Origin of the sequence: Pantoea sp. UBA4549, from assembly GCF_002387285.1 — a bacterium.
Lineage (GTDB): Bacteria > Pseudomonadota > Gammaproteobacteria > Enterobacterales > Enterobacteriaceae > Pantoea > Pantoea borealis.
The window spans coordinates 1-57671 of the sequence record NZ_DGLH01000012.1 but is presented as its reverse complement, the minus strand read 5'-3'; the positions used below and the strand labels follow the sequence as shown (position 1 = coordinate 57671).

Here is a 57671-nt window from a genome sequence, read left to right as displayed (position 1 = left end):
TTCCAGCAGCTCGTCCGGCAGAGAAGCGCCGGTTTCGTAGTGGCCAGAGATAAAATCCAGTGCATCCGGTTCCCAGCACCAGTTTTCCATAAACTGGCTCGGCAGTTCGACCGCATCCCACGGCACGCCGTTGATACCCGATATTCCCGGAACCTCAACCTGCGTCAGCATATGGTGCAGACCATGGCCAAATTCATGGAACAGCGTGATAACTTCATCGTGCGTAAACAGGGCAGGTTTGCCCGCCAGCGGCTGGCTGAAATTACAGGTCAGGTAGGCGATCGGCTTCTGCAGGCTGCCGTCCGCTTTGCGCATTTTATCAACGCAATTATCCATCCAGGCGCCACCGCGCTTATGCTCGCGCGCGTAGAGATCCAGATAAAAACTGCCGCGCAGCTCACCGCTTTCATCAAAGATGTCGAAAAAGCGGACATCGTGATGATAGATCTCAACGTTTTTGCGCTCTTTTACATTGATGCCGTAGATACGTTTTACGACCTCAAACAGACCTTTTAACACGCGGGCTTCCGGGAAATAGGGACGCAGCTGTTCATCACTGATCGCGTAGAGATGCTGCTTCTGCTTTTCACTAAAATAGGTGATATCCCAGGGCTGCATGTTATCAACCCCGTACACCTCTTTAGCAAACTCGCGCAGCTGCGCCAGCTCCTGTTCAGCCTGCGGACGCGCGCGTTTTGCCAGATCGCCCAGGAAGTCGATCACCTGAGACGGGCTATCGGCCATTTTGGTCACCAGCGACTTATCGGCATAAGAGTCATAGCCAAGCAGCTGGGCCAGCTCATGGCGCAGTGCCAGCTGCTCTTCCATTATCGGGCCGTTGTCCCATTTGCCTGCGTTGGGTCCCTGATCGGAAGCGCGCGTGGCGTATGCACGGTACAGCTCTTCACGCAGCGCGGCGTTGTCGCAATAGGTGATAACCGGCAGATAGCTCGGGATATCCAGCGTCAGCAGCCAGCCTTCCTGCTTGCGAAGTTTGGCCTGCTCACGGGCGGCAGAAAGCGCATCTTCCGGTACGCCCGCCAGCTCAGCTTCATCGGTGACCAGCTTGCTCCAGCCCATGGTCGCGTCCAGCACATTGTTGCTGTAGGCTGAGCCCAGCTCCGACAAGCGCGCCATAATTTTGCCATAGCGCCGCTGTTTGTCTCTTTCCAGCCCGATGCCTGACAGCTCGAAATCACGCAGGCTGTTATCAATAGCGCGCTGCTGCTCCGGGCTGAGTGCAGCAAAGCTTTCGCTTTGCTTCAGGCTGCGGTATGCCTTGTAGAGTCCCTCGTGCTGGCCAACCCAGGTAGAATATTCAGAAAGCAGCGGCAGCGCTTTGTCGAAAGCGTCGCGCAGATCGGGATTATTTTTTACCGCATTCAGATGGCTGACCGGTGAAAATACACGGCTCAGGCGATCGTCTGCTTCTGCAATTGGCTGAACCAGACTCTCCCAGGTGTAAGGCGCTCCCCGCGTCACCACACGGTCTACCGTATCGCGGCACTCTTCAAGAACCTCGGTCACGGCAGGCACGACATGTTCAGGTTTGATGGCAGAAAAAGGGGGCAGGGTAAAAGGGGTAAGTAATGGGTTAGTCATAAGCGCGATCCTTTCATCATGGAATTATGGGCGCGAATACTCGCGCTACGCAATTTTACTAAAATGCGGGCGCCGGACATTAAAATCAATGCCGTATAATGGAATAGAAGTAGGAAAAAACGCTCAAAATTGCATTTCCAGGCGCGATCTGACAGCAAATTAAGCATTCGCCTAAATCGACCCGTTACTATTTTGCCGGCCCGTCGCGCTTTTCTGCAGCCGCTCCGGTTTGCGCAGCGCAGCCGCAGCACCGGGTCGGGTGCCGCGAAAGCGCAGCAATTTCTCTGTGATCCGGCTATAATCGCGCCATATTCCATCGTCAACTCCTTTGATCCAACTGCGGACCCCCATTTTTTATGCTGAGTTATCGCCACAGTTTTCACGCCGGCAACCATGCCGACGTGCTGAAACACACCGTTGAAAGCCTGATCCTGACCGCACTCATGGAGAAGGATAAGCCCTTTCTCTATCTGGATACGCACGCCGGTGCCGGACGCTATCAGCTGAGCAGCGCACACGCCGAGCGCACGGGTGAATATCTGGAAGGCATCGCCCGCATCTGGCAGCAGCCTGACGCGCCCGCGCTGCTGAAACCCTATCTGAACGCGGTGCGTAACCTGAATCCCGGTGGCACCCTGCGCTACTACCCAGGTTCACCGCTGATCGCCCGTTATCTGCTGCGCGAAGAGGATAAGCTGCAGCTGACCGAACTGCATCCCAGCGACTATCCGCTGTTACGCAATGAGTTCAGCAAAGATGCGCGCGCGCGCGTGGAACGCGGCGATGGCTATCAGCAACTGAAGGCGAAACTGCCACCGCCGGCGCGGCGCGGCCTGATCCTGATCGATCCCCCTTATGAGATGAAAAGCGACTACCAGGAGGTGGTGAAAGGGATTCAGGAAGGCTATAAGCGCTTTGCCACCGGTATTTATGCACTCTGGTATCCGGTTGTGATGCGTCAGCAGATCAAACATATGCTTCGCGATCTGGAAGCCACCGGTATCCGCAATATTCTGCAGATTGAGCTGGCAGTGCGTCCGGACAGCGACCAGCGCGGCATGACCGCCTCCGGCATGATTGTGATCAATCCGCCGTGGAAACTCAAAGCGCAGATGGAAGAGCTGCTGCCGTGGCTGCACAAAACGCTGGTGCCCGCCGGCACCGGGCACTATAGCGTCACGCAGGTGGTACCAGAGTAACGGCCCGGCGCGTTAAATCTCTATAACAGCAAAATCGTGTGCCAGCTCGGTTGCCGCAAACACCGACTGGCACTCTGCCAGCAGCTTTTCCCGATCCGCAGAGAGATAGCGCGAACTGAAGTGCGTCGCGATCATACGCCTGGCGCCCGCCTGCTGCGCCACGGCTGCCGCCTGAACCGTTGTTGAATGCCCCCGCCCGTTGGCCTTTTCCGCCATTGCGGCTTCAAGCGTGGTTTCATGCACCATTACATCGGCATTGGCCGCCAGCGCCAGCGCGGTGTCGGTCGGCGCGGTATCGCCAAATATTGCCAGCACTTTACCTGGCGTAGCGGGCCCCAGATAGTCTGCGCCGTTAATTTCGCGCCCGTCCTCCAGACGGATAACTTTCCCCTGCTTTAAATCCTGATACCAGGGACCGCGCGGAACGCCTTCGGCTTTCAGCCGTGCAGCATCCAGAAATCCGGGCTTATCATGCTGTTCAATGCGGTAGCCATAGCACTCCACGACGTGGTTCATCGGATAAGCGATCACCCGGAACTCGCCGTTATCCAGCACCAGACCTGCCTCGATCTCTATAATTTCCAGCGGATAAGTGGTCCAGGAGCTGCTCAGGCTCAGCGCATTTTCAACGAACGCCTTCAGTCCCTTAGGTCCATAGATCGTCAGCGGATCGGGCATGCCTGCCATTGAACGGCTGGTGAGCAGACCCGGCAGGCCAAAGATGTGATCGCCGTGCAGGTGCGTAATGAAAATTTTCTCCAGTTTGCCGGGGCGAAGCGCCGAGCGCATAAACTGATGCTGCGTCGCCTCACCGCAGTCAAACAGCCAGGTGTCGCCACGCTTTGAAAGCGTCAGGGCGATCGCGGTAACGTTGCGCTGTAAACTGGGCGCACCCGCGCCGGTGCCTAGAAAAGTCAGATGCATAATAGCCTTACCTGTAAGCGAAACCTAAATTTCACTCTATCATAATCATAGGCGGAACCTTTGCGCCGCTCCGTCAGGTAGCGGTAAACTTTACGCCATATTTTCTCAACAGACGGAAACAACGGATGACCAGACATTTTGACTACCTCGCTATCGGCGGCGGCAGCGGCGGCATCGCCTCCATTAATCGTGCAGCCATGCACGGCCAGACGTGTGCGCTGATCGAAGCGAAAGAGCTGGGTGGCACCTGCGTTAACGTCGGTTGCGTGCCGAAAAAGGTCATGTGGCATGCGGCGCAGATCGCCGAAGCTATTCACCTGTACGGACCGGATTATGGCTTTGACACCACGGTGAATCGCTTTGACTGGGCCACGCTGGTAAAAAACCGCAGCGCCTATATCGATCGCATTCACAGCTCCTATGACAACGTACTGGGCAAAAACAAGGTCGAGGTCATCAAAGGCTTTGCCCGCTTTGTGGATGCGCACACGGTGGAAGTGAATGGTGAAACGATCACCGCCGATCATATCCTGATCGCCACCGGCGGACGCCCGGTGCGCCCTGCTGTGCCGGGTGCAGAATATGGCATCGATTCTGACGGTTTCTTTGAGCTGGAATCTTTACCGCGGCGCGTGGCCGTCGTGGGTGCAGGCTATATTGCCGTTGAGCTGGCAGGCGTGGTCAATGCGCTGGGCGCGGAAACGCATCTGTTTGTGCGTAAACACGCTCCGCTGCGCAGTTTTGATCCGCTATTGAGTGAAACGCTGGTGGAGGTGATGCAGGCGGAAGGCCCGCAGCTGCACACCGAAGCGACGCCAAAAGCCGTGGTGAAAAATGCCGACGGCAGCCTGACGCTGCAGCTGGAAAATGGCAGCGAACAGACGGTGGATTGCCTGGTCTGGGCCGTGGGCCGCGAACCGGCGACCGATAATCTCAACCTTGACGTGACCGGCGTTGCGCTTGATGAGAAAGGCTATATCCGGGTCGATAAGTTTCAGAATACCAGCGTTGCCGGCATTTATGCGGTGGGCGATAACACCGGTGCCGTCGAGCTGACGCCGGTGGCAGTAGCGGCAGGCCGCCGCCTCTCTGAGCGTCTGTTTAACAACAAGCCGGATGAGCATCTCGACTACAGCAATGTCCCGACCGTGGTATTCAGCCATCCGCCTATCGGCACGGTGGGCCTGACCGAACCGCAGGCGCGTGAGCAGTATGGCGACGATCAGGTGAAGGTCTATAAATCCTCATTTACCGCCATGTATACCGCGGTCACGCAGCATCGCCAGCCGTGCCGCATGAAGCTGGTCTGCGTCGGCCCGGAAGAGAAGATTGTTGGTATTCACGGCATCGGCAGCGGCATGGATGAGATGCTGCAGGGCTTTGCCGTGGCGCTGAAGATGGGTGCCACGAAAAAAGATTTCGACAATACCGTGGCGATTCACCCTACCGCAGCGGAAGAGTTTGTGACGATGCGTTAACAAAAAGGCGCCCGGACGGGCGCCTTTTTTGATCACAATGGCCTATTACCAGGAGACGGTAATTTTGCCAAAGTGGCTGGCACCCTGCTGATGACGGAACGCCGCCGGCAGCTCGTCAAGCGCCGCAAAATGTTCACCAATCACCGGCCGGACCGCAATCTGCTCCAGCGCACGTACAAACTCCTGCTGCTGACGACGATGACCCACAATCAGCCCCTGGATCCGCGCCTGCTTCGCCATTAACAGCGAGGTCGGGATCACACCCTCATGGCCGGTCAGTACGCCAATCAGCGCGATATGTCCGCCGATGCGCACTGCTTTGATCGACTCTGCCATGGTGCCGGGTCCGCCCAGTTCAATCACCACGTCCGCACCGACACCCTCCGTCAGCTGCTGTACTTCGCTGCCCCAGCCGGGCGTGGTGCGATAGTTGATACCGGCATCGGCGCCCAGCTCGCGCGCACGCGCCAGCTTTTCATCAGAAGAGGACGTGACAATCACCCGTGCACCCATCGCTTTAGCAATCTGCAGTGCGGTGATAGAGACACCGCCGGTGCCGAGCGTAACGATGGTATCACCCGCTTTGATCTGTGCATCCCCCACCAGCGCCCGCCACGCCGTCAGCCCGGAGGTGGTGATAGTCGCCGCTTCGGCATGGCTCCAGCCGCGCGGTGCCAGCGTAAAGTGATGCGCCGGACGCACCACGATTTCAGCGGCAAAGCCGTGGGCACCATCCCCTGGCGTACGGGTAAAGTCACCCACGCGGGCGTAAGGCAGGCCATCCTGCCACTGCGGGAAAAAGCAGGAGACCACATGGTCGCCGGGCCGGAATTCGCTGACGCTGCTGCCCACCTCTTCCACAACGCCTGCGCCGTCCGCCATCATGATGCGCCCTGCTTCAGTCGGGATCGAGCCGTCTGCGACCAGCAGATCGTGATAGTTAAGTGAGGTGGCGTGGATACGGACGCGGATCTCATCAGCAGCGGGCTTGCCAGGATCGGGCAGATCCACCTGCTGCAGATTATCCAGGCCGCCGGGCTGGTTAAGAATCATCGCTTTCATTCGCTTTTCTCCTGTCAGAACACACAATAACGCGCTACCGGTTACTGAGTGTGGCAGTGCAACAGCATTCGTGCCTGGTAAGGTGTGCGGCAGACACGCCGCAGCGATCAGCTCAGTTTATCAAGCCAGCGCACATACGCCTGGTCCCAGAGCGCAGCAGGCGTGCCCGCTTTACCCAGACCAAAGCCGTGCCCGCCGCTGCTAAGCTCAATCAGCTCAACCGGTACGCGCATGCGCCGGCAGACGTCGCGCATCAGTTCGGTGTTGTAGGGATTAGAGGTGCGATCGTCCTCCGCCTGGGCGAGAAACGTCGGTGGATAGGCGCGGGTGACATAGTTTTGCACTGACCAGTTTGCCGCCTGAGTCGCGGTGGCATGTGCCCCCACCATCATCAGGCGGGTCTGCGTATGCTGAAACGGCGCTTCCAGCGTGATCACCGGATAGATAAGCCCTACGCTGCTGGCCGACGGCACGATCTCATCCAGCGCGTCCTGCTGCGGATAGGTGCGAAAATCAGGCCGCGCGGCGGCCATGCCCATCAGATGACCTCCGGCCGAAAAGCCGAGCAGGTGCACGTTCGACTCCATTGCGCGCACCATGCGAATGGCGCGCTGCGCATCCTGCAGCGGTGCCAGATTGCCCGCCTGCCACTTCTCACCGGGCAGGCGATAGCTCAGCACATAGGCGGTATAGCCATTGGCATTCAGCCAGCGCGCAACCGGCCACGCCTCCCGGCCCATACCGATAAAGCGATAACCGCCGCCTGCGGCAATCAGCACCGCCTCGCCGTTGGGATTCTCCGGACGAAAGCGCTGAATAGCGGGTGAAACGATGTTGGTCCATGAGCCTTTGGTGTTGACCCTCAACAAGCCAGACGGGCCGCCACCGCCCGGCGGCTCATCCGGCCAGAGCGGAATGATGTCATCACGGGCAAACAGCTTGCCGGTGGTCATCGCGAGAACGGTTGCTCCGCTCGCCTGTAAAAAACGACGACGTGTCATCATGTTGCGTGCCAGCCACTCTCAGGAAACACCCGGCTCCGGGTCAGATTATTGGTGTGACGAAAGTCTGATTTCTATCCGGCGATAATGTACGCATTCCGCACCAAAAAGCCATAAAAAAACGCGCCGTAAAAGGCGCGTATAATGTGATTGTTACAGCTGCGGCGGCCTGCAGACCAAAGACGCGGCTTAATCCTGCTGCTGAAACTGCGTCATGACGGTCTGCTCGCACTGCTGCTGATCGTGACGCAGCTTACCGCGCTCTTCTTCACCCAGTTCCAGCCAGCCGTTGATCACTTCCTGTGCGATCTCTTCATCGAACTCAGGCTTGTTCATTGCAGAAGGCGACTGGCTGGCGGCCATTTGCGCTTTCAGCTTCGCGGTATAGCTCTCCATGTCACCGGTTTTCTGCTCGCTGCTGACCAGATGGCAGAGCTGACCAGCGTAGATATTCTCTTGTGCATCCGCCTCTTCCGCCAGCGCACCGGCAGAAAGGGTTAAGCCCATCAGGGCAATCAATAAGCGTTTCATAAAGGCTCCTGTTGTTTCCGGAAACTCAGGTTTCATCCTGTTGCGCGCGTGCCGCCTGACGGGCAGCACGCCAGTTTAAGAGCGGTGTCACTGTGATACCGTGCAGCACCACGCTGCATACTACAATGGTCAGGGCCATATCCACCATCTGCTGCGCTTCAGTGCCCTGCAGGCCGTGCACCCAGGCAAAAGCGATATAGTTGATACTGCCAATTCCGCGAATGCCGAGCCAGCCAATCAGCAGCCGGCGCGCGCGCGGCATTTCACAGCGCCAGGTAGTAAGCCAGACTGCCAGCGGTCGCACCACGATAAACAGCAGCAGCGCCAGGCCAATGCCCATCGGGTTCCAGTGGTGCGCCAGCGTAATGCCCAGCACAACCATCAGCGCGGCGGCCAGCAGGCGTTCCACCGTATCGCCAAATGAGAGCGCATCGCCAATCACCAGGCCCACGGATTTAACCATTCCGCCACCGCTCTGCCGTACGCGCTGATTGGGGTTCACCATAACCTCGGCCGGCAGATGTTGTTTCTCTTCCGGCAGATCTTCCAGCGGAAAACAGCGCGTTACGCGCAGTTCAGCGCGACGCAGGCCGACGCCTGCGGCGAAGGTCGCCAGAAAGCCAGAGGCATCCAGCGCCTGCGAGGCAGCATAGCTGAACGCAATAAGCGCCAGCGCAAGAAAATCGTTTGGCGCTACGTCATCGTGCGCGCTGCGCAGCCGCGCCGCCAGCTGGCCGATAATGCGCCCCAGCAGATAGCCAATCGCAATACCACCGCCAATAGACCAGAGCACATCCAGCGTCGCCCACTCCCCCAGGCTGGCGAGATCAAACCCTTCCGGGCGCATCAGCAGCAGCGCCAGGATCAGCAGCGGCAGCGCCGAACCATCGTTCATCCCCGCTTCGCTGGAGAGCGCAACGCGCAGTGCATCATCATCGCGCGCATCGTTGACTGAAATCAGGCTGGCCAGCACCGGATCGGTTGGCGCAACAATGGCGCCAAACGCCAGCGACAGTGGCCAGTTAAAACCGGTGATCCAGTGCACCAGGCACGCCATACCGCCCACCGTCAGCAGCATCGCCGGAAATGCCAGCCGCAGTCCGACCCGCCACGCGTGCGCTTTCAGCGGCAGACGCAGCTTCAGCCCGGTGATAAACAGCGACGCGGCCATCGTGATTTCGGTGATATGCGCCACCAGCTCAGAGTGACCCACAATATCGATACGCAGCAGATCCAGCACCCAGGGACCGCAGATAATCCCGGCGATAAGATAGAGGCCGAATGAGGTCACCGGTCCGCGATGGATCCAGCCGGAGGCCAGTGACATGATCAGTAACAGACCGCCGACAACGGCGGTCCAGGCAAGGAAATTCATAACGCTCCGCTTTTCAAAAACATAACTCTCTTAAGCCTGGCACATGATTGAAAATTAGTTTTTGAGGTGTGCGCTGCGCAGACGTACCAGCAGGGCCAGCAGTGCCGCCGCCGTTGCCAGCGTGACCACGCCGCTCCAGCCAAAATGCGCCAGGGCCAGGCTGCCCAGTGCCGCACCGACGGCCATACCGACAAATATTACGGTAAACATCAGGGCATTCAGGCGGCTGCGCGCCTCAGGTGCCAGACTGTAGACCAGCGTCTGATGCGCGACCAGCGTCGCCTGCACCCCCAGATCAAATCCCACCGTACTCAGGATAATCACGCCCGGCTGCGCTGGCAGCGGCAGCAGCGGCAGCAGGAACATCAGCGCGAACGACCCCATCACCAGCGCAGAGCCGTACTGTGTCACCCGCGCCGGACCGATGCGATCGGCCACGCTACCGGCCAGCGGGGCTGCCAGCGCCCCTGCCGCACCCGCCAGGCCAAACGCGCCCGCAACGGCACTGTCGAAATGAAAACGCTCGCTCAGCATCAGCGCCAGCGTGGACCAGAAGGCGCTGAATCCCACGGATAACAATCCCTGTGCCAGCGCGGCGCGGCGCAGCGTCTGATGCTGACGCCACAGCTGCGCCAGCGACAGCAGCAGGCGCGGATAGCTGACGGCGGTACCGGGTGTGAAGCGCGGCAGTACGCGCCAGAGTGCCAGCGTCATCAGCAGCATAGCGCCCGCGGCGATAAAATAGAGCGTACGCCAGCCGGCATACTCCGCCACCAGACCGCTGATCACCCGCGACAGCAGAATACCCGCCAGCAACCCGGTCATTACCACGCCAACCGCCCTGCCGCGGCGATGCTCAGGCGCCAGCGCGGCAGAAGCGGGCACAATATCCTGTGCCACGGTGGCGGTCAGTCCGGTCACAAAGCTGGCGATCAGCAGCGCGCCGATCCCGCCGGCAAACCCGCACAGCAGCAGCGAGGCCACCAGCAGTAATCCCTTAATCAGAATAATGGTGCGCCGGTCATGGCGATCGCCCAGCGGGGCCAGCAGCAGGATCCCCAGCGCATAGCCCGCCTGCGTCAGCATCGGCACCATACCGATGCTGCTGATGCCGGTGTTAAATGTTTTACTGATGATATCCAGCATGGGCTGGCTGTAATAAATAGAAGCGACGCTCAGCCCGGCACCGGCGGCAAGCGTAAACAGCAGCGGAGCGGGAAGCGTTTCTGCGCGACGGGCAGATGAGGATAAAACAGACATGGGCAGTTCTCCTGAAAAGTTGCATCCAGTAAAGCGCACGGCAGCCATACGCGGTAGAGTGCGGTAACACACAACTGTTATGCATGACACGTATGAACAACCTGACCAGTACCGATCGTATCGCCCTGATGCAGACCTTTATCCGTATCGTTGAGAGTGGCTCTCTCTCTGCCGCCGCGCGGCAGCTCAGCATCACACAACCCACCATCAGCCGCCGTCTGCAGGCGCTGGAGCACTATCTCGGCCTTAAGCTGATACTGCGCACCACACATGCGCTTAAACTGACGGATGACGGGGAGCGCTGCTATACGCAGGCGCGACAGTTAATGGCCACGTGGTATGCGCTGGAAGATGAGCTGACCGGGTCGCATGATGAACCGGCGGGCACGCTGCGGGTACGCGCGCCGCACGCCTTCGGACAGGATCAGCTGATTACGCCACTGGTGACCTGGCTGCAGCGCTACCCGCGTCTGAATGTGGAGTGGATGCTCAACGATCGCACGCCGGACTTTATCCGTGAAAATATTGATTGTGCGATTCAGGTTGGCGCGCCCGACGATCCGGGCATTGTGGCCGTGCTGCTGGCCGAGGTGCCGCGTATTGTGGTGGCGGCGCCGGCGCTGCTGGCCGCCCATCCCCCGGTGACGCAGACCGATGAACTGGCACAGCTGCCGTGGCTGGCGCTGACCAGCTTTTATCGCAATGAGATTGCGCTGCAGCGCGTCAGCGATAGCGCAATGGTAAGTCTGGCTATCGCGCCGCGGCTCGCCAGCGACAGCCTCTATGCCGTGCGCAAGGCCGCGCTGGCCGGAATGGGCGCTGCGGTGGTGTCATCGTGGGTCGTGCAGGACGATCTGGCATCCGGCGCGCTGGTGCAGCTGCTGCCGGCGTGGCAGGCACCGCCGCTGCCGGTCTGGCTGACCTATCCGTGGGCCAGCTACTATCCGGCAAGGCTGCGCCATTTTTTTACGCTGATCAAAGCGGTGATGCCGCAGCTGCTGGGTACCCGGCCGCCGGCACGCTGAGCCGGTCAGTCAGCCTTCTTTTTCTCCATCTTGGACATGTTATCCAGCCAGCCCATAACAAACGCGGAGAGCACAAAGGTCAGATGGATGATCACGTACCACATCAGTTTGTCGTTGGCGACGTTGCGCGCATCCATAAAGATGCGCAGCAGATGGATAGAGGAGATCGCGACAATGGAGGCGGCGACTTTATTTTTAAGCGAGCCGGAGTCCATCTTGCCCAGCCAGCTCAGCTTCTCTTTGTGTTCGGCGATATCGAGCTTCGAGACAAAGTTTTCATAGCCGGAGAGCATCACCATCACCAGCAGCCCCCCGACCAGCGTCATGTCAACCAGCGACAGCAGCAGCAGGATCAGATCGTTTTCCGCAATGCTGAGGATGTTCGGCAGCAGATGGAAAATTTCCTGAAAAAATTTAACGGTCAGCGCCAGCAGGCCCAGCGAAAGTCCAATGTAAACCGGTGCCAGCAGCCAGCGTGATGAATACATCAGGTTTTCGGTAAAACGTTCCATAAGTTTCCATAAGTTAGCAGCGAAGCTGCCGAGTATACCCGAACTTGCGTGAAGTTATTTAAGCGCGGCCTCGGAAATTTCCGGCGGCGCCGGGAGCGGCAGCGACAGGCGAAATTCAGCCCCGCCGCTGGCACGGTTTTCCGCCCAGATGCGTCCGCGATGCGCTTCGGTGATGGTCTTGCTGATCGCCAGCCCCAGCCCGACCCCTGGTACGGCAGACTCTTTATCGCCCCGGGCAAACTTATCAAAAATCTGCGTCAGGCTATCGCCCGCGATGCCCGGCCCGCTGTCCCAGACGCCGATTTCGAGCCGGGTGCCGTCGCGCCAGGCGCGAATACCGTGCTGCGCCGTGTTACCGGCATACTTCAGGCTGTTCTCAACCAGATTGGAAAATACCCGCTCCAGCATCGCGCTGTCGCCTTTAATCAGGACCAGCTCCGACGGCAGCGCCAGCTCAAACGCGTGGCCTTTCAGCATCGGCCCCATGCTGCGCAGCGCGCCATCGATCACCTCATCCAGCGCCACCCACTCTTCGCGCAGCTGCAGGCCGCCGGACTGAATGCGCGCCATATCCAGCATATTGCTGACCAGGCGAATCGTGCTCAGCGTCTGCTCACGGATCTGGCCGGCCTGCGCGACAAACGGCGACTGCGCATGCGCAAGGTCGAGCATCAGCATCTCTGCCTGACCAAACAGCACCGTCAGCGGCGTGCGCAGATCGTGTGACAGCGCCGACAGCAGCGCATTGCGCAGCTGCTCCCGCTCTGCTGCGAGGCGCGACGCCGCTTCGCTCTGCGTCAGCGCCATGCGCTCCAGCGCGTTGGCGATCAGCACGGTAAACGTCTCCACCAGCCGCTGCTGCTCCGGGATCATCAGCTGGCGCAGGTTCTCCGGCTCGACCACCAGCAGACCCCGGCACTGCTGACCGCTCTTCAGCGGCACAATCTGATAGGGCACAGCCGGCAGCGTATCGGTGCCGGCACCGGCGGGCTGGCCTTTGCTGTAGCTCCATTTTGCGATCCCGGCATCGGGCGGCGTGCCGCGTAAATCTGGTCCGGTCGCCTGCAGCTCCCCCTGCTCATCGGGCAGCAGCAGCTGACTGCGCGCCTGCAGCGTCACCTCAATGACCCGCTGTGCGGTAGCGGCAATATCCTGCGGCGTCAGCGCGCTGCCGAGCGATTTTGCCATCTCATAAAGGTAGCGGGCGCGCTGCTCGCGATAGCGCGCCACCCTGGCCTGATAGCGCACCCCGGCGGTGAGATTTCCGACGATCACGCCGACCGCCAGCATCACGCCAAAGGTGACCAGATACTGCAGGTCAGAAACGGCGACGGTGCCGGTGGGCGCGACAAACATCAGATCAAACGCGAGAACATTAATTACGGTGGCAAACACCGAGGGCCAGCGCCCGTAGCGCAGCGCCACCAGCACCACCGACAGCAGATAGATCATGACGGCATTGGCGCTGTCGAACTCCGCAAGCAGGCCGCGCCCGATAAACGTTACCGCAAGGCAGAGCAGCAGCGCCATGACGCAGCCGCGCAGCCGCAGCCGCCACTTATCGCTGCTGGCCGGTTTGCTGCTGGCCGCATGCAGCGCCGGACGCAGCGGCTCATCCAGCGCCACAACCAGCAGATCGAGATCCGGCCCCAGCTCGCCGAGACGCTGGGCGAAGCTGTCGCGCCGGAAGCGCCGGTGCGGCTGGCGTCCGGCAACAATTTTGCCCAGATTATGCTCGCGCGCGTAGCGCAGCACCGCGCGCACTTCATCCGGATCGGCGAGCGTGGCGGTTTCTGCGCCCAGCTCCTGCGCCAGCTGCAGCGTACGCAGGATCGCGCGCCGCTGCGTCTCCGGCAGGCGATGCAGGCGCGGGGTTTCCACATAAATGGCGTGCCAGACGCTGCCGAGCCGCGCCGCCAGACGCGCAGCGGTGCGCACCAGCTTTTCGCTGCCGGTGTCATCACCAATACAGAGTAAAATCGCATCCCGGGTATGCCAGACCCGATCGCGTCCCTGCTGATCACGCCAGGCGCGCATCTGATCGTCCACGCGATCGGCAGTACGGCGCAGCGCCAGTTCACGCAGCGCAAACAGGTTGCCCTTGCGGAAAAAGTTTTCAATCGCGCGTTCGGCCCGGTCGCCGATGTAGACCTTGCCCTCTTTCAGCCGCTGACGCAGATCGTCCGGCGGCAGGTCCACCAGCACGACCTCATCCGCGCTGTCGAAAAAGGGATCGGGCACGGTTTCGCGCACCTGGATCCCGGTAATTCCGGCCACCACGTCATTCAGGCTTTCGAGATGCTGTACGTTAACCGTGGTGATGACATCGATGCCGGCATCAAGCAGCTCGTCAATATCCTGCCAGCGTTTAGGATGGCGCGCGCCCTGCACGTTGGTATGCGCCAGCTCATCCATCAGGATCACCGCCGGGTGACGCGCCAGTGCCGCGTCCAGATCGAACTCCGTATGGTGTGAGCGACCGGCGGCGCGGCGCGGCAGCAGCGTCAGGCCATCAAGCAGCGCCGCCGTTTCTGCGCGATTATGGGTCTCCACAATACCGGCCAGCACATCCAGCCCCTGCGCACGCAGCCGCTGCGCCTCCTGCAGCATCGCAAAGGTTTTACCTACGCCGGCACAGGCACCAAAATAAATTTTCAGCTTGCCGCGATGCCCGTCCTGCTGCGTCAGCAGCAGCGCGTCGGGATCGGGCCGGGACAGTTCATCATTCATGTCGTTCAAAGAGTGAGTTCCGTACCATCATTGAAACGGTCGCCATGAAGGGTGACCCTACAGTGTCGGGTGCGCATGAATGCGCACCGGATTCAAATTATCCAGCGCCAGATTGAGCCGCAGTACGTTAACGGTCTCTTCACCGATAAACGGCAGCAGCGGACGCACGGTAAGCTGCGCAATCAGCGCGGTCACCTGGGCCGGTGTGATACCGCGTGCCGCCGCAATGCGCGGCGCCTGCCAGCGCGCGGCCGCAGGTGAAATATCGGGATCCAGCCCGCTGGCAGACGCGGTGACCAGCTCAACCGGCACGGCAGCCGCCGCCTGCGGGTTTGCTGCCCGCAGTGCGGCCACGCGCGCCGCGACGGCACTGTCCAGCGCCGGGTTACTCCCGGCCAGGTTGCTGCCGCCTGAGGCCCGGGCGTTATAAGGATGCTCTGCCGTGGCCGATGGCCGTCCCTGGAAATAGCCGGGCTGAGTGAACAGCTGCCCAATCAGCGCCGAGCCGCGCACGCTGCCCGCCTGCTCCAGCAGCGAACCGCTCGCCTGCTGCGGAAACCACCACTGTGCCAGCCCGGTGGTCAGCAGCGGATAGAGTGCACCGGTGAACAGCATCAGCACCATAAACAATACAACAGCCGGACGTAACTGACTCATCTCTCTTCTCCTTATACCAGGCCTGACAGCGTGAGCAGCAGGTCAATCGCTTTGATACCGATAAAAGGCACCACCAGCCCGCCCGCACCGTAAATCCACAGATTGCGTCGCAGCAGCGCCGCCGCGCTCATCGGCCGGTAGCTCACCCCTTTCAGCGCCAGCGGAATAAGAAACACAATCACCAGGGCGTTAAACATCACCGCCGACAAAATCGCCGAGGCGGGAGAGTGCAGCGCCATGACGTTGAGCATGTTGAGCTGCGGGTAGGTCACGGCAAACGCCGCCGGAATAATGGCAAAATATTTTGCCACGTCGTTGGCGATGCTGAAGGTGGTCAGCGAGCCCCGCGTCATCAGCATCTGTTTACCGATATGCACCACCTCCAGCAGTTTGGTCGGATTAGAGTCGAGATCGACCATGTTCCCTGCCTCTTTCGCCGCCTGGGTGCCGGAATTCATCGCCACCGCGACGTCCGCCTGCGCCAGCGCAGGCGCATCGTTGGTGCCGTCGCCGGTCATTGCCACCAGCCGGCCTTCTGACTGATATTGACGGATCAGCGCCAGCTTGGCTTCCGGCGTCGCCTCTGACAGAAAATCATCCACGCCTGCTTCCGCCGCGATAGCCGCTGCGGTCAGCGGGTTGTCGCCGGTGATCATCACGGTTTTGATCCCCATCCGGCGCAGTTCAGCAAACCGTTCTTTAATTCCGCCTTTAACAATATCTTTCAGCGCCACCACGCCCAGAACCTGCGCGCCTTCGGCCACCACCAGCGGCGTACCGCCGGCGCGTGCCACCTCCTCAACCCGGGCGTTGACCTCCGCCGGAAAACGTCCATTGCCGGCATCAATATAACGGCGCACGGCATCCACCGCGCCTTTGCGGATCAGCCGATTCTGCACGTTCACGCCGCTCATGCGGGTCTGGGCGGAAAAAGGGATAAAGCTGGCACCCATGGCGCTGAGATCGCGTTCGCGCAGGTTAAACCGCTGCTTTGCCAGCACCACAATACTGCGTCCTTCCGGCGTTTCATCGGCCAGCGAGGCGAGCTGTGCCGCATCCGCCAGCTGCTCTTCGCTGACGCCCGGCGCGGGCAGAAACTGCGTCGCCTGGCGATTACCGAGCGTGATGGTGCCGGTTTTATCCAGCAGCAGGACGTCGACATCCCCCGCCGCCTCTACGGCGCGTCCGCTGGTGGCAATCACGTTTGCCCCCAGCATTCGGCTCATGCCCGCGACACCAATGGCCGACAGCAGGCCACCAATCGTGGTAGGGATAAGGCAGACCAGCAGCGCCACCAGCACCGTTACGCTGACCGGCGTCCCGCCATACGCGGAAAACGGCCACAGCGTGGCGGTTGCCAGCAGAAATACGATGGTCAGTGAAACCAGCAGAATGGTCAGCGCGATCTCATTCGGGGTTTTGCGACGTTTTGCACCCTCCACCATAGCGATCATGCGATCGAGAAAGGTTTCACCCGGATTCACGCTGCACCGGATCACCAGCCAGTCAGACAGAATACGCGTGCCGCCGGTCACGGAAGCAAAATCACCGCCGGACTCGCGTATCACCGGCGCTGACTCACCGGTAATGGCGCTCTCATCCACCGACGCGCCGCCTTCCAGAACCTCGCCGTCGCAGGGGATCACATCTCCCGCTTCAGCCAGTACCACATCACCTTTGCGCAGCGTATCAGCAGAGACTGGCTGCCATGCTGCCCCATAGTGCGGCGCCGCCAGCTTCTTCGCCTCGCTGGTTTTCTTTATGCCTTTCAGGCTGTTGGCCTGCGCTTTGCTGCGCCCTTCCGCCAGCGCTTCCGCAAAGCTGGCGAACAGCACGGTGATCCAGAGCCAGAAGGCAATTGCGGCGGTGAAGCCGGCGCTGCCGCTCAGCCAGCCGGCCAGCATGCCGACGGCGAGCAGCGACGTCAGCACGCTGCCCAGCCACACCAGAAACATCACCGGATTGCGGAACTGCACGCGCGGATCGAGTTTTTTGACCGCATCCAGCAGCGCGGTGCGGGTCAGCTGTGCATCAAACAGCGCCAGATGTTGACGACTCATGATTGCGTTATTCCTGAATCAGTTGCAGATGTTCCGCGACCGGCCCAAGCGCCAGCGCGGGAATGAAGGTCAGCGCACCCACCAGCAGTACGGTGCCGATCAGCAGGCCGATAAACAGCGGGCCGTGCGTCGGCAGCGTCCCGTTGCCCGCGGGCTGCACGTTTTTCGCCGCCAGCGATCCGGCAATCGCCAGGACCGGAATGATGATGCCGAAGCGGCCCGCCAGCATGCAGACCCCGAGCAGCAGGTTCCAGAACGGCGTGCTGGCGCTGAGTCCGGCAAAGGCACTGCCGTTGTTATTTGCCGCAGATGACACCGCATAAAGCACCTCGCTGAAACCGTGAATGCCGGGGTTGGCTATCGCTGCGCGGCCGGCATCGGTCATCAGCGCCAGGGCAGTGCCCGACAGCACCAGCGCGGGCGTGACCAGGATCGCCAGCGCGGTCATTTTCATCTCCCACACGTCGATTTTTTTACCGCGATACTCCGGGGTGCGCCCGATCATCAGCCCGGCGATAAACACCGCCAGCAGGACAAACAGCAGCATGCCGTACAGCCCTGCACCCACGCCGCCGAACACCACTTCGCCCAGCTGCATCAGCCACATTGGTACCATGCCGCCCAGCGCGGTAAAGGAGTCGTGCATCGCATTGACCGCGCCGCAGGAGGCGGCCGTGGTGACCACTGCGAACAGGCCAGAGTTGAGTATGCCGAAGCGCGTCTCCTTGCCCTCCATGTTGAGCGCGCTGTCAGCGCCCAGCGCCAGGAAATGCGGGTTGCCCCGCACCTCTGCCCACATCACCGCCGATGCGGCGAGGACAAACAGAATGCTCATGGTCCACAGCAGCATATGACCCTGACGGCGATCGCCCAGGTGTTGCCCGAACGTAAAGCAGAGCGCCGCCGGGATCAGAAAAATGCTCAGCATCTGAACAACGTTGGTCAGCGCGGTTGGATTCTCAAACGGGTGTGCAGAGTTCGCGTTAAAGAACCCGCCGCCGTTGGTGCCGAGCATCTTGATGGCTTCCTGTGACGCCACCGGACCGAACGGCAGCGTCTGCTGTGCGCCTTCCAGCGTGGTCAGGGTGTGATAAGGCGCAAAGCTCTGGATCGTGCCCTGGCTGACATAAAACAGCGCAAGCACCAGGCTGAGCGGCAGCAGGACATAGAGCGTGATGCGCGTCAGATCACGCCAGGCGTTGCCGAGCGTGGCCAGCGAGCGGTTAGCAAAGCCGCGCATCAATGCAAACGCCACGGCGATACCGGTTGCCGCAGAGAGAACGTTTTGTACCGTCAGCCCCGCCATCTGGCTGAAGTAGCTCAGGCTGCTCTCACCGCCATACGCCTGCCAGTTGGTATTGGTGACAAAGCTTACGGCGGTGTTAAACGCCAGATCCCAGCTCAGGCCCGGCATCTGCTGCGGATTAAGCGGCAGCGTCCCCTGCAGCATCAGTATCGCCAGCAGCACTACAAAGCCGACGGCATTAAACAGCAGCAGCGCCAGCAGATAGTGCTGCCAGCGCATCGCCGCCTCCCCGGCGCCCGTCAGCTGCCACAGCAGGCGCTCGGTGCGCGGCAGCAGCGGTTTATCCGCGACCAGCCGCGCCAGAAAGCGCCCCAGCGGCTGCGCCAGCGCCATCAGCACCAGCAGAAACAGCGCGATCAGTAAAAAGGCATTCGCCGCCATCAGAATGCCTCCGCATTAAGCAGGGCATATACCAGATAGCCCAGCAACAAAATCAGCAGCACAATGCCCGCTATTACGCCCATGCTCACAGCAACCTCCGGAGTTATCAGTAGAGCGACAAGCATGCGCGGCGCGGTATAAAGAAGAGATAAAAAGGCGGAAGGCAGGCGTAAAGAAAGTATAAAAACAGCGGAAAATTAAGCGCTTTCCAGCGCCCAGACGCGGTTAAGGTCAATGTTCTGCCACAGCGACCCCTCTTCAGCGCCGGTGATGCTGTCGGTGCAGAAGCTGTCGCCTAAATCGACAATTTCTGGTTTGACTTCGCGCCGGGCATGCAGCGACCAGAAGACGTGCAGCTTAGGCTTCAGCAGCGATTTTTCGCCCGCCTGCACCACCAGCGCGACCCGTCCCGACGCCAGCCGTACCAGCGATCCTACCGGATAAATGCCAATCGCCCGCACAAAACTGTGCAGCACTGCCGGGTCGAAATGGCCACGCCAGCTCAGCATGTTGTGCATCGCTTCTGCGGGCGTCCAGCCTTTACGATAGGGACGATGCGAGGTGAGCGCGTCATAAACATCACAGACGGAGGACATGCGGGCATAGAGTGTGATCTCCTCGCCGCGCAGGCCGTGCGGATAGCCGCTGCCGTCAAATTTTTCGTGGTGATGCAGCGCCACATCCAGCAGATCGTAGCCGGCATCCGCGTCCATCAGCATCTGTGCGCCAACAATCGGGTGTTCACGCATTACCGCGAACTCATCGTCGCTCAGTTTGCCGGGCTTATTGAGGATAGCCAGCGGCACCGCCGCCTTGCCGACATCGTGCAGCAGGCCAGCCATGCCCACGCGACGCAGCTGATCGGCTTCCAGCCCCAGTTTTTTACCGAGTGAGATCATCAGCCCGCACACTGCCATGGAGTGCAGATAGGTGTAATCATCATGATTTTTCAGGCGCGCCACGCTGAGCAGCGCCGAAGGTTCACGCGCAATCGATCCGGCTATCTGCTCAACCAGATCGAGCGTAAAGCTGAGGTCAAGCCGCTGGCCCATACGGGCTTCATTAAACATCGCCAGCACGCGCGGCTTGCCCTGGGCGAAAATCTGCTGCGCCTGATCCAGCTCGCGGAAAAAGGCACTTTCCGCTACCGGCGTTCTGACAGGCAGGCTGCGCGGGATCGGTACCGACTTATCGAGATCGATCCAGACATTGCGGATCCCTTCACTGCGGATCATGGCGATCTGGCGCTGGTCAGTAATCAGCATGAGGTTGCGGATGCGCAGATCTTTCAGCCACCAGACCTCAAGTTTGTGGATAAACATGCCCTCTTGCAGTTCGTCCACGGAAATCAGCTTTATCACACATACTCTCCTGACTCGCTGTGGATGGTCAGGAGGGGTATCGGCAGCTGATCAAAAAATCTTCAGAGGCGTTTTGTGCGACTGTGAGCCCGCCGGTAAAGCGCACATTTTTTCCGGTGGTGCCCTTTACCGGTGGCGGCGGCCAGACTACCGGCTCAGAGCGCTTTTGCTTCATCTCCCTGCTCACGGTGCGACGTGCGCGTCTGGCCCGCTGGCGTCTGGCTGTCTGCGCGCTGAATCGGCCCCATCACCAGCAGAAACAGCAGGGCTGCAATAACGCAGTGCGCGCCGACAAACAGCAGGCCGACGCTGTAGCTGCCGGTCAGCCCGACAATAATGCCAAACAGCAGCGGCGTGATAAAGCCAGCCATATTCCCGATACCGTTGAAGATGGCGCCCGCCAGCCCCACCGCCTCTTTTGGCGCGGTGTCACTGACAATGGTCCAGGTGCCGGCACCGGCAGCCACTCCCTTGCCAAAGAAGGCGAAAGACATGATAGCGATAATGCCGGCGTTGGTCGGGATCACCGCGGCCAGCGTCAGCGAAGCCGCCATCAGCATACCGGCGATAAACGGCCCCTTGCGCGCCCAGGAGAGGCTCCAGCCGCGTGCCAGCAGCTTGTCAGAGAGAAAACCGCCGCTGATCCCGCCCAGGAAGCCAAACAGCGCGGGCGCAATCGTGGCAAACCCGGCATCCATAATATTCATACCGCGCGCCTGGACCAGGTAGATGGGAAACCAGGTAATAAAGAAATAGCTGAGCGCGATAGTGCAGTACTGTCCGAGGTAAACACACCACAGCATGCGGCTGCTGAGCAGCAGTTTAAACATGCGTTTATCAACCGGAGGACGGGCTTTCAGCGTCTCTGCGGCATCGATATCCACCAGCGCACCGCCCTGCTCGATGTAGTTCAGCTCGCTTTTTGACACGCGCGGATGCTGGCGCGGCGTGTGCATCCACGCCATCCAGACAAACACGGCCAGAATGCCGAGGGTGCCCAGCACAAAGAATGGCCATTCCCAGCCAAACCGCATGACCAGCCAGCCTGAGATCGGCGAAAAAATGGCGACGGCGAAATACTGGGCAGAGGCAAACAGCGATGAAGCGCGCCCGCGCTCGGCACCGGGAAACCACATAATGACCGCACGGGCGTTGGCGGGAAAGCTGGGTGCTTCTATCAGGCCCAGTGCAAAACGCAGCGCAAACATCAGCGTCAGCGTCATGGTCACGCCGGCTGAGAACTCACCGACAAAGCCCATCAGCAGCGTGGAGATCGACCAGAGCCCCAGCGTCACGCCGTAGACTTTTTTCGTGCCGAAACGGTCGAGCAGCAGGCCGCCAGGGATCTGACCAATCACGTAGGCCCAGCTGAAGGCGGAGAGGATCAGGCCAAGCTGGATCGCCGAAAGCCCGAACTCCTCTTTGATCGCGGAACCGGAGATCGACAGGATCGACCGGTCAGCATAGGCCACTACTGACAGAAACAGGATCAGACAGAGGATCCAGAGGCGCACACGGCTGGTTTCACTGCGGGTTTGACGTTGCAACATAGGCTCAGTTCCTTGAAAGGGAAGCGTCCTGCCGCGATGCGACAGGGGTCAGCAATACCGCGCAATCTTTACTGTTCAGCAACTATAGAAAGCGGTCTGGGGGGCGGTCATTGTGCGGTTGCAGGGATCGGCAGGTTAAAAACGTCCCCGCTTTTAGCGTTTGGCACAATGCAGCGTGCTGTGCCGCACAGATTGCCGATCTTTCTCCGGCGAGCGCTGCAGAGTGTGCGCCAGGCGAAAGAAAAGCGGGTTACTGCTGACTATGTACGGGCTGATATGTGCTCCCGGCAGCAAAACGCGCACCGGCAGATTGTCAGGTTTGTACGCCGATCGTAGTCTCAAATGGTTTCAACAGGTCATTTTCAACTCTACTGAAATATTTGTTCCAAACCCTTTTCTCTCATGCTCTGGAGTACGCAATGAAAACAGTAAAAGCGGTGCTGCTGGTGGGATTACTTTCGGCCTCTGCGTCGTCACTGGCGGATAAAATCGGCGTGTCGATGGCCTACTTTGATCAGAATTTTTTAACCATTATCCGCCAGTCGATCGATAAAGAGGCGAAAGCGCGCGGGCTGGAGGTACAGTTTGAGGATGCGCGCGGCGATGTCGGTCGTCAGACCGATCAGGTACAGAGTTTTATCGGCGCGGGCGTGGACGCCATTATTGTCGATCCGGTCGACTCGGCCAGCACGCCACAGCTTACCCGTCTGGCGCAGCAGGCAAAGATTCCGCTGGTGTATGTGAACCGTACGCCGGGCGATAAAGCGCTGCCGCCGGGCGTAGTGTTTGTTGGCTCAGATGAACGCGAATCCGGCACGCTGCAGATGGAAGCGCTGGCTAAGATGGCTAATTACAAAGGAAATGTGGCGATTATGATCGGCAATCTTACTGATGCCGGCGCTCTGCAGCGTACGAAGGATGTGGAGCAGGTCGTCGCGAAATATCCCGGTATGAAGGTGGTGCAGAAACAGCCCGCTAACTATGCACGCAACGAAGGCATGGATTTAATGCTCAACTGGCTTGGCAACGGCGAGTCGATTGATATCGTCGCAGCGAACAACGATGAGATGGCAATCGGCGCGGCAATGGCGCTGGCAAAAAGCAACAAAAAGCTGCTGATTGGCGGCATTGACGCCACGCCGGACGGACTGCAGGCGCTGGCGCAGGATAAAATTCAGGTCACCGTATTTCAGGACGCTATCGGCCAGGGCAAAACGTCTGTTGAGGTCGCACAAAAGCTGATCGGCGGTGAAAAGGTTGCCTCTCACGTCTGGATCCCGTTTGAGCTGGTCACCAAAGAGAATATGCAGAACTACGTTAAAAAGAGCCAGTAGCCCCGCCTGAGAACGCAGCAGAGCCGCCCGGTGCGGCAGCTCTGCTGTCAGGTCTTGTTTTCGCGCGCCTCAGCATGCGCGCGCACCGTCACTGACGGTCGCGCAGTTTCGCCATCACCACGATATCGTGATAGTCGCCATCGCGCAGGCAGGCCTGGCGCTTTACGCCCTCATGCTCAAAGCCCAGACGCGTATAGAGACGCAGCGCGCGCGCGTTGTCATGAAATGCCTCCAGCTCCACGCGGATAATTCCCATCCAGTTAAAGGCGTAGTCAAGCCCGGTGCGGATCAGCTGCTCGCCGATACCGCGTCCGGCAAACGCCGGATCAACGCTGATGCCAAAGCTCAGGCTGTGGCGGGTGCGCAGCCGCTGTTCGGTAAACAGCGTCAGTTCGCCCACCATCTGCCCCTCCAGCTCAGCGACAAACGCGATATAGCCTTCGGCATCCATACGCTCAAATTTTTTCTCCCACGTGGCTACGCTGGGAAAGGGCAGCTGCGTGGTCCAGCGATAGACCTCTGGCTGACTGTAGAGGCGCTGATAAGCCGCGGCGTCGCGCGGTTCGCGGCCGCGAATCTTTATCTCCATATCCGTGATCTCCGTCTGATTGCACTAAGCTGTTAACTCTGACCTTCCGGAAAGAGTGACCCTATGTTGTTTCGCCGTTTTGAACGTTTTATCAATATTTTCCAGGATGCACCAACGGATTCTCCCCCCGCCAGCCTCGGCGCGTTCTATCGCTACTATCTGCGTCAGGTATGGCCAGGTTTCGCCGCGCTGCTGGTGGTCGGTCTGGCACAGGCGCTGATTGAAGTCGCGCTGTTCAGCTATCTCAGCCGCATTATCGATCTCGTCAACCATGCCACGCCGGCGACGCTGTTCAGTGAACACTGGCCGGCGCTGCTCTGGATGGCGGCGGTAGCGCTGATCCTGCGGCCGGTGGTGATCGCCCTGCACGATCTGCTGGTGCATCAAAGCATTAACCCCGGCATGACCAGCATGATCCGCTGGCAGCATCATAACTATGTGCTGCGTCAGAGCCTTAACTTCTTTCAGAACGATTTTGCCGGGCGCATTGCCCAGCGCATCATGCAGACCGGCAACGCGCTGCGCGATTCGGCGGTACAGCTGGTGGATGCCATCTGGCACGTGGTGATCTATGCCGGTACCTCGCTGGTGCTGTTTGCGGAGGCGGACTGGCGGCTGATGATCCCGCTGGTGATCTGGCTGATTGCTTACAGCCTGTCACTGCGCTTTTTTGTGCCGCGCGTGAAGCAGCGTTCAGTGGTCTCCTCAGAGGCGCGATCGCGCCTGATGGGCACCATTGTGGATGGCTATACCAACATCGCCACCATCAAGCTGTTTGCGCATAACGATCTGGAGAAGCGCTACGCGCGCGAGGCGATTCAGGACCAGACAGACAAAACCCGTCACGCCAGTCGCATGGTGACCAGCATGGATATTACGCTTTCCACGCTGAATGGCCTGCTGATTGTCAGCACCTCCGGGCTGGCGCTGTGGCTCTGGAGCCAGTCGCTGATCAGCGTCGGCGCCATTGCGCTGGCGACCGGGCTGGTGATCCGGCTGGTGAATATGTCCGGCTGGATCATGTGGGTGGTGAACGGTATTTTTGAAAATATCGGTATGGTACAGGATGGGCTGGGCACCATTGCGCAGCCGCTCAGCGTCCAGGATGCGCCGGCGGCACCACCGCTGCGGGTGACGCGCGGCCAGATCCGTTTTGAGGATGTGCGCTTTGATTATGGCAGCCATCGTCAGGTGATTAACCGGCTGAATCTGACCATTAAGCCAGGCGAAAAAATCGGCCTGATTGGCCCTTCCGGTGCCGGTAAATCCACGCTGGTGAATCTGCTGCTGCGCCTGTATGACCTCAACGGCGGACGCATTGCGATTGACGATCAGAATATTGCGGATGTCACCCAGACGAGCCTGCGCGGGCAGATTGGTATGATCACGCAGGATACTTCACTGCTGCACCGTTCCATCCGCGACAATCTCCTTTATGGTCGTCCGGACGCCACGGAAGCGGAGCTGCAGGCGGCGATTACGCAGGCGCGTGCCGATGAGTTTATTCCGCTGCTCTCTGATGCTCAGGGACGTACCGGGCTGGAGGCGCACGTTGGCGAGCGCGGCGTCAAGCTCTCCGGCGGCCAGCGGCAGCGTATCGCTATCGCCCGCGTGCTGCTCAAGGATGCGCCGATCCTGATTATGGATGAAGCCACTTCAGCGCTGGACTCCGAAGTGGAAGCAGCCATACAGGAGAGCCTGGAAAATCTGATGCAGGGCAAAACGGTGATCGCCATCGCCCATCGCCTGTCGACCATCGCGAAGATGGACCGGCTGGTAGTGCTGGAGCAGGGTGAGATCGTGGAGATGGGCAATCACCACGAGCTGCTGGCACAGAACGGCCTTTACGCCCGCCTGTGGCAGCATCAGACCGGCGGTTTCGTCGGCACCGATTAATCGCCGCGCCGGAACGGCAGGGCGGCGCGCGCCTCATCCGCCCAGTCGTGCACCCCTGCCCGTTCCTGCTGCAGAAAATCAGCCACCGCCGCGCGCAGTCCCGGATGCGCCAGATAGTGCCAGGAGTGCGTTATTACCGGTTCAAAACCGCGCACCAGCTTGTGCTCACCCTGCGCACCGGCATCAAAACGCTGTAGCCCTTCCGCGATAGCAAACTCCATACCCTGATAAAAACAGGTTTCAAAGTGCAGGCGGTCAAACTCCGCCAGACAGCCCCAGTAGCGGCCATACAGCGTGGTGCTGTCGCACAGATAAAAGGCCATCGCGGCAGGTTGTTCACCGAGCGTGGCGATAACCACGCGGATCGCCTGCGGCATACGCTCTGCCAGCAGACTGAAAAATGCGCGCGTCAGGTAAGGCCGCTGGCCACGTACCGCGTAGGTGCTGACGTAGCAGGTGTAGACAAAATCCCACTGATCCTCCCGCAGTTCATCACCACGATACCAGCTAAACACAAAGCCGCTCTGCTGCACCAGCTCCCGCTCTTTACGCAGCTGCTTGCGTTTACGCGACATCAGCGTATCAAGGAAGTCAGCAAAGTCGCGGTAGTGACGGTTGTGCCAGTGATACTGCAGGCCAAGGCGCATCAGCCAGTCGGGCTGCTTTGCGATCAGGGCATTGGCGGGCGGCGTGGTGAAGTTGATATGCGCCCCGCTTATCTGTCGCGCCTGCAGCGCCTCCGGTAGCGCAGCCAGCAGCTGGCTGATAGCAGGCGCTTCGCCCAGCAGACGCTGCCCCGTCACCGGACTGAACGGAACCGCCCCGAGCCATTTCGGGTAGTAGCGGATCCCGGCACGCTGGCACGCTTCGGCCCAGGCCTGATCGAAGACATATTCGCCGCGCGAGTGGGATTTAACATAGCCCGGCAGTGCGGCACCGGTTTTGCCCTGTTCCCGCCAGAGCAGATGTGCCGGCTGCCAGCCCGTTTCAGCGCGTACGCTGCCGCTCTCCTCAAGGGTAGTCAGAAAGGCGTGGCGTAAAAAGGGCTGATCGTCAGGTAACAGCGCGTCCCATTCCGCGGCCGCGATCTCCGTCAGTGATGATAGAAAATGCAGTGACATGCAGCCCTCCCGGCCAGGGGCACCGTCACGGCACCCGGGTTAATGCGTATACGATACGTCACAGCGCCCTTTCTCGCCAGGATGCAGTGCTGCAGCCAGGGGCGCATTAATGCGCCCCCTACAACGTAATCCCCGTAGGGGCGCCATTAATGGCGCCCTGGGTGGATGCGCGTGCGGGCTGTGGCCAGGGGCGCATTAATGCGCCCCCTACGATGGAAACCCGGCCCCTTACAACGGGCTCCCCGTAGGGGCGCCATTAATGGCGCCCTGGGTTGATGCGCGTGCGGGCTGCGGCCAGGGGCGCATTAATGCGCCCCCTACAATGGAATCCCCGTAGGGGCGCCATTAATGGCGCCCTGGGTTGATGCGCGTGCGGGACGTGATGACGCCATTAATGGCGCCCTGGGTTAATGCGCGTGCGGGTTGCGGCCAGGGGCGCATTAATGCGCCCCCTACGATGGAAACCCGGCCCCTTACAACGCGATCCCCGTAGGGGCGCCATTAATGGCGCCCTGGGTTGATGCGCGTGCGGGACGTGATGACGCCATTAATGACGTCCTGGGTTAATGCGCGTGCGGACTGCGGCCAGGGGCGCATTAATGCGCCCCCTACGATGGAATCCTGCCCCCTACGATGGAATCCCCGTATAAATGTGCTCCTTACAGGGGCGCGGGTTGATCGTATACTCTGCCTTTGCCCTGCCTGGAGAGATGATGGATCGACTCGATTGTGACCGGATGTTTGTTGCTGTACTGGAGGCGGGCAGCTTTGCCGCTGCGGCGATGCGCCTTGGCACCAGCAGCGGGCAGGCGTCAAAACTGGTGTCGCGGCTTGAACAGCTGCTGGGCGTTCAGCTGCTCAAGCGTACTACGCGGGCACTCTCTCCGACCGATGCGGGCCGCGCTTACTATGAGCGCATAAAAACGCTGCTGGATGCGTTTGATGCGCTGGATGACGCTATGCGCGAAAATGCCAGCCTGCCTTCTGGCCGGCTGCGCATCAGCGCGCCAGGCACGTTTGGGACGGCGGTGCTGGCACCGGTGCTGGTCGCGTTTGCCCGCCACTATCCGCTTATTGAGCTGGACGTCAGCTTTTCCGATCGCGCCGTGAATATCGTGGATGAAGGCTTCGATCTGGCGGTGCGCATTGGCCACCTCGATGACAGCAGCCTGATTGCCCGACGACTGGGTGACGTGCCGGTGCATATAGCCGCATCACCTGCATACCTGCACCAGCACGGCACGCCACAGCACTGGCGCGATCTTGCCCGGCACCAGTGCATCAGCGACACCAACTTTCGCGATCCGTGGAACTGGCCTTTTATAACGGCAGCGGGCGACAGCGCAACGGTACCGATTCGCGGCCGCCTCTGTTTTTCCAATACCGAAGCGTGCCTGCACGCCGCTATCGCCGGACTCGGCATCGCCCGCCTGCCCGGCTTTATCGCCACGCCAGCCCTGCAGCGCAAAGAGATTATTCCGCTGCTGGCGGAGTTTGCACCGCCGCCCATGGGACTCTTTGCACTTTATCCCTCTGCCCGTTTTCTGGCGCAAAAAACCCGGCTGCTGATCGATTTTCTGGCCAGACATTTTCTCCACCAGCCGCCTGTGTGATTACTTCCATTTCGGAAAGAATGAAAGCCGTTTTGCCTGGATTATCACCAGGCCTGCGGCGCGCTACTCTCTGCGCCCTGATGATAAAGGAGCAGCGTTATGTTAGTGAATGGCAAATGGAGCGAAGCCTGGCATCCCGTACAGGCCACCGATCGGCAGGGCGGATTTATACGCCAGACCTCACAGTTCCGTCACTGGATCAGTGCCGATGGCACAACTGAATTTGCCGCAGAGCCTGATCGCTACCATCTCTACGTAGCGCTGATCTGCCCATGGGCATCACGCACGCTGATTGCGCGTAGCCTGAAAGGTCTCGGGCAGGTTATCACGGTTTCCGTGGTTGAACCGCAGCTGGGCAGCGCAGGCTGGCGCTTTGGCGATTACCCGGGGGCGCAGCGCGACACGCTGAATCAGGCTGACTATCTGCATGAGCTTTATACCCGCGCCGATGCCGGTTTTACCGGGCGCGCTACCGTACCGGTTCTGTGGGATAAAAAGACGCAGACGATTGTGAATAATGAGTCGGCCGATATTCTGCGCATGCTGAACAGCGGCTTTGGCGATCTGGCAGACGATCGTCTGGATCTCTATCCTGCCGATCTGCGCACGGAGATCGATGCGCTGAATGAAACGATCTACACCCGGTTAAACAACGGTGTCTACCGCACCGGCTTTGCCACCACCCAGGTGAGCTATCAGCAGGCCTTCAGCGATGTCTTTGCGCAGCTGGATGAGCTGGAAACGCTGCTGAAAGATGGCCGTACCTTTGTGCTGGGCGAACGCCTGACAGAAACCGACATCCGGCTGTTTGTCACGCTGATTCGTTTTGACGCCGCCTACTATGGCCTGTTCAAATGCAATCTGCGCCGTCTGTGTGACTATCCGCTGCTGGATCGCTATCTTAAAAGCGTTCTGGCGGTATCGGGTATCCGGCAGACGGTGAATATGGACCATATCAAACAGGGCTACTATTCCATTAAGGCACTGAACCCCAACGGCATTGTGCCCGCCGGGCCGGATATGGCAGCGTACGGTTTTTAAGGAGCAGGCATGGCAAACGCACTGGTTATTTTTCTGCATGGCGTCGGCAGCAGTGGCGACGATCTCGCGGCGCTGGGTGAGCACTGGGCCGGGCTGCTGCCCGACGTGGCGTTTGCCTCACCTGACGCCCCCTGGCCGTTTGAGCATGCGATGGGCTATCAGTGGTTCAGCCTGACCGGCATTACGCCGGAGAATCGTCCGGCCCGCGTGCGCGCAGCACGCGATGCGTTCGACGATACGCTGCAGCGCCTGATGGCGCAGCACGGTATGCCGGATGCCTGGGATAAGGTTATCCTGGTCGGTTTCTCACAGGGATCGATCATGGCGCTGGATGCGCTGGCCTCAGGACGCTACCCGCTGGCCGGCGTGGTGGCATTTTCCGGCCGGCTGGCCTTTGATGAGACGCTGACCCCGCAGCCCTGTGCCTCCGCGCTACTGATCCACGGCAAAGCGGATGATGTGATCCCTTTCAGCGAAACAGAATCTGCCATCAGCCGCTTACAGGCGGCAGGCGTTAACGTGACGGCCGCGTTTGAGGCCACCACCGGCCACACCATCTCGCCGCAGGGCGCAAGAGAGGCGGTAACGTATATTGCGCAGTGCCTGCAGGATTAGCGCCAGCAGCGATTCAGGGCCTGCCAGGCACGCCGCGCGCTCTCTGTCGCCGGCTGCGCTTTCAGCTGGTCATTGAACACTTCAATGCCGACCGGACCGCAGTAACCGGCACGCTGCAGCCGGCTGACAAAGCTGGCCACATCGATAATGCCGTCGCCCGGCAGCAGCCGCTGATGACGCGCATAGTCACTCAGCGCCTGATTATTCTGCGGCGGCTGTTCAGCCATATCGCACAGCTGAACTTCATAAATGCGATCAACCGGGATGCCCTCAAGGTGTGAGGCGCCGCCACCCAGCGCACAGATATGAAACAGATCCACCACCAGCCCGACGTTGGGCAGGTCAAGACGCTGCAGGCGCTGCCAGGCGAGCGGCAGCGTATTATCCACGCTGCTCCACGCCATGGGTTCATACATGATACGCATATCATGGCGCGCCGCTTCCGCCGCCAGCCAGCGCAAATCATCATCAATACGTTCCGGGATACAGTCCTGCCGCGTGGTGGCAGGTGCCTGAATGGTGTCGCAGCCAATCGCGTGCGCTAACCGGATAAACTGCTGCAGCTCCTCGCGTTTTTGCCGGCGCTCATGGTCCGGGGCGCCGGTAAAATCGCGCAGCACCTGCAGATTAGTAAAACGGATGGCGGAGTGCGCTAAGTGCGCCGTCTCCATGTTTTCCACATCCTCGCGCCAGATCTCGGCCTGAGCAAAACCTGCATCCTGTGCCGCTTGCAGCTTTGCTGCAGGCTCGCCCTGCAGCAATACCAGATTAAGGAAGAGTGGATTACCCGGCATGGTTACGCTCCTTTGCAGTTGAATAAAATCCTCCCTGCCGGGCCACGGTCAGGCGCTCAGCCGAGCAGGTTAACCACTGCAAAGCCTGCAAAAGTCATCAGCAGCGACCCCACAACATGCACCATCACGCTCGACATTGCCCACAGGTATTTACCTGATTGTAGCAGGCTGACAATTTCTGCTGAAAAGGTAGAAAACGTGGTCAGGCCGCCACACAGTCCGGTAACGATCAGCAGTTTCCATGCCGGATCAAGCTGCGGGTAGCGCATAAACCACGCCAGGGCGGCACCGATGATAAACCCGCCCACCAGGTTGACGATCAGCGTGCCTGGTGGCAAATCAGGAAACAGTGCGTTAAAACGCAGCGAGATAAGCCAGCGCAGGGTGCAGCCAGCAGCTCCGCCAGCTATCACAGCACACAGCGACTTCAGCATAATTTGATCTCCGGAGTGAAGCGTGCGTAAAGGCAGCAGGAAAAGAAAAACGCCTGACCCGCCGCCCTGTCCGCACAGGAATAAGCGTATAGTCAGGCGTCATCAGCCGTCTGAAAACAGCGGCGGTTGGATCAGGTGGTACGCCATCACCCGTACTGAGATAATACGCTATCGCCGGTAAACGGTCACCCTTCAGACCGCTGTGCCGGGTGCCGGTCAGGCCACCCGATGACGCAGACGACCGATTTTTTCAATCTCCACTTCAATCTCATCGCCCGGGAACATAAACAGCGGTGGCGTACGCTTTTTGCCGACGCCGCCCGGCGAGCCGGTAATAATAACGTCTCCCGGAGAGAGCGGGCTAAAGGCAGAGATGTACTCAATAATCTTCGCCACCGGATGCACCATGCTGGCCGTGGTGTCATTCTGCACTTCACGCTGATTGAGCCAGGTTTTGATCGCCAGCTGCTGCGGATCGGGGATCTCATCAGCCGTGGTCATCCACGGGCCAAAACCGCCGGTCTGCTGCCAGTTTTTTCCGGCGGTAAACCAGGTAAACTGCATATCGCGAACCGTGGCATCCATAAAGCAGCTATAGCCCGCCACATACGACAGCGCGTCGCCCGCCGTTACCTGCGAGGCGGTTTTGCCGATAATAACGGCGAGTTCGCCCTCATAATCAAATTCTGCCGTGGTCGCGGGCTTCAGCAGCGGCTGCTCATGCGCCGCCAGGGAGTCAGCAAAACGAACAAACAGCATGGGCGCATCCAGCGTTTCCGCAAATTCTTTACGTTTGTCCGCATAGTTCATGCCGACGCAAAAAACTTTGCCGGGCTGCTCAATCACCGGCAGAAAACGAATGGCACTAAACGCATGATCCACTGGCTGATGCTGAAATGCGGCCAGATCGCTGATACCGCCGCGGGCCAGCAGGGTTTTCAGGTCGGGACAGGCAGCACCCAGGCGCAGTCCCAGATCGACAACACCCTCTTTCTGCACAATGCCATAGCTTTTGCGTGCACAATCAATGATATAAAAACTGCAAAGCTGCATAACCGCCTCGTTGTAATAAGAAATGGCGCGCAGCGTATCAAAAGCCAGCCGGAAATGCGGTATGACCTGCAAAGAAAGTGGTGAGGGTTTGTGTCAGTCTGTGCACGGGAAAGCACAAAGAGGGGGTGATAATCATCCTTCGATCCCTGAAGGCGATTATCGAGGGTAACTCTGGACGCTTAAGACAGCGCGCCCGGCGGTACGTGTTTGAACGTTGCGACATAGGCACGAAACACATAACGGAAAAAAGCTTTCATGACACACCTGACTCAAATATTGTTGAAAAATTACGCGCAAATTATAGCGGCAGCGCGTTTTTCATGCAATTTTATTTGAACCAGATCACAAAATTGCCGTTCAGCTCATCAATCCCAGGTGCTCAATCAGAATGGTGCTGCCGATACAGATCAGTACGACACCGCCCAGAACTTCTGCCCATTTTCCCAGAACCGGGCCGATAAAGCGCCCGACCAGCACACCGGTCGTCGCCATCAGCGTAGTGGCTGCACCGATGGTCAGCGCGGTAAACAGAATATTCACCTGCAGGAAAGCGAGACCCACGCCCACGGCCAGCGCATCGAGGCTGGTGGCAACCGCCGTCAGCGCCAGCACCATAAAACCGTGCTGCTGCGGCGCTTCGCAGGGCTCATCTGCTGTCTGCCGGAAACCTTCCATAATCATACGGCCGCCCAGTACGCTAAGCAGACCAAAGGCCACCCAGTGATCCCACGCCATAATGTAGTGACTGGCCGCCAGCCCGATAGCCCAGCCAATAAGCGGCGTCAGCATTTCGATTGCACCAAAAATCAGGCCAGTGCGTAAGGCTTCTTTTATTCCCGGACGGTGCAACGACGCACCTTTCCCCAGTGCAGCGGCAAAGGCGTCCATTGACATGCCAAAAGCCAGGATCAGGGTTGCAATGAATGTCATGGGTTTTTAGCCAGTTAACGAACAAATGCGGAAATCCTCCGCTTTGTTCGTGCTCATTATTCAGTCATGAAAAAGTGCGCGCAGTCTAACATGCAAAACACTCAAAAAAAAGACAACAAAATCAGGGGTTTAAGTATAGCAAAGGCTATAACTCTTAACGATCGCTATTTTTACCGCTAAGTTAATGGAATCGAAGAAATTTCCTGACGCCATTTGATTCACAGATTGCACTGCCCGCCCCTTTTATGCGCTAATGCCCGCGCAATATTGACAGGAAAAGCGCGATGAAAAACCCTTTTGAAACATTGATTATTCCAGGCGGGATCCTGCTGCTGGGCTTTCTTTCGGCGCTTCTGCTGCCGGCACCCTCTTTTGGTCTGATATGGGCGCAGCGTTTGCAGCAAAGCTTACACCTGCAGGATCTTAATCAGCTTTATACGCTGGTATTCTGCCTGTGGTTTCTGCTGCTGGGCACGCTGGAGTTTTTTGTTATTCGTTTTGTCTGGCGTCGCTGGTTTCAGATGCGCTGAACCTGCTCTAAGGAGAAACGCCCGTTAAAATCAGAATCACAGAAATGTAACACTATTTTTACACAAACGGGCGACATATCGCGCAACAAAAAATCCCTGATTCTTTCTCTCGATAAATATTTCTTATTATTCATAATGTTATTTTGTGACACCTGTCACTGTTCGCTTTTTGCTCACCTGAAACTCATCACAATCGCATAACATTAATATCATCATAACCTGCTGATTAGCGGATAAAAATATCTTATAAGCCGTCGCTTACTCTGATTAATTCTTATGCTGAATCATTTCGGCATTTAAAAAATAAACAAACGTTTAATTCCAATACGAGAATGTTATATTCAGAAGCATATGCATAACGTGTAGTTAACCGTTATCGCCCCATTGGCTTAACCTGAGTCTTAACCCCTTGAGATAGCGCAGCGCGCGAACAAGCCGCGCGGCTATTTTGCCTGCCAACCTGTTGAGCTTCAGGTCAACAGAAGAGGAGATGTCGCCTCATGAGCAACACTGCGGTAAACCTGGCGCTGAGCAGCGCTGCAATGGATGGTGCAAAACGTCAGGAACGGAAAGAAGTTGATGTCCTGCTGATTGGCGCAGGCGTCATGAGTGCTACGCTTGGCACCTGGTTACAGGAGCTGGAACCAGACTGGTCCATTGAAATGGTTGAGCGTCTGAATGACGTCGCAGTGGAATCTTCCAACGGCTGGAATAATGCCGGTACCGGTCATGCCGCACTGGCAGAGCTTAACTACACGCCGCAAAAGGCGGACGGCTCGATCGATATCGCTAAAGCGGTGACCATCAACGAATCCTTTCAGATGTCGCGTCAGTTCTGGGCGTATCACGTGCAGAAAGGCAACCTGCAGGATCCCAAAAGCTTTATCCATACCACGCCACACATGAGTTTTGTCTGGGGTGACGCTAACGTCGACTTCCTGCGCAAGCGTTTCCAGGCGCTGCAGAAAAGCACGCTGTTCCGCGGTATGCACTATTCCGAAGATCGCGAGCAGATTGCGCAGTGGATCCCGCTGGTAATGAAAGGACGCGATCCGCAGCAGAAGGTTGCTGCTACCTGGACCGATATGGGTACAGACGTCAACTTTGGTGAAGTAACGCGCCAGCTGATCGCCGCACTGGAGAAAAAACCGCATTTCCGTCTGCGTATGCGGCAGGAAGTGCGCGATCTGGTTCGCCTGAACGATGGCCGCTGGCAGGTCACGCTGCTGAATCTGGATACCAGCGAGCAGCGTACCCTGATTACCCGCCAGCTGTTTATCGGTGCCGGCGGCGCCGCGCTGCCGCTGCTGCAGAAGTCAGGCATTCCTGAAGTTAAAGGTTACGCCGGTTTCCCGGTAGGCGGCTCTTTTCTCGTGACCGAAAATCCGGACGTGGTCGCGCAGCATATGGCCAAGGTCTATGGCAAAGCCAGCGTCGGCGCCCCGCCGATGTCAGTGCCGCATGTTGATACCCGCGTACTGGATGGCAAACAGGTGCTGCTGTTTGGCCCGTTCGCCACCTTCTCCACCAAGTTTCTGAAGCAGGGTTCGCTGCTGGATATGTTTGGTGCGATGAACACCAGCAACCTGCTGCCGATGATGCAGGTCGGCCTGAAAAGTTTTGACCTGGTGAAATATCTGGTCGATCAGGTGCTGCAGAGCGACGCCGATCGTATGGAGGCGCTGCGTGCCTATGTGCCGCAGGCGAAACAGGAAGACTGGCGCCTGGTAACGGCGGGTCAGCGCGTGCAGATTATTAAAAACGATGAGCAGGAAGGCGGCGTGCTGCGCCTCGGCACTGAAGTTGTCACCTCTGCTGACGGCTCCATTTCTGCGCTGCTGGGCGCCTCGCCTGGCGCATCGACCGCGCCACCGATTATGCTGGAGTTGATGGCAAAAGTCTTTCCTGAGCAGATGCGCTCACCGGAGTGGCAGACTAAAATCCGTGCCGTTATACCGTCCTGGGGCCGCAAGCTTAATGGTGACGTGGCGCTGACCGAGAAAGTACTGGCGGATACCAGCCGCATACTGCAGCTGGAATATGAGCCGGTGATCACCTCGCATGCGGCAAACGACGAAGCGCGGATTACCGCTCACGTGGTCGGCAAGTAAGCTGACTTTTCAGGTGCGCCGCCCGGCGCACCTGCTCTATATCGCGCTCAGCGCGTCATACCCCATCCAGACAGTAGTGGCGACCAGCGATAATGCCATCACCGCATTAAACAGCCGCCGTTTCCAGTGCGTTTGCAGGTGCGTACGCAGCCGATCCCCCAGCGCCGCCCAGAGCAGAATACAGGGCAGATTCAGCGCCGCAAAAGCGGCCAGAACCAGCCAGACGCTGCTGCTGCTGGCGTAGAGCAGCGCCACGTTTGTGACCATCAGCCAGGCTTTCGGATTAACGGCCTGAAAAGCCACGCCGCCCAGCAGCGTCATGGGACGCGGACGGGCGCTGACCTGCGGCGCACCGGCGCGAAATATTTTCCATGACAGCCAGAGCAGATAGCCACAGCCGGCCAGCGTCAGCGGCAGACGCACGGTCGCCATCCACGTCAGCAGCAGCTCCAGCGCCACGCTGGCCAGCAGCATCTGCAGCGCGCAGCCGAGCAGTATACCGGCCAGCATTGGCAGCGTGCGGCGAAAGCCGAAGTTGACGCCTGAGGTAGCCAGCAGCAGATTGTTCGGGCCGGGCGTAATAGACATGATGGTAACGTAACTGAAAAAGGTGGGATCGAGCACAGGCGTTCTCCGGACTGAATAAGCTGACACCATCGTAATGCGCCAGCCGTAATGGCAACAGAGACAGCAATTCAGTATTGTGATGGGTACAGTCGCGTTTTTCCTGCTTTGTACCTGTAATTTCCGGAGGCTATTGTGTCCCTCGCTTTTTCTGACGATCAACCGCGCTATCAGCAGCTGGCAGCAAAATTTGCTGACGCTATTCATCAGGGATCGCTGCGACCCGGCGCACGCCTGCCTGCTATCCGGCGGGTGGCGCAGTCGCATCAGCTCAGCGTGAATACCGTGCTCAGCGCCTGGCAGCTGCTGGAAGATCGCGGACTGATTGAGGCGCGGCCGCAGTCAGGTTATTACGTGCGCGGTGTGCTGCCGGCCGTTACGCCGTCGCTGCAGACGCCCGCTGCAGAAATCAGCGATCCGGATGCACAGAAGCTGGCGCTGATTGAGCAGGTTTTTGCCGCGCAGAATAATCCTGACTACACCAATATTTCACTGGCCTGTCCGCAGGACAGCGAACTTTTTCCTTCAGCGAAGCTGGGCCGGATCACCGCCGCGCTGATCCGGCGCCAGGGCGACATTATCGGCCGCTATGCGCTGCCGCCCGGCAGCGAGCGGCTGCGCGAGGAGATCGCCCGGCGCAGCGTGCATACCGGACTGAACCTTACCGCTCAGGCGATCACCCTCACCCACGGCTGCATGGAGGCGCTGCAGCTGGCGCTGCGTGCGGTTACGCAGCCCGGCGACTGTATCGGACTGGAATCCCCCACCTATTTTTTCCTGTTTCCGCTGCTCGCCTCGCTGGGGCTGAAAGCGCTGGAGATCCCGACCGATCCGCATCGCGGCCTCTCACTGGATGCGCTGGAGATGCTGCTGCAGGAGCAGCGCATTCAGGCGCTGATCGCCATGCCGGGCGCGCAAAATCCGCTGGGGTACGTGATGCCGCTGGAGAACAAAAAACGGCTGGCCGCGCTGATGAATCACCACCGCATCCCGCTGATTGAAGACGGACTCTATGATGAACTGCAGTTTGACTGGCCGCTGTCCCCGCCGGTTAAGGCGTTCGATCGCAATGGCTGGGTGATTTACTGCACCAGCTTTACCAAAACCGTGGCCCCTGATTTCCGCATTGGCTGGACCGCCGCGGGCCGGTTTCACGCCAGCATCGCGCGGCTGAAGGCGGTTTCATCAATGACTGAATCGCGGCTGCTGAGCGAGACGCTGGCAGAGTTCCTGGCCAGCGGAGGCTATGATCATCATCTGCGCTCGCTGCGCCGGCGCTATGCGGCAAACCTGGATGCGGCTCGGGGCATTCTGGCACGCCATTTCCCGCAGGGGACACGCGCCACGCTACCGCGCGGCGGTTTTGTTTTCTGGGTCGAGCTGCCGGGTGAGATCGACACGGTTATGCTGTTTACCCGGCTGCTGCAGGAGCAGATCTGCGTCACGCCAGGTGCGCTTTATACACTGAGCGAACGCTACCGGCATGCGCTGCGCCTCTCCTGCTGCTATCCGTTTGACGCGCGTTATACCCGTGCCTTAGCGCGCACGGGCGCCCTGGCGTGTGAGATGACCGGCATCGCCCCTGCTGTGCCTTAAGGCGTGCCGTTGCGTCCCCAGGTGGTAAAGCCGGGACGCTCCGTCAGCCGCTCATAATAAGTCTGTATCGCCGGAAAATCGGGGTGATCCAGCGGCGTCTCAAACCAGCGGTTCACCGCCAGTCCGACCGGAATATCCGCCAGGCTGAAGTGACGTCCGGCCACGTAGCGGCCCGATTTTTCCAGCTGCTGGTTGAGAATGCCCATGGTGTGCGTCCAGCCTTTTACCGCTGCCGCGAGCAGGCGGGGATCCTGATGCGCCGGCGAATTACGCACCAGCGACATAAAGGCGTAGCGCCAGGAGGTATTCAGCTCAGTGGCCTGCCAGTCGATCCACTGATCTACCGGCGCGCGTACGCGCGGTTCGTCCGGATAGAGCCATGCGCCACCGTAGTTGCTGGCCAGGTAGCGCAGAATAGCGTTGGATTCCCATATCACCAGCCCGTCGTCGATGATGACCGGCACCAGCGCGTTGGGATTCAGCGCCATAAACTGCGGTGCATGCAGCGACAGCCCGTCGTCGCCCCAGGCCTCATGTTTATAGGTGATATTCAGCTCAGCGCAGAGCCACAGCACTTTGCGCACGTTGATGGATGTATTACGACCTAAAATTTTTAACATTGCGGACTCCGCCTGCAGAATTATTAATCTATTCATAGTCCTGTTAGCACGCTTTTACCATGCGCAGGGTATCATTCCCCATATTGACTGACAGAAAAGGGATCGGTATGAGAGTGGCGTTTAAACAAGTGGACGTTTTTACCGCAACGGCATTCCGCGGAAATCCGCTGGCTGTGATCATGGATGCACAGGAGTTAGCTGACGGGCAGATGGCAGCCATTGCGCGCTGGACCAATCTGTCAGAGACCACCTTTGTTCTGCCGCCAGAGCACGGTGCGGCGGACTACCGCGTACGCATTTTTACCCCGGAAGGGGAGCTGCCGTTTGCCGGTCACCCGACGCTGGGTACGGCACATGCGCTGCTGGAAGCGGGCTGGCCGCTGAAAAACGCCGGCTGCATTATTCAGGAGTGCGGCGTCGGGCTGGTCGAAGTGCGTATCGCCGCCGATGGCGCGCTGGCGTTCGCGGCCCCGGCGGCGAGCCTGACGCCGTTCAGCGATGCGCTGATAAGCCGCGCGCTTAACAGTGAGGCCTTTGATCTGACGCAGTCGCCTGCCGTGGCGGATATGGGAATTCGCTGGCTGCTTATCCCGCTCAGCAGCGCGCAGGCGGTACGCGATGTCACGGCTTCCGCGGCCGATCTGCAGCAGCTGCAGCAGCGCGCTGGCGTCAGCGGCACGCTGATTTTTGGCACACTGCCGCCGGGGGAGCCGGAGCAGTATGAGGTGCGCGCGCTACTGGTGGAGAATGGCAGCCTCACTGAAGATCCGGTCACCGGCAGCGCTAATGCCTGTCTGGCACGCTACCTGGCGGCACAGGGCCAGACGCGCAGCTACCGGGCACGCCAGGGCAGCGTGATCCAGCGCACCGGCCGTATTGACGTTACCTATACGGAGGAGGCAATCTGGATTGGGGGTCAGACGGTAACGGTAATAGACGGTACCATCACGCTCTGACGCGCCGCTCTTACGTCAGCAGGCAGTCACAACGCCTGACCGCCCGATGCTTCAATGCGCTGGGCGGTGATCCAGCCGCTCTCCTCGCTCAGCAGCATGCAGATAGCGTCACCGATGTCGTCCGGCAGCCCGACCCGCCCCAGCGCGGTGACGGACGCAATCTGCGCGTTGAGGTCACGCGTATCGCGCACCCGTCCGCCGCCAAAGTCAGTCTCAATCGCGCCGGGTGCCAGGATATTGACGCGAATGCGCCGCGCGCCCAGCTCTTTCGCCTGATAGCGCGTCAGCACCTCCATGGCGCCTTTCATCGCGGCATAGGTCCCGGAACCGGGCTGCGTGATGCGGGTCAGGCCGCTGGAGATATTCAGGATGCGACCGCCGTCGTTCAGCAGCGGCAGCAGCGTCTGGGTCAGAAAAAACGGGCCTTTCAGGTGCACATTGACCAGCGCATCAAATTCCGCCTCAGTGGTTTCGGTCAGCAGCCGATAGTGGCCATGACCTGCATTATTTACCAGAAAATCAAACCGGTCGCGCTGCCAGAGGCGCTGTAGCGTCTGCGTGAGCTGTTGTGCAAAGGCAGCGAACTGGCGGCTGTCACCCACGTCCAGCGGCAGCGCAGCTGCCTGCACGCCCAGCGCTTCGATCTCCTCCACCCCTCTCTGCGCTTCATCGGCGTGACTTCGGTAGGTAAATACAATATGTGTGCCGCGCGCGGCCAGTTTCAGGGCTGCATTCCGTCCCAGACCGCGGTTTCCGCCGGTAATCAGCGCAATTTTGTGATTCATAACTCTCTCCTGCTGCAAAAGTGAACGTCTGATAAAGATATTCAAACCAAAGTGATCTATAAACGCAGATAACTGCGCAGCACTGTTTCAATAACAACAACAATCGGTGAACAACATGGATAAAATTCATGCAATGCAGGTTTTTGTACGGGTCGCGGAGATGGGCAGTTTTACCCGGGCAGCGGAAAGTCTGGGTTTACCCAAGGGCAGTGTGTCACGTCAGCTGCAGGCGCTGGAAAATCAGATGGGCACGCGCCTGCTGCACCGTACCACCCGGCGCGTGCATCTCACCCAGGACGGGCTGGTCTATTACGATCGCTGCCTCGATCTGCTGTCGATGATGGAAGATATGGACAGTCTGTTTCAGCATGACCCGGCCACGCTGAGCGGCAAACTGCGGGTCGATATGTCGGTGGCGATGGCCACCCGCTTTATTCTGCCGCGCCTGCCGGAATTTCTGCAGCACTATCCTGGTATTGAGCTTGAGCTGAGCAGCAGCGATCGCCAGGTGGATGTGATCCGTGAAGGGTTTGACTGCGTGGTGCGCGTGGGCGAGCTGAAAGATTCCGGGCTGATTGCGCGAAAAATTGGCACCTATGCCTTGATCAACTGCGCCAGTCCCGACTACCTTTCCCGCTTCGGACGCCCGATACGGCTGGAGGAGCTGTCGCAGCACGCCATGGTGCACTATACCCAGCAGCTGGGTCAGCCCGCGCCGGGATTTGAATATTTTGATGGCCGGCAGTGCCACTATGTGCAGACCGGCGGCGTGGTCACGGTAAACAGCACTGAAACCTATCGGGCCGCCTGCCTGGCCGGACTGGGCATTATTCAGGTGCCGGCAATGGGTGTTCAGCCGCTGCTGGAGTCGGGTCAGCTGGTGGAAGTGCTGCACGCCTTTCCGGCAAAACCGATGCCGATTACGCTGCTCTATCCGCACCGCCGTAACGTGGCGCGCCGCGTGCGGGTGTTTATGGAGTGGCTGAGTCAGGTGCTGCAGGAGTACGTCACCTGACGCATCCGCCGTGCCCGTTATTTAGGGTATATAATTTCAGTTTCGCAGTGAACAGGATGCCTATCGTCTATGACAGACAAAACAACCCAGGAGTCAGCCGCCGATCCAAAGCCGCTGATCGATATCCACACCGGTAACAAAACCGTGGATGGCTCAATTCGTCGCGTGTCGCGCTTCGCCACGTGGTTTCAGTCTATTCCGGCTGTGGCCCACTTTATCCGGGCGCTGGATCGCTTTAATGACCGGCTGGGCAGCCAGTTTGGCGCGGCGATCACCTATTTCTCTTTTTTATCACTGATCCCGATCCTGATGGTGTCGTTTGCCGCCGTGGGGTTCGTGCTGGCGTCCAATCAGGATTTGCTGTCAGAGCTGATTAACAAAATTGTCAGCAGCATCAGCGATCCCACGCTCGCCACTACGCTGAAGAATACCGTGAACACCGCGATCCAGCAGCGTGCTACCGTGGGGCTGACCGGTCTGCTGCTGGCCCTCTATTCCGGTATTAACTGGATGGGCAACCTGCGCGAAGCGGTCCGCGCGCAGTCGCGCGATGTCTGGGAACGAACGCCGGATGATAAAGAGGTGTTCTGGAAGAAATATCTGCGCGATCTCTTCTCACTCCTGGGGCTGATGCTGGCGCTGGTGATCACCCTTTCGCTGACCTCGATTGCCGGTGCTGCTCAGGCGGCTATCGTCAGTGCGCTGGGGCTGGATGGCATTGACTGGCTGCGTCCGGTCATGACGGTCATTGCTCTCTCAATCTCCGTGCTGGCGAACTATCTGCTCTTTCTGTGGATTTTCTGGATCCTGCCGCGTCATAAGCCGCGTAAAAGAGCGCTGCTGCGCGGTACGCTGCTGGCAGCCATCGGCTTTGAGGTGATTAAATTCGTCATGACGCTGACGCTGCCGAAGCTGGCAACCTCTCCTTCAGGTGCCGCCTTTGGTTCGGTACTTGGCCTGATGGCGTTTTTCTACTTCTTTGCCCGCCTGACGCTGTTCTGCGCCGCGTGGATCGCCACGGCGAAATATAAAGGGGACACGGAAATGCCACAGCCGCGTCAGCCCTCCTGACAGCGTGTGCAGGGCAACTGACTAAACAGTAATATCTGTTTCCTGCTGGCGAATTTCAGCGCATCCGCCAGCAGGAAACCCCGGCAGGACACTTTTATTTAGCGGTTTGGCAGCGATTCACGCCAGAAAAATGCTCCCTGCCGCTGCCATCCGCCATCAATCCGGTTAACTCAGACATTATCCTCTTTTTCGGCGAAAATCGCCGTTTTGCCACGCTTTTTGCTCATTGAATGCCGCATACCAGGTGCGTAATATTTCTGGTTTACATTTACAATTAAGAAACATTTATGCAAGCCTCCATCACAGAAACACCTGACGCACTGCACGACGATGCGCCGGTCAATTCGCGCGGTAAAGTTGTCGTTGCTTCCCTGGTCGGTACCGCTATCGAGTTCTTCGATTTCTACATTTACGCCACCGCAGCGGTTATCGTCTTTCCGCATATTTTCTTTCCGCAGGGGGATGCCACCGTTGCTACCCTGCAGTCGCTGGCAACCTTTGCCATCGCCTTTGTCGCGCGGCCAATCGGCTCAGCGGTGTTTGGTCACTTTGGCGATCGCGTCGGTCGTAAGGCGACGCTGGTCGCTTCGCTGCTGACAATGGGCGTCTCAACGGTGCTGATTGGTCTGCTGCCGGGTTATGAAACCATTGGCGTTGCTGCGCCGCTGCTGCTGGCGCTGGCACGCTTCGGCCAGGGACTGGGGCTGGGCGGTGAATGGGGAGGTGCCGCGCTGCTGGCAACGGAGAATGCGCCGGCGAAAAAGCGCGCGCTCTACGGCTCGTTCCCGCAGCTGGGCGCACCGATTGGCTTTTTCTTTGCTAACGGCACGTTCCTGCTGCTCTCCTGGCTGCTGACCGACGAGCAGTTTATGCAGTGGGGCTGGCGCGTGCCGTTTATCCTTTCGGCGGTGCTGGTGCTGATCGGCCTTTATGTGCGCGTCTCGCTGCATGAGAGTCCGGTTTTTGCCAAAGTGCAGAAGGAGCAGAAGCAGGTGCGTATGCCTATCGGCACGCTGCTGAGCAAGCATATGACGGCGACCATTCTCGGTACGTTTATCATGCTGGCTACCTATACGCTGTTCTACATCATGACCGTCTACTCAATGAGCTACGGCACCGCGCCGGCACCGGTCGGACTCGGCTACTCGCGCAACAGTTTTCTGTGGATGCTGATGGTGGCGGTAATCGGATTTGGCGTAATGGTACCGATTGCCGGTCTGCTGGCCGATCGTTTTGGCCGCCGCAGAACCATGATCACGATTACGCTGATGATTATCGCTTTTGCACTGATGTTTCCGCTGCTGCTTGGCTCCGGCTCGCAGATTCTGGTGATGGGCTTTCTGCTGCTGGGTCTGAGCATTATGGGCCTGACGTTTGGTCCGATGGGTGCGCTGCTGCCGGAGCTGTTCCCGACCGAAGTGCGCTATACCGGTGCTTCTTTCTCTTATAACTTGTCGTCGATTCTCGGGGCTTCCGTCGCGCCTTATATCGCTACCTGGCTCAATGCAAATTATGGCCTGCAGGCAGTAGGTTTCTACCTTGCCGCTATGGCAGTACTGACGCTGATTGCCCTGATCGCCTGTAAAGAGACGCGGCACCAGACGCTGTATGATGCGGCGTAACGTCGCGTTCTGATGCAGTACAAAAACCCGGCCAGTCCGGGTTTTTTATTACGTAAGGCCGCGAGGGCGGGATGGTGCGGCGCCCCTGCGGGGTGTATCGCGTAGGGGCCGCATTTATGCGGCCCGTTGAGCCAGGGCGCCATTAATGGCGCCCCTACGGGTGGTGCGGCGCCTCTGCAGGATGTATCGCGGTAGGGGCCGCATTTATGCGGCCCGTTGAGCCAGGGCGCCATTAATGGCGCCCCTACGGGTGGTGCGGTGCCTCTGCAGGATGTATCGCGGTAGGGGCCGCATTTATGCGGCCCGTTGAGCCAGGGCACCATTAATGGCGCCCCTACGGGTGGTGCGGTGCCCCTGCGGGGTGTATCGCGTAGGGGCCGCATTTATGCGGCCCGTTGAGCCAGGGCGCCATTAATGGCACCCCTACGGGTGGTGCGGTGCCTCTGCAGGATGTATCGCGGTAGGGGCCGCATTTATGCGGCCCGTTGAGCCAGGGCACCATTAATGGCGCCCCTACGGGTGGTGCGGCGCCTCTGCAGGATGTATCGCGGTAGGGGCCGCATTTATGCGGCCCGTTGTGCCAGGGCGCCATTAATGGCGCCCCTACGGGTGGTGCGGCGCTCCTGCGGGGTGTATCGCGTAGGGGCCGCATTTATGCGGCCCGTTGAGCCAGGGCACCATTAATGGCGCCCCTACGGATGGTGCGGCGCCTCTGCAAGATGTATCGCGGTAGGGGCCGCATTTATGCGGCTCGTTGTGCCCGGGCGCTGTTCTGCGCAATAAAAAACCCCGGCAGGCCGGGGTTTGATGAGGCTGAAAATTGTCGGGCGGAAGATTTAACCAGCTACCGCGATACGTTTCATATCGGTCATATAGCCACGCAGTTTGCGGCCAACGGTTTCAATCGGATGCTGACGAATCGCTTCATTAACGTCACGCAGCTGCGCGTTATCAACCTGAGTGCCTTCCGTCGCTTTACCCAGATCGCCTGGCTGCAGCGTGGTCATGAACTCCTGCAGCAGCGGCACGGCCGCGAATGAGAACAGATAGTTGCCATACTCGGCGGTATCGGAGATCACCACGTTCATCTCATACAGGCGCTTACGCGCGATGGTATTAGCAATCAGCGGCAGCTCATGCAGCGACTCATAGTATGCAGACTCTTCAATGATGCCGGCGTCTACCATGGTTTCAAACGCCAGCTCAACGCCCGCTTTTACCATCGCGACCATGACGACACCTTTATCGTAGTACTCCTGCTCTTCGATTTTGCCTTCAAACTGCGGCGCGTTTTCAAACGCCGTTTTGCCGGTCTCTTCGCGCCAGGTCAGCAGGTTTTTGTCGTCGTTTGCCCAGTCAGCCATCATGCCGGACGAGAATTCACCCGAGATGATGTCATCCATATGCTTCTGAAACAGCGGCGCCATAATGGTTTTCAGCTGCTCAGAAAGCGCATACGCACGGATTTTTGCCGGGTTAGAGAGACGATCCATCATCAGAGTAATGCCGCCAAACTTCAGCGATTCGGTGATGGTTTCCCAGCCGAACTGAATCAGTTTTTCGGTGTAGGCGACATCGTGCCCTTCAGCCACCAGCTTGTCGAAGCAGAGCAGCGAACCCGCCTGAAGCATGCCGCACAGAATAGTCTGCTCACCCATCAGGTCCGATTTTACTTCCGCCACAAAGGAGGATTCCAGCACGCCCGCACGGTCACCGCCGGTAGCCGCTGCCCAGGCTTTCGCGATGGCCATACCTTCACCTTTCGGATCGTTTTCCGGATGCACAGCGATAAGCGTCGGAACGCCAAAGCCACGCTTATACTCTTCGCGTACTTCAGTACCCGGGCACTTCGGTGCCACCATCACCACGGTGATATCTTTGCGAATGGTTTCGCCCACTTCAACAATATTAAAGCCGTGCGAGTAGCCCAGCGCTGCGCCATCTTTCATCAGGGGCTGAACCGCTTTCACAACAGAGGAGTGCTGTTTGTCTGGCGTCAGGTTAACCACCAGATCTGCCTGCGGGATCAGCTCTTCATAGGTGCCCACTTTAAAGCCGTTTTCTGTTGCTTTGCGGAACGAGGCGCGCTTTTCCGCAATCGCTTCTGCACGCAGCGCATAAGCCACGTCCAGTCCGGAGTCACGCATATTCAGACCCTGGTTCAGGCCCTGTGCGCCACAACCCACTATCACTACTTTTTTACCTTTCAGGAAGCTGGCGCCATCGGCGAACTCATCGCGCGCCATAAAGCGACATTTGCCCAGCTGCGCTAACTGATTGCGCAGGTTTAATGTGTTGAAGTAGTTAGCCATGGGGTACTCCGCATCAATGTTGTGTTTGCATTATTGTCTGGTAACGGCGCCTGCTTCAGCGCCGCGAATGACCCCATCATATGACAGGAAATCCATTGCTTAAATTGATATATTAACAACGTTACATTGCAATTTTTGCAATACAGAATGTCAGGAGATTCCGGATGGATTTACGCGATTTAAAACTCTTTCTGCATCTGGCGGAAAGCTGCCATTTTGGCCGCACGGCACGCGCCATGCACGTCAGCCCCTCTACGCTGTCGCGCCAGATCCAGCGGCTGGAAGAGGATGTCGGTCATGCGTTGTTTCTGCGGGATAACCGCACCGTGACGCTGACGGAAGCGGGTGAACGTCTGCGCCAGTTTGCCCAGCAAACGCTGCTGCAGTATCAGCAGCTGCGTCACGTCATGGATCTCAACGGCCCCTCACTAAGCGGTGAGCTGCGTCTGTTCTGCTCGGTGACCGCCGCGTACAGCCATCTGCCGCCGATTCTCGATCGCTTTCGTGCTGAACATCCGCAGGTGGAGATCAAGCTTACGACCGGCGACGCAGCAGACGCCATTGAGATGGTGCAGTCGGGTGAGGCCGATCTGGCCATCGCCGGCCGGCCGGAATCGCTGCCCGCCAGCATCGGCTTTACGCCGCTGGGACTGATCCCGCTGGTGCTGATTGCGCCGGCGCTGCCCTGCCCGGTACGCAGTCAGGCCACGCAGACGCAGCCCGACTGGTCACAGATCCCGTTTATTATCCCGGATCAGGGGCCGGCGCGGCGCGGTATCGATCTCTGGTTCCGGCGCTATCGTCTCGCTAATCCGCAGATCTACGCCACGGTGGCGGGTCATGAGGCGATTATCTCGATGGTGGCGCTGGGCTGCGGAATTGCGCTGGTGCCGGATGTGGTACTGGAGAACAGCCCTGAGCCGGTGCGAAACCGGGTGATGACGCTGGAGGGCGTGGAGTCAGTAGCGCCGCTGAAGCTGGGCGTTTGCGTACAAAAAAAGCGGCTCGGGGAGCCGCTGATTCACGCGTTCTGGCACCTGCTCTGATTACTGCCCGGCGAGGAAGAAACGAAAAGCCGGGTTATTCGCCTCATCGTGCCACTCGTAACCCAGTGCCGTAAGGTGGGTTTCGAAATCGGGTTCTTTGTCATTCACTTCAAAGGCCGCCAGCACGCGACCAAAATCGGTGCCGTGACTGCGGTAGTGAAACAGTGAGATATTCCAGTGCGCACCCAGCGTCTGCAGAAACTTCAGCAGTGCGCCCGGCGCTTCCGGGAACTCAAAACTGAAAAGCCGCTCGCGCAGCGGTTTTGACGGACGCCCGCCAACCATATAACGCACGTGCAGTTTGGCCATCTCATCATCAGAGAGATCCACCACCTGGTAGCCCCCTTCCGTAAGCTGGCTGATGATCTCGCTGCGCTCCTCAAGACCGCGCGTCAGGCGCACGCCGACAAAGATGCAGGCGCTGTCCGCATCCGCATAACGGTAGTTGAACTCCGTAACCGATCGGCCGCCCAGCGTCTGGCAGAATGTCAGAAAGCTGCCCTGCTGTTCAGGAATGGTCACCGCCAGCAGCGCTTCCCGCTGCTCTCCCAGCTCGCAGCGTTCAGAGACATAGCGCAGACCGTGGAAGTTGACGTTAGCGCCCGACAGCACGTGTGCCAGACGCTCACCTTTGATGTCGTGCTGCTGGATATACTTTTTCATGCCCGCCAGCGCCAGCGCACCTGAGGGTTCCGCCACTGCGCGCACATCCTCAAACAGATCTTTCATCGCCGCACAGATGGCATCGCTGTCGACGGTGATGATGTCGTCGAGATACGCCTGGCAGAGCCGGAAGGTTTCGCTGCCGATGCGTTTCACCGCCACGCCCTCGGCAAACAGCCCGACGCGCGGCAGATCCACCGGCTCACCTGCCGTCAGCGCGGCTTTCAGGCAGGCAGAATCCTCAGACTCAACCGCAATGACTTTGATCTGCGGCATCAGCTGCTTGATCAGTACCGCGACTCCGGCTGCCAGCCCGCCTCCGCCAACCGGGACAAAGACGCGATCGAGATGCGCATCCTGCTGCAGTAGCTCCATCGCCAGCGTGCCCTGTCCGGCAATCACCGCCGGGTGATCAAACGGCGGCACAAAGGTGTAACCCTGCTGCTCCGCCAGCTCAATCGCCTTCGCTTTGGCTTCATCAAAACTGGCACCAAACAGATACGCTTCGCCACCGAACGCCCGTACTGCATCGACTTTGATGTCAGCCGTCGTGACCGGCATGACAATCAGCGATTTAAGTCCCAGCGTGCTGGCTGAGAGCGCAACCCCCTGCGCATGGTTACCGGCAGAGGCAGTCACCACGCCGCGCGCTTTCTGCTCTTCGTTTAATCCGGCGATCATCGCATAGGCGCCGCGCAGCTTGAAGCTGTGCACCGGCTGCCGATCTTCACGCTTCACCAGAATAGTATTGCCCAGCCTTGATGAGAGCTTCTCCATCTTCTGCAGGGGCGTCACCTGCGCAATTTCATAAACCGGCGCACGCAGAATGGCGCGCAGGTATTCCGCGCCGTCGGGCGACGCGGAAAGGGGTTGAGACTCAGCCATACCATCAGCCTCCCAGCTTCGACTTGTCGCGTACCGCGCCTTTATCTGCGCTGGTCGCCAGTGAGGCGTAAGCACGCAGCGCAAAAGAGACCTGACGTTCGCGGTTGTGCGGCGTCCACGCAGCTTCCCCGCGCGCAGCTTCTTCTTCACGGCGGGCGTGCAGCTCGTTATCCGGTACCGCTAATTTAATGCCGCGATTCGGGATATCGATCTCAATCAGGTCACCATCTTTCACCAGCGCAATGGTGCCGCCGCTCGCCGCTTCCGGCGAGGCATGGCCGATTGAGAGGCCGGATGTGCCGCCAGAGAAGCGTCCGTCGGTGATCAGCGCGCAGCTTTTGCCAAGGCCCATCGATTTCAGGTAGGTGGTGGGATAGAGCATCTCCTGCATACCCGGACCGCCTTTTGGCCCTTCATAGCGAATGACGACGACATCGCCTGCCACCACTTTACCGCCCAGGATCGCTTCAACGGCATCATCCTGGCTTTCGTAGACTTTCGCCGGCCCTTTAAAGGTCAGGATCTCTTTATCGACGCCCGCCGTTTTAACAATGCAGCCATCTTCTGCCAGGTTGCCGTACAGCACCGCCAGGCCGCCATCCTGTGAGTAGGCGTGTTCGCGCGTACGGATACAGCCCTCAGCACGATCGTCATCCAGCGTGTCCCAGCGACAGCTTTGCGAGAACGCCTGCGTGGTGCGGATGCCCGCCGGGCCGGCGCGGAACATATCTTTTACGGCCTGGTCCTGCGTCAGCATGATGTCGTACTGATCCAGCGTCTCACGCATTGTCTGCTGCAGAATATTGCGCGCGCTGGTGTCGATCAGGCCAGCCCGATCCAGTTCGCCAAGAATACCGATTACGCCGCCGGCGCGGTGCACATCTTCCATATGGTATTTCGGGGTGCTGGGCGCCACTTTACACAGCTGCGGGACTTTACGTGACAGGCGGTCAATATCGGAGATATTGAAGTCGATCTCGCCCTCCTGCGCCGCTGCCAGCAGATGCAGTACGGTATTGGTGGAGCCGCCCATGGCAATATCCAGCGTCATGGCGTTCTCAAACGCTGCTTTGGTCGCGATATTACGCGGCAGCATGTTGACGTCATCCTGCTCGTAGTAGCGTTTGGTCAGGCTCACAATGCGTTTACCCGCATTGATGAACAGCGCTTTACGATCGGCGTGTGTGGCCAGCAGCGAGCCGTTGCCCGGCTGCGACAGGCCCAGCGCCTCAGTCAGACAGTTCATGGAGTTAGCGGTGAACATTCCGGAACAGGAGCCGCAGGTTGGGCAGGCTGAGCGCTCAATCTGTTCACTGTCGGCATCGCTGACGTTTGGGTTCGCACCCTGAATCATGGCATCTACCAGATCCAGCTTGATGATCTGGTCGGAGAGTTTGGTTTTGCCTGCTTCCATCGGGCCGCCGGAGACAAAGATCACCGGAATGTTGAGGCGCAGTGCCGCCATCAACATGCCCGGGGTGATTTTGTCGCAGTTGGAGATACAGACCATCGCATCCGCGCAATGGGCGTTGACCATATACTCTACGGAGTCGGCGATCAGCTCACGTGACGGAAGTGAATACAGCATGCCGCCATGCCCCATGGCGATACCATCATCTACCGCAATGGTGTTGAACTCTTTTGCCACGCCGCCCGCTGCTTCAATCTGCTCTGCAACCAGCTTGCCGAGGTCGCGCAGGTGCACGTGCCCCGGTACAAACTGTGTGAATGAGTTCACTACCGCAATAATCGGCTTGCCGAAATCATCATCGGTCATTCCGGTGGCGCGCCACAGGGCACGGGCACCCGCCATATTACGGCCGTGGATGGTGGTGGCTGAACGGTACTTAGGCATGCTCTATTTACTCCAGTCTGAAAAATGACGCGGGCGCTGCTGCCCCCGCGTTGCTGTCTTGTTACGGATTAACCTGATCCAGCCAGCCATACTTATCTTCGGTTTCGCCGGTAAACAGGCCAAAGAACGCTTTCTGAATTCGGGTGGTCACCGGACCACGCTTGCCTTCACCGACCTGAATGCCGTCAACGCTGCGTACCGGGGTGATTTCCGCAGCGGTGCCTGACATGAAGATCTCATCGGCCAGATAGAGCGACTCGCGTGACAGCACCTGTTCGCGCACTTCGATACCGAGATCGTGTGCCAGTTTGATGATTGCATCGCGGGTGATGCCCGGCAGAGCGGAAGAGGTAAACGGCGGCGTAAACAGAATGCCATCTTTAACTTCAAACAGGTTTTCGCCCGCGCCTTCGGAGATGTAGCCCTGCGTATCCAGCGCGATCCCTTCCTGATAGCCGTGGCGGCGCGCTTCGCTGCCCACCAGCAGAGAGGAGAGATAGTTACCGCCTGCTTTGGCCGCAGTAGGCAGCGTATTAGGGGCCACGCGATTCCACGAGGAGACCATGGCATTGATACCCTGCTCCAGCGCTTCCGGACCGAGGTAGGCTCCCCACGGGAAAGCCGCAATGATAACGTCAGTGGTAAAACCGTCCGGCGGGTTAACGCCCAGGCCCACATCGCCGACAAACGCCAGCGGACGGATATAGGCGCTCTTCAGATTGTTAACGCGGATCACTTCGCGGCAGGCTTCCATCAGCTCATCGACGCTGGCCTTGATCGGAAAACGATAAATTTTCGCGGAGTCGTGCAGACGCTGCATATGTTCACGGTGACGGAACACTACCGGGCCTTTGTGCGAGTCGTAGCAGCGTACGCCTTCAAACACCGAAGTACCGTAATGCAGTGCATGAGACATAACGCTGACTTTTGCGTCTTCCCACTTAACCATTTCTCCGTTGAACCAAATAAAGTCTGCTTTCTTCGTACTCATCGTTATGTCCTTTGGCGACTAAGCGCGGATTTGTTGTGTTGTCTGCTGCTGGATCTCGACACAGGCGACATCCAAAAGTTTGCGTAACTGAGAAGACAGTAAATCGACTGAGCGCTGGCTGGCAACGGTCATTTCGATATTAATGTTGTCTGCATTGCTGGCGGAGCCCATATTCATTGCGCAGACCTGAAAGCCACGGTGGCGAACAACGCGCAAAATGCGCTCCAGCACTTCCGGGCGAAAACGGGCTTCAATTGATAACTGATGCTGATTCATACGGTTTTCTCCATCATGTTTGCGTTGCTGGCACCCGGCGGGACCAGTGGCCAGACGTTTTCATGCTCATCAATCGAAACATGCAGGAAATAAGGTCCTTCGCTGTTCAGCAGAGCATCAATCGCGGCGTCAACTTCATCTTTACGGCTGATACGCTGGCCTGGAATATCAAATGCGCGGGCCAGCATCAGAAAATCGGGGTTATCAGTCAGGGTGGTCTCGCTATAGCGGCCATCGAAAAAAAGCTGCTGCCACTGGCGCACCATGCCCAGCCGCTGGTTATCCAGCAGCAGAATTTTTACCGGCAGCTGTTTGCGTTTAATGGTACCCAGCTCCTGAATGTTCATCATGATGGAACCGTCACCGGAAACGCAGATCACCGTGTCATCAGGACGGGCAATCTGCGCACCCACGGCCGCTGGCAGGCCAAACCCCATGGTGCCGAGACCGCTGGAGGTGATGAAATTTTCCGGCGCGCTGAACGCCATATGCTGCGCCGTCCACATCTGATGCTGACCCACATCGGTGGTCACGATGGTACTGTCCGGCTTGCGATCGGAAACCTGCTTCAGCAGCAACGGCGCATAAATCGCGTCGCCTGGGTGATCGTAGCGCCAGCTAAATTCCGCTTTCATCGCACGGACTTCATTACGCCATGCATCAATCTGCAGTGGCATGCTCAGCGCGGGCAATATCTGCCGGAGATCGCCCGGCAGCGAAACGTGGGCACGGCGCAGTTTGTTCAGCTCCGCCGGATCGATATCGATATGAATGACGCTGGCATGCGGCGCAAAGGTATCCAGCTTGCCGGTCACGCGGTCATCAAAGCGGGCACCTACTGCAATCAGTAAATCGCACGACTGTACGGCAAGGTTAGCCGCTTTAGTGCCGTGCATGCCGAGCATACCGAGATAGAGCTCGCTGCTGCTCTCTGCGCAGCCGAGTCCTTTCAGGGTCGAGACCACCGGGATCCCGCTTTCTGCAGCCAGGGCACGCAGCGCCGGGACCGCCTGCGCCATGCCCACGCCGCCCCCAACGTACAACACGGGTTTTGCTGCACGTGCCATTAAGGCGCGAGCGTCATCAATGTGTTGCGGTGAATGGGAAAGCGTCTCCTCAACCGGCAGCAGATGGGGCGTCAGTTCCGCGCTGGCAATCTGGATATCTTTTGGAATATCAACCAGCACCGGCCCCGGACGTCCCGACTGCGCGATAGCAAAGGCTTCGGCCATTACTGAAGGCAGATCGTCAAGCGACTCCACCAGAAAACTGTGTTTGGTGCAGGCCAGCGACAGCCCGAGGACGTCAATCTCCTGAAAAGCGTCGGTGCCCATGACAGCGGATGAGACTTGTCCGGTAATGGCTACTACGGGCACAGAATCCATCATCGCATCCGCCAGGCCGGTGATCAGGTTAGTGGCGCCCGGACCGGAGGTTGCGATGCAGACGCCGGTTTTACCCGTGGCTCGGGCATAGCCGATAGCGGCTATCACCGCACCCTGCTCATGACGGCACAACAGATGTTCTACGCCGCCATCATATAGCGCATCGTACACGGGCATGATAGCGCCGCCAGGATAACCGAACACGGTATCAACGCCCTGCGCGCGTAATGCCTGAACTACCCATTGTGCACCTGTCATGGTTATTCTCCTGTAATCCTGTGAGAACAACAGAATTTTATGCTACTGCTCATAATCTGCTCCTCGCTAATCAGCTGATAGTTTGTCTGGTCAAAAAAAAACCCCCGGACCTTTCGGTGCGGGGGTTTTTGAGATTTCAGACTTGATTTTTAAGCCTTTCTTTCTCCAGACGCAGCCCCGCACGGTGGGTTAATAATCACCACCACGCTAATCACGACTAGGCTAATCACGGATAGAAGGGCTTTCATACGTTGTCTTTTATTCGCTTGTTCGAAGTAATGCCTACAGAGTTATCATAGTTAGCAGGTCATTTACAATAATTTTCATCAGCCAATTTTCCGTGGTCGGGATGTAATTATCGTTATCACCTTGTAAAAACTAGGTTATTCAGATTTGTGATAAATATTCATTACGCCCGGCACGTAACTGCACGCCGTTTAGCGGAAGCGAGCGCTCATTGTTAGTGAAACCAGTGGAAAAACGCAGGAAAATGCGGAATAAAGCAGGCAAAACGGTATACCAGGCATCGCAGATAGCGTGCTAACGGGCAAAGATAGAGGCAACAAGGAGGAGTGATGTCTTTATCTAAAGTTCTGACCCGTGCGGCACTGGGTATTGAAGCGCCGCTGGTCACTGTTGAGGTCCATATCAGTAACGGATTGCCCGCGCTGACGCTGGTCGGCCTGCCTGAAACCACGGTTAAGGAGGCACGCGAACGGGTACGCAGCGCCATCATTAATAGTGGGTTCAGCTTTCCGGCTAAACGTATCACTATTAATCTTGCACCTGCCGACCTGCCCAAAGAGGGAGGCCGCTACGATCTGCCGATTGCTATTGCGCTTCTCGCAGCCTCAGAGCAGCTGCCAGGAGATAAACTTGCGCGCTATGAGTTCCTGGGTGAGCTTGCCCTTAACGGCGCGCTCTGTGGCGTGCAGGCCGCGATTCCGGCCGCGATGGCAGCGCTCAGGGCCGGCCGTCAGATGATTGTTGCCGAGCAAAATCAACAGGATGTGGGGTTAATTCAGCAGGGGGAAACGCTGACCGGCGTGCACCTGAGTGAAATATGCGCTTTTCTGCATAATCAGACCATGCTCAGGGTGGCACAGGCCGCTACTGAAGACGCCACGGAGCCTCTGCAGGATCTGCGTGACGTTATTGGTCAGCAGCAGGGACGGCGTGCGCTGGAGATTGCCGCCGCAGGCGGACATAATCTCCTGCTGCTCGGACCGCCCGGTACAGGTAAAACAATGCTGGCGACGCGTCTGCCGGGCATTATGCCACCGCTGGACGACAGTGAAGCGCTGGAGTGTGCGGCCATTGCCAGCCTGGTCACTACGGGCGGGCAGCGCGCTCAGTGGCGTAAGCGCCCTTTCAGGGCGCCTCATCACAGCGCCTCTCTCTACGCGCTGGTTGGCGGAGGCTCAATACCCCGTCCGGGTGAAATCTCCCTGGCGCACAATGGCGTACTGTTTCTGGATGAGTTACCGGAATTTGATCGTCGTGTTCTTGATGCGCTGCGCGAACCTATCGAGTCAGGTGAAATTGCCCTCTCCCGTACGCGGGCTAAAGTGACCTATCCTGCCCGCTTCCAGCTGATTGGCGCAATGAACCCCAGCCCCACCGGGCATTATCAGGGCAATCACAACCGCTGTTCACCACAGCAGGTACTGCGTTATCTCAGCCGGTTATCAGGGCCTTTTCTGGATCGCTTTGATTTGTCGCTTGAGATCCCGCTGCTGCCGGGCGGAACGCTGAGTCAGCAGACTGTTACCGGTGAGAGCACTGCACAGGTCAGGGAACGGGTACTGGCGGCCAGAGCACGTCAGCAGGCCCGCGCCGGCAAGATTAATGCCCATCTTACTAATGCCGAGATTACGCGAGACTGTGTGTTGAACCAGGCTGATGCAGAGTGGCTGGAAGAAATACTGAATACGCTGGGATTGTCAGTACGTGCGTGGCAGCGCATCCTGAAAGTGGCCAGAACCATCACCGATCTTGCCGGAGAAACCCAGATATTACGGTCGCATCTGCAGGAAGCGGTAAGCTATCGCAGCATCGATCGTCTGATGATTTATCTGCATAAAACGCTGGAATAAAAACGGGGCCATTCAGAGCCCCGTTTTATCAGTCATCACTGTCGCTGAAATCTTCAACCGTATCCATCTGCGGCTTGCCACCTGAGAGGGTGTGAAAGCGTTTGGGACGCTTGATGCGAGCGGTATACTTAGACCAGACGCGCTCTGCTTCGGTCAGCGGCTCACGTTGTCCGCGGCACACTTCAAGGAATGAGCGCTCTTCCTCTGTTACGGGTTCGCGTTTTGCCAGATCAAGCTCATTAAAGGCATATCCATGGCGTTCCAGAAGCTGGGCCTCTTTAATGGTGAAATCACCATGACGTGAAAATCCACGTGGATAATGTTTGTTATCGAAGAAACGATTTGTTGTTGCGAAGCTTTCCGCCATTTTACACGCTCCTGATTCTCATATGGCCGTGCTATTTATGGCGCGGAGTATTAGATAGGCTTGACAGAGTGTAAAACAAAACATTTAAATCAGTACGACAAACAAATTTTGGGAGAATAGTGTGGATACGGAATTACTGAAAACTTTTCTGGAGGTGAGCAGAACGCGTCATTTTGGACGCGCTGCGGAGGCGCTGTACCTTACGCAATCTGCTGTCAGTTTTCGCATCCGTCAATTGGAAAACCAGCTGGGCGTGAATCTTTTTACCCGCCATCGTAATAATATCCGCCTGACTTCAGCAGGTGAACGACTATTACCTTATGCGGAAAGCCTGATGAGTACCTGGCTGATGGCAAAAAAAGAGGTTTCGCATACGCAGCAGCACCATGAGCTCTCTATCGGGGCCAGTGCTTCTCTGTGGGAGGCTTATCTTACGCCATGGCTCCAGACGCTCTATGAGAACCGTGAGAGCCTGCATATGGAAGCCCGTATTGCCCAGCGTCATTTGCTGGTTAAACAGCTGCACGAGCGGCAGCTTGATCTGTTAATCACGACAGAAGCACCAAAAATGGATGAGCTGACCAGCCAGCAAATTGGTCATATATCGCTTGCTCTGTTCCGGGCGCGTAAAACAGAAAAGCGCGAGAAATATGATTATATCAAACTGGAATGGGGGGCAGATTTTCATCAGCATGAAAGCTATTTGTCCAGCGATGACGTTCCGGTATTAACAACAACATCAGCACATCTCACACGAGAACTGTTACATACGACCGGGGCCTGTGCTTTTTTACCCGATTCCTGGCAGGCAATATATGACGATATTGTACTGATCCCTGACACACCGGTAGCGGTGCGCCCGCTGTATGCCGTCTGGCTGCAGAACAGCGATCAGCAAACGCATATTCGTCAGCTGCTTAAATTTCCGGTTCTGGCGCATTGAGATAAAAGACAGAGAAGGGTCTGAAGCGATTAAAGCAGGCGCAGACTCTTTATTTTTTGCATGGATGCAGAGGGAGCCTGAATTTCAGGCAAAAAAAATCCTTTGCCGAAGCAAAGGATTGTTTTCTGGCAGGGGCGGAGGGACTCGAACCCCCAACACCCGGTTTTGGAGACCGGTGCTCTACCAATTGAACTACGCCCCTAAATAGGGTGGCGGAACGGACGGGGCTC

50 protein-coding genes, 1 tRNA gene and 1 riboswitch (1 of these 52 running past the window's edge) are annotated in these 57671 nt (G+C 58.5%); of the genes, 18 read left to right on the top strand and 33 right to left on the bottom strand.

Annotated features, from left to right (window positions below; all coding sequences use genetic code 11):
* Window positions 1-1602 carry the 5' portion of an oligopeptidase A gene (gene prlC / locus B3041_RS12095; protein WP_065648527.1) on the bottom strand. Its footprint begins 441 nt before the window's first position, so 1602 of the gene's 2043 nt are visible here — the first part of the coding sequence; its start codon is at window positions 1600-1602; its stop codon lies off the left edge, out of view.
* A 356-nt stretch (window positions 1603-1958) separates the two neighbouring features.
* On the opposite strand from prlC, the gene B3041_RS12090 reads away from it, so the two are divergent.
* Window positions 1959-2801 (top strand): 23S rRNA (adenine(2030)-N(6))-methyltransferase RlmJ, encoded by an 843-nt coding sequence (locus B3041_RS12090; RefSeq protein ID WP_065648526.1) that lies wholly within the window; start codon window positions 1959-1961, stop codon window positions 2799-2801.
* Between the two features lie 12 nt (window positions 2802-2813).
* On the opposite strand, the gene rnz is transcribed toward B3041_RS12090, so the two are convergent.
* Window positions 2814-3725 (bottom strand): ribonuclease Z, encoded by a 912-nt coding sequence (gene rnz / locus B3041_RS12085; RefSeq protein WP_292974357.1) that lies wholly within the window; start codon window positions 3723-3725, stop codon window positions 2814-2816.
* A gap of 125 nt (window positions 3726-3850) precedes the next feature.
* On the opposite strand from rnz, the gene gorA reads away from it, so the two are divergent.
* Window positions 3851-5203 (top strand): glutathione-disulfide reductase, encoded by a 1353-nt coding sequence (gene gorA, locus B3041_RS12080; protein WP_292974355.1) that lies wholly within the window; start codon window positions 3851-3853, stop codon window positions 5201-5203.
* 45 nt (window positions 5204-5248) lie between these two features.
* Here gorA and B3041_RS12075 read toward each other — a convergent pair whose 3' ends face one another.
* The 5 genes from B3041_RS12075 to B3041_RS12055 all read right to left on the bottom strand — a co-directional run bounded on the left by B3041_RS12075 (window position 5249) and on the right by B3041_RS12055 (window position 10432).
* Window positions 5249-6265 carry a zinc-dependent alcohol dehydrogenase family protein gene (locus B3041_RS12075; protein WP_065648522.1) on the bottom strand — a complete coding sequence of 339 codons (1017 nt, stop codon included), beginning with the start codon at window positions 6263-6265 and terminating at the stop codon, window positions 5249-5251.
* 107 nt (window positions 6266-6372) lie between these two features.
* Window positions 6373-7269 (bottom strand): alpha/beta hydrolase, encoded by an 897-nt coding sequence (locus B3041_RS12070; protein WP_065648521.1) that lies wholly within the window; start codon window positions 7267-7269, stop codon window positions 6373-6375.
* Between the two features lie 186 nt (window positions 7270-7455).
* Window positions 7456-7797, bottom strand: a complete 342-nt coding sequence (locus B3041_RS12065; RefSeq protein WP_065648520.1) for a hypothetical protein — start codon at window positions 7795-7797, stop codon at window positions 7456-7458.
* Between the two features lie 25 nt (window positions 7798-7822).
* Window positions 7823-9172 carry a cation:proton antiporter gene (locus B3041_RS12060; RefSeq protein WP_065648519.1) on the bottom strand — a complete coding sequence of 450 codons (1350 nt, stop codon included), beginning with the start codon at window positions 9170-9172 and terminating at the stop codon, window positions 7823-7825.
* Between the two features lie 54 nt (window positions 9173-9226).
* Window positions 9227-10432, bottom strand: coding sequence for an MFS transporter (locus B3041_RS12055; RefSeq protein ID WP_292974352.1), 1206 nt, complete (start codon window positions 10430-10432; stop codon window positions 9227-9229).
* A 92-nt stretch (window positions 10433-10524) separates the two neighbouring features.
* On the opposite strand from B3041_RS12055, the gene B3041_RS12050 reads away from it, so the two are divergent.
* Complete coding sequence (locus B3041_RS12050) at window positions 10525-11457, top strand: LysR family transcriptional regulator (RefSeq protein WP_065648517.1); 933 nt, start codon at window positions 10525-10527, stop codon at window positions 11455-11457.
* A gap of 5 nt (window positions 11458-11462) precedes the next feature.
* Here the strand turns inward: B3041_RS12050 and B3041_RS12045 are convergent, their stop codons facing one another.
* From B3041_RS12045 to B3041_RS12010, 8 genes are all read right to left on the bottom strand, one after another.
* Window positions 11463-11969, bottom strand: a complete 507-nt coding sequence (locus B3041_RS12045; protein WP_065648516.1) for a TIGR00645 family protein — start codon at window positions 11967-11969, stop codon at window positions 11463-11465.
* Window positions 11970-12023: 54 nt separating this feature from the next.
* Window positions 12024-14699, bottom strand: coding sequence for a two-component system sensor histidine kinase KdpD (gene kdpD / locus B3041_RS12040; RefSeq protein ID WP_292975226.1), 2676 nt, complete (start codon window positions 14697-14699; stop codon window positions 12024-12026).
* A gap of 57 nt (window positions 14700-14756) precedes the next feature.
* On the bottom strand, window positions 14757-15356 hold the full coding sequence (gene kdpC / locus B3041_RS12035; RefSeq protein ID WP_065648514.1) for a potassium-transporting ATPase subunit KdpC: 600 nt from the start codon (window positions 15354-15356) through the stop codon (window positions 14757-14759).
* Between the two features lie 11 nt (window positions 15357-15367).
* Window positions 15368-17416 (bottom strand): potassium-transporting ATPase subunit KdpB, encoded by a 2049-nt coding sequence (kdpB, locus tag B3041_RS12030; RefSeq protein ID WP_292974349.1) that lies wholly within the window; start codon window positions 17414-17416, stop codon window positions 15368-15370.
* A 7-nt stretch (window positions 17417-17423) separates the two neighbouring features.
* Entirely contained in the window at window positions 17424-19103 is a 1680-nt protein-coding gene (kdpA, locus tag B3041_RS12025) for a potassium-transporting ATPase subunit KdpA (protein WP_292974347.1), read from the bottom strand.
* The gene (gene kdpF, locus B3041_RS12020) at window positions 19103-19192 is read right to left on the bottom strand and encodes a K(+)-transporting ATPase subunit F (RefSeq protein WP_139074177.1); all 90 of its coding nucleotides are present in this window, start codon (window positions 19190-19192) and stop codon (window positions 19103-19105) included. Before kdpF ends, kdpA begins: the two co-directional genes overlap by 1 nt.
* Before the next feature lie 108 nt (window positions 19193-19300).
* Window positions 19301-20464: an HD-GYP domain-containing protein gene (locus B3041_RS12015; RefSeq protein ID WP_065648510.1), complete on the bottom strand. Its 1164-nt coding sequence runs from the start codon at window positions 20462-20464 to the stop codon at window positions 19301-19303.
* A gap of 155 nt (window positions 20465-20619) precedes the next feature.
* Entirely contained in the window at window positions 20620-22014 is a 1395-nt protein-coding gene (locus B3041_RS12010; protein ID WP_065648509.1) for an MFS transporter, read from the bottom strand.
* A 419-nt stretch (window positions 22015-22433) separates the two neighbouring features.
* On the opposite strand from B3041_RS12010, the gene B3041_RS12005 reads away from it, so the two are divergent.
* Window positions 22434-23348, top strand: a complete 915-nt coding sequence (locus B3041_RS12005) for a sugar ABC transporter substrate-binding protein (protein ID WP_292974344.1) — start codon at window positions 22434-22436, stop codon at window positions 23346-23348.
* A gap of 88 nt (window positions 23349-23436) precedes the next feature.
* Here B3041_RS12005 and B3041_RS12000 read toward each other — a convergent pair whose 3' ends face one another.
* Window positions 23437-23937 (bottom strand): GNAT family N-acetyltransferase, encoded by a 501-nt coding sequence (locus B3041_RS12000; protein WP_065648507.1) that lies wholly within the window; start codon window positions 23935-23937, stop codon window positions 23437-23439.
* A gap of 63 nt (window positions 23938-24000) precedes the next feature.
* Between B3041_RS12000 and B3041_RS11995 the strand changes: the two genes are divergently transcribed.
* Window positions 24001-25833 (top strand): ABC transporter ATP-binding protein, encoded by a 1833-nt coding sequence (locus tag B3041_RS11995; RefSeq protein WP_065648506.1) that lies wholly within the window; start codon window positions 24001-24003, stop codon window positions 25831-25833.
* On the opposite strand, the gene B3041_RS11990 is transcribed toward B3041_RS11995, so the two are convergent.
* A complete protein-coding gene (locus B3041_RS11990; protein WP_065648505.1) occupies window positions 25830-26954 on the bottom strand; it encodes a GNAT family N-acetyltransferase in 1125 nt (374 codons plus the stop codon). The genes B3041_RS11995 and B3041_RS11990 overlap by 4 nt on opposite strands.
* A gap of 713 nt (window positions 26955-27667) precedes the next feature.
* Here B3041_RS11990 and B3041_RS11985 point away from each other — a divergent pair.
* The 3 genes from B3041_RS11985 to B3041_RS11975 all read left to right on the top strand — a co-directional run bounded on the left by B3041_RS11985 (window position 27668) and on the right by B3041_RS11975 (window position 30223).
* Window positions 27668-28567, top strand: coding sequence for a LysR family transcriptional regulator (locus B3041_RS11985; protein WP_065648504.1), 900 nt, complete (start codon window positions 27668-27670; stop codon window positions 28565-28567).
* Between the two features lie 99 nt (window positions 28568-28666).
* A complete protein-coding gene (locus B3041_RS11980) occupies window positions 28667-29608 on the top strand; it encodes a glutathione S-transferase family protein (protein WP_292974341.1) in 942 nt (313 codons plus the stop codon).
* A gap of 9 nt (window positions 29609-29617) precedes the next feature.
* Window positions 29618-30223, top strand: a complete 606-nt coding sequence (locus B3041_RS11975; RefSeq protein WP_065648502.1) for an alpha/beta hydrolase — start codon at window positions 29618-29620, stop codon at window positions 30221-30223.
* Here B3041_RS11975 and B3041_RS11970 read toward each other — a convergent pair.
* The 4 genes from B3041_RS11970 to mntP all read right to left on the bottom strand — a co-directional run bounded on the left by B3041_RS11970 (window position 30220) and on the right by mntP (window position 33434).
* Entirely contained in the window at window positions 30220-31017 is a 798-nt protein-coding gene (locus tag B3041_RS11970; RefSeq protein WP_292974339.1) for a sugar phosphate isomerase/epimerase family protein, read from the bottom strand. The two genes, B3041_RS11975 and B3041_RS11970, sit on opposite strands and share 4 nt — an antisense overlap.
* Before the next feature lie 56 nt (window positions 31018-31073).
* Window positions 31074-31451, bottom strand: coding sequence for a fluoride efflux transporter CrcB (gene crcB / locus B3041_RS11965; protein ID WP_292974337.1), 378 nt, complete (start codon window positions 31449-31451; stop codon window positions 31074-31076).
* An 86-nt stretch (window positions 31452-31537) separates the two neighbouring features.
* Window positions 31538-31611, bottom strand: a riboswitch (Fluoride riboswitch).
* Window positions 31612-31667: 56 nt separating this feature from the next.
* Window positions 31668-32504, bottom strand: a complete 837-nt coding sequence (locus B3041_RS11960; RefSeq protein ID WP_292974335.1) for a fumarylacetoacetate hydrolase family protein — start codon at window positions 32502-32504, stop codon at window positions 31668-31670.
* Between the two features lie 357 nt (window positions 32505-32861).
* The gene (mntP, locus tag B3041_RS11955) at window positions 32862-33434 is read right to left on the bottom strand and encodes a manganese efflux pump MntP (protein ID WP_039381085.1); all 573 of its coding nucleotides are present in this window, start codon (window positions 33432-33434) and stop codon (window positions 32862-32864) included.
* 284 nt (window positions 33435-33718) lie between these two features.
* On the opposite strand from mntP, the gene B3041_RS11950 reads away from it, so the two are divergent.
* Window positions 33719-33964 carry a DUF1158 domain-containing protein gene (locus B3041_RS11950; protein WP_065648499.1) on the top strand — a complete coding sequence of 82 codons (246 nt, stop codon included), beginning with the start codon at window positions 33719-33721 and terminating at the stop codon, window positions 33962-33964.
* A gap of 500 nt (window positions 33965-34464) precedes the next feature.
* Window positions 34465-36075, top strand: coding sequence for a malate dehydrogenase (quinone) (mqo, locus tag B3041_RS11945; RefSeq protein WP_292974331.1), 1611 nt, complete (start codon window positions 34465-34467; stop codon window positions 36073-36075).
* Between the two features lie 36 nt (window positions 36076-36111).
* On the opposite strand, the gene B3041_RS11940 is transcribed toward mqo, so the two are convergent.
* Entirely contained in the window at window positions 36112-36699 is a 588-nt protein-coding gene (locus B3041_RS11940; protein ID WP_065648497.1) for a LysE family translocator, read from the bottom strand.
* 135 nt (window positions 36700-36834) lie between these two features.
* Between B3041_RS11940 and B3041_RS11935 the strand changes: the two genes are divergently transcribed.
* A complete protein-coding gene (locus B3041_RS11935; protein ID WP_292974328.1) occupies window positions 36835-38295 on the top strand; it encodes a PLP-dependent aminotransferase family protein in 1461 nt (486 codons plus the stop codon).
* Here B3041_RS11935 and B3041_RS11930 read toward each other — a convergent pair.
* On the bottom strand, window positions 38292-38915 hold the full coding sequence (locus B3041_RS11930; RefSeq protein WP_065648495.1) for a glutathione S-transferase family protein: 624 nt from the start codon (window positions 38913-38915) through the stop codon (window positions 38292-38294). The two genes, B3041_RS11935 and B3041_RS11930, sit on opposite strands and share 4 nt — an antisense overlap.
* A 107-nt stretch (window positions 38916-39022) precedes the next feature.
* Here B3041_RS11930 and B3041_RS11925 point away from each other — a divergent pair, with 107 nt between their 5' ends.
* On the top strand, window positions 39023-39871 hold the full coding sequence (locus B3041_RS11925; protein ID WP_292974326.1) for a PhzF family phenazine biosynthesis protein: 849 nt from the start codon (window positions 39023-39025) through the stop codon (window positions 39869-39871).
* A gap of 26 nt (window positions 39872-39897) precedes the next feature.
* On the opposite strand, the gene B3041_RS11920 is transcribed toward B3041_RS11925, so the two are convergent.
* Window positions 39898-40656 (bottom strand): SDR family NAD(P)-dependent oxidoreductase, encoded by a 759-nt coding sequence (locus B3041_RS11920; protein ID WP_292974324.1) that lies wholly within the window; start codon window positions 40654-40656, stop codon window positions 39898-39900.
* A 115-nt stretch (window positions 40657-40771) separates the two neighbouring features.
* On the opposite strand from B3041_RS11920, the gene B3041_RS11915 reads away from it, so the two are divergent.
* The 3 genes from B3041_RS11915 (at window position 40772) to B3041_RS11905 (ending at window position 44364) form a co-directional block, all read left to right on the top strand.
* Complete coding sequence (locus tag B3041_RS11915; RefSeq protein ID WP_292974322.1) at window positions 40772-41671, top strand: LysR family transcriptional regulator; 900 nt, start codon at window positions 40772-40774, stop codon at window positions 41669-41671.
* A gap of 69 nt (window positions 41672-41740) precedes the next feature.
* Entirely contained in the window at window positions 41741-42742 is a 1002-nt protein-coding gene (gene yhjD / locus B3041_RS11910; RefSeq protein WP_065648491.1) for an inner membrane protein YhjD, read from the top strand.
* A gap of 287 nt (window positions 42743-43029) precedes the next feature.
* Window positions 43030-44364, top strand: a complete 1335-nt coding sequence (locus B3041_RS11905; RefSeq protein ID WP_065648490.1) for an MFS transporter — start codon at window positions 43030-43032, stop codon at window positions 44362-44364.
* A gap of 836 nt (window positions 44365-45200) precedes the next feature.
* Here the strand turns inward: B3041_RS11905 and ilvC are convergent.
* A complete protein-coding gene (gene ilvC, locus B3041_RS11900; RefSeq protein WP_065648489.1) occupies window positions 45201-46676 on the bottom strand; it encodes a ketol-acid reductoisomerase in 1476 nt (491 codons plus the stop codon).
* Window positions 46677-46840: 164 nt separating this feature from the next.
* On the opposite strand from ilvC, the gene ilvY reads away from it, so the two are divergent.
* Window positions 46841-47722: an HTH-type transcriptional activator IlvY gene (ilvY, locus tag B3041_RS11895; protein ID WP_065648488.1), complete on the top strand. Its 882-nt coding sequence runs from the start codon at window positions 46841-46843 to the stop codon at window positions 47720-47722.
* Here ilvY and ilvA read toward each other — a convergent pair whose 3' ends face one another.
* The 6 genes from ilvA to ilvL form a co-directional block, all read right to left on the bottom strand.
* Window positions 47723-49270: a threonine ammonia-lyase, biosynthetic gene (gene ilvA, locus B3041_RS11890; RefSeq protein WP_292974318.1), complete on the bottom strand. Its 1548-nt coding sequence runs from the start codon at window positions 49268-49270 to the stop codon at window positions 47723-47725.
* Window positions 49271-49274: 4 nt separating this feature from the next.
* Window positions 49275-51125 carry a dihydroxy-acid dehydratase gene (ilvD, locus tag B3041_RS11885; RefSeq protein ID WP_292974316.1) on the bottom strand — a complete coding sequence of 617 codons (1851 nt, stop codon included), beginning with the start codon at window positions 51123-51125 and terminating at the stop codon, window positions 49275-49277.
* A 61-nt stretch (window positions 51126-51186) separates the two neighbouring features.
* Entirely contained in the window at window positions 51187-52116 is a 930-nt protein-coding gene (locus B3041_RS11880; protein ID WP_039381127.1) for a branched-chain amino acid transaminase, read from the bottom strand.
* An 18-nt stretch (window positions 52117-52134) separates the two neighbouring features.
* On the bottom strand, window positions 52135-52392 hold the full coding sequence (ilvM, locus tag B3041_RS11875; protein ID WP_039381130.1) for an acetolactate synthase 2 small subunit: 258 nt from the start codon (window positions 52390-52392) through the stop codon (window positions 52135-52137).
* The gene (ilvG, locus tag B3041_RS11870) at window positions 52389-54035 is read right to left on the bottom strand and encodes an acetolactate synthase 2 catalytic subunit (RefSeq protein ID WP_065648485.1); all 1647 of its coding nucleotides are present in this window, start codon (window positions 54033-54035) and stop codon (window positions 52389-52391) included. Before ilvG ends, ilvM begins: the two co-directional genes overlap by 4 nt.
* A 149-nt stretch (window positions 54036-54184) precedes the next feature.
* Entirely contained in the window at window positions 54185-54283 is a 99-nt protein-coding gene (ilvL, locus tag B3041_RS11865; RefSeq protein WP_071669254.1) for an ilv operon leader peptide, read from the bottom strand.
* A gap of 327 nt (window positions 54284-54610) precedes the next feature.
* On the opposite strand from ilvL, the gene B3041_RS11860 reads away from it, so the two are divergent.
* Window positions 54611-56131 (top strand): YifB family Mg chelatase-like AAA ATPase, encoded by a 1521-nt coding sequence (locus B3041_RS11860; RefSeq protein WP_065648484.1) that lies wholly within the window; start codon window positions 54611-54613, stop codon window positions 56129-56131.
* 28 nt (window positions 56132-56159) lie between these two features.
* Here the strand turns inward: B3041_RS11860 and B3041_RS11855 are convergent, their stop codons facing one another.
* The gene (locus B3041_RS11855; protein ID WP_065648483.1) at window positions 56160-56498 is read right to left on the bottom strand and encodes a DUF413 domain-containing protein; all 339 of its coding nucleotides are present in this window, start codon (window positions 56496-56498) and stop codon (window positions 56160-56162) included.
* Window positions 56499-56619: 121 nt separating this feature from the next.
* Here B3041_RS11855 and hdfR point away from each other — a divergent pair, with 121 nt between their 5' ends.
* Complete coding sequence (gene hdfR, locus B3041_RS11850; RefSeq protein ID WP_065648482.1) at window positions 56620-57441, top strand: HTH-type transcriptional regulator HdfR; 822 nt, start codon at window positions 56620-56622, stop codon at window positions 57439-57441.
* A 126-nt stretch (window positions 57442-57567) separates the two neighbouring features.
* On the opposite strand, the gene B3041_RS11845 is transcribed toward hdfR, so the two are convergent.
* Window positions 57568-57643: transfer RNA gene (locus tag B3041_RS11845), tRNA-Trp, on the bottom strand.
* Window positions 57644-57671: the final 28 nt, after the last annotated feature.

Excerpts from the sequence above, each read along its gene's own strand:
- ilvM (WP_039381130.1), bottom strand. The coding sequence starts at position 52,392 with ATGAATCAGCATCAGTTATCAATTGAAGCCCGTTTTCGCCCGGAAGTG.
- B3041_RS12060 (WP_065648519.1), bottom strand. The coding sequence starts at position 9,172 with ATGAATTTCCTTGCCTGGACCGCCGTTGTCGGCGGTCTGTTACTGATC.
- yhjD (WP_065648491.1), top strand. The coding sequence starts at position 41,741 with ATGACAGACAAAACAACCCAGGAGTCAGCCGCCGATCCAAAGCCGCTG.
- B3041_RS11915 (WP_292974322.1), top strand. The coding sequence starts at position 40,772 with ATGGATAAAATTCATGCAATGCAGGTTTTTGTACGGGTCGCGGAGATG.
- B3041_RS12065 (WP_065648520.1), bottom strand. The coding sequence starts at position 7,797 with ATGAAACGCTTATTGATTGCCCTGATGGGCTTAACCCTTTCTGCCGGT.
- B3041_RS12070 (WP_065648521.1), bottom strand. The coding sequence starts at position 7,269 with ATGATGACACGTCGTCGTTTTTTACAGGCGAGCGGAGCAACCGTTCTC.
- B3041_RS11975 (WP_065648502.1), top strand. The coding sequence starts at position 29,618 with ATGGCAAACGCACTGGTTATTTTTCTGCATGGCGTCGGCAGCAGTGGC.
- B3041_RS11920 (WP_292974324.1), bottom strand. The coding sequence starts at position 40,656 with ATGAATCACAAAATTGCGCTGATTACCGGCGGAAACCGCGGTCTGGGA.
- B3041_RS11860 (WP_065648484.1), top strand. The coding sequence starts at position 54,611 with ATGTCTTTATCTAAAGTTCTGACCCGTGCGGCACTGGGTATTGAAGCG.
- gorA (WP_292974355.1), top strand. The coding sequence starts at position 3,851 with ATGACCAGACATTTTGACTACCTCGCTATCGGCGGCGGCAGCGGCGGC.
- B3041_RS11980 (WP_292974341.1), top strand. The coding sequence starts at position 28,667 with ATGTTAGTGAATGGCAAATGGAGCGAAGCCTGGCATCCCGTACAGGCC.
- ilvA (WP_292974318.1), bottom strand. The coding sequence starts at position 49,270 with ATGGCTGAGTCTCAACCCCTTTCCGCGTCGCCCGACGGCGCGGAATAC.
- B3041_RS11880 (WP_039381127.1), bottom strand. The coding sequence starts at position 52,116 with ATGAGTACGAAGAAAGCAGACTTTATTTGGTTCAACGGAGAAATGGTT.
- rnz (WP_292974357.1), bottom strand. The coding sequence starts at position 3,725 with ATGCATCTGACTTTTCTAGGCACCGGCGCGGGTGCGCCCAGTTTACAG.
- B3041_RS12045 (WP_065648516.1), bottom strand. The coding sequence starts at position 11,969 with ATGGAACGTTTTACCGAAAACCTGATGTATTCATCACGCTGGCTGCTG.
- B3041_RS12050 (WP_065648517.1), top strand. The coding sequence starts at position 10,525 with ATGAACAACCTGACCAGTACCGATCGTATCGCCCTGATGCAGACCTTT.
- B3041_RS11985 (WP_065648504.1), top strand. The coding sequence starts at position 27,668 with ATGGATCGACTCGATTGTGACCGGATGTTTGTTGCTGTACTGGAGGCG.
- B3041_RS12000 (WP_065648507.1), bottom strand. The coding sequence starts at position 23,937 with ATGGAGATAAAGATTCGCGGCCGCGAACCGCGCGACGCCGCGGCTTAT.
- B3041_RS12005 (WP_292974344.1), top strand. The coding sequence starts at position 22,434 with ATGAAAACAGTAAAAGCGGTGCTGCTGGTGGGATTACTTTCGGCCTCT.
- B3041_RS12055 (WP_292974352.1), bottom strand. The coding sequence starts at position 10,432 with ATGTCTGTTTTATCCTCATCTGCCCGTCGCGCAGAAACGCTTCCCGCT.
- kdpB (WP_292974349.1), bottom strand. The coding sequence starts at position 17,416 with ATGAGTCGTCAACATCTGGCGCTGTTTGATGCACAGCTGACCCGCACC.
- B3041_RS12075 (WP_065648522.1), bottom strand. The coding sequence starts at position 6,265 with ATGAAAGCGATGATTCTTAACCAGCCCGGCGGCCTGGATAATCTGCAG.
- B3041_RS11960 (WP_292974335.1), bottom strand. The coding sequence starts at position 32,504 with ATGCAGCTTTGCAGTTTTTATATCATTGATTGTGCACGCAAAAGCTAT.
- kdpA (WP_292974347.1), bottom strand. The coding sequence starts at position 19,103 with ATGGCGGCGAATGCCTTTTTACTGATCGCGCTGTTTCTGCTGGTGCTG.
- B3041_RS12010 (WP_065648509.1), bottom strand. The coding sequence starts at position 22,014 with ATGTTGCAACGTCAAACCCGCAGTGAAACCAGCCGTGTGCGCCTCTGG.
- ilvD (WP_292974316.1), bottom strand. The coding sequence starts at position 51,125 with ATGCCTAAGTACCGTTCAGCCACCACCATCCACGGCCGTAATATGGCG.
- ilvC (WP_065648489.1), bottom strand. The coding sequence starts at position 46,676 with ATGGCTAACTACTTCAACACATTAAACCTGCGCAATCAGTTAGCGCAG.
- ilvG (WP_065648485.1), bottom strand. The coding sequence starts at position 54,035 with ATGACAGGTGCACAATGGGTAGTTCAGGCATTACGCGCGCAGGGCGTT.
- crcB (WP_292974337.1), bottom strand. The coding sequence starts at position 31,451 with ATGCTGAAGTCGCTGTGTGCTGTGATAGCTGGCGGAGCTGCTGGCTGC.
- ilvY (WP_065648488.1), top strand. The coding sequence starts at position 46,841 with ATGGATTTACGCGATTTAAAACTCTTTCTGCATCTGGCGGAAAGCTGC.
- B3041_RS11990 (WP_065648505.1), bottom strand. The coding sequence starts at position 26,954 with ATGTCACTGCATTTTCTATCATCACTGACGGAGATCGCGGCCGCGGAA.
- ilvL (WP_071669254.1), bottom strand. The coding sequence starts at position 54,283 with ATGAAAGCCCTTCTATCCGTGATTAGCCTAGTCGTGATTAGCGTGGTG.
- B3041_RS11930 (WP_065648495.1), bottom strand. The coding sequence starts at position 38,915 with ATGTTAAAAATTTTAGGTCGTAATACATCCATCAACGTGCGCAAAGTG.
- B3041_RS11925 (WP_292974326.1), top strand. The coding sequence starts at position 39,023 with ATGAGAGTGGCGTTTAAACAAGTGGACGTTTTTACCGCAACGGCATTC.
- B3041_RS11905 (WP_065648490.1), top strand. The coding sequence starts at position 43,030 with ATGCAAGCCTCCATCACAGAAACACCTGACGCACTGCACGACGATGCG.
- kdpC (WP_065648514.1), bottom strand. The coding sequence starts at position 15,356 with ATGAGTCAGTTACGTCCGGCTGTTGTATTGTTTATGGTGCTGATGCTG.
- mqo (WP_292974331.1), top strand. The coding sequence starts at position 34,465 with ATGAGCAACACTGCGGTAAACCTGGCGCTGAGCAGCGCTGCAATGGAT.
- B3041_RS11995 (WP_065648506.1), top strand. The coding sequence starts at position 24,001 with ATGTTGTTTCGCCGTTTTGAACGTTTTATCAATATTTTCCAGGATGCA.
- B3041_RS12090 (WP_065648526.1), top strand. The coding sequence starts at position 1,959 with ATGCTGAGTTATCGCCACAGTTTTCACGCCGGCAACCATGCCGACGTG.
- B3041_RS11950 (WP_065648499.1), top strand. The coding sequence starts at position 33,719 with ATGAAAAACCCTTTTGAAACATTGATTATTCCAGGCGGGATCCTGCTG.
- kdpD (WP_292975226.1), bottom strand. The coding sequence starts at position 14,699 with ATGAATGATGAACTGTCCCGGCCCGATCCCGACGCGCTGCTGCTGACG.
- B3041_RS11855 (WP_065648483.1), bottom strand. The coding sequence starts at position 56,498 with ATGGCGGAAAGCTTCGCAACAACAAATCGTTTCTTCGATAACAAACAT.
- mntP (WP_039381085.1), bottom strand. The coding sequence starts at position 33,434 with ATGACATTCATTGCAACCCTGATCCTGGCTTTTGGCATGTCAATGGAC.
- B3041_RS11970 (WP_292974339.1), bottom strand. The coding sequence starts at position 31,017 with ATGCCGGGTAATCCACTCTTCCTTAATCTGGTATTGCTGCAGGGCGAG.